At 58.7% G+C, this 57,671-nt stretch carries 48 protein-coding genes and 1 pseudogene (2 of these 49 cut by a window edge); 8 read left to right on the forward strand and 41 right to left on the reverse strand.

The genetic code is table 11. The annotated features are described in order from the left end of the window. The 16 genes from IB250_RS06255 to IB250_RS06330 all read right to left on the reverse strand — a co-directional run. Positions 1-763, reverse strand: partial view of a ChbG/HpnK family deacetylase gene (locus tag IB250_RS06255; RefSeq protein WP_192343423.1) — the 5' portion only. 50 nt of this gene lie to the left of the window's left edge; 763 of the gene's 813 nt are visible here — the first part of the coding sequence; it begins with the start codon at positions 761-763; the stop codon falls past the left edge of the window. Next, positions 735-1,955: a GNAT family N-acetyltransferase gene (locus tag IB250_RS06260; RefSeq protein WP_192343424.1), complete on the reverse strand. Its 1,221-nt coding sequence runs from the start codon at positions 1,953-1,955 to the stop codon at positions 735-737. Before IB250_RS06260 ends, IB250_RS06255 begins: the two co-directional genes overlap by 29 nt. A 4-nt stretch (positions 1,956-1,959) precedes the next feature. Continuing rightward, complete coding sequence (locus IB250_RS06265; protein ID WP_192343794.1) at positions 1,960-2,649, reverse strand: GNAT family N-acetyltransferase; 690 nt, start codon at positions 2,647-2,649, stop codon at positions 1,960-1,962. A gap of 92 nt (positions 2,650-2,741) precedes the next feature. Beyond that, positions 2,742-4,661: a hypothetical protein gene (locus IB250_RS06270; protein ID WP_192343425.1), complete on the reverse strand. Its 1,920-nt coding sequence runs from the start codon at positions 4,659-4,661 to the stop codon at positions 2,742-2,744. After that, positions 4,658-5,962 carry a lipopolysaccharide biosynthesis protein gene (locus IB250_RS06275; RefSeq protein WP_192343426.1) on the reverse strand — a complete coding sequence of 435 codons (1,305 nt, stop codon included), beginning with the start codon at positions 5,960-5,962 and terminating at the stop codon, positions 4,658-4,660. Before IB250_RS06275 ends, IB250_RS06270 begins: the two co-directional genes overlap by 4 nt. After that, positions 5,959-6,960 carry a polysaccharide deacetylase family protein gene (locus tag IB250_RS06280; RefSeq protein ID WP_192343427.1) on the reverse strand — a complete coding sequence of 334 codons (1,002 nt, stop codon included), beginning with the start codon at positions 6,958-6,960 and terminating at the stop codon, positions 5,959-5,961. The genes IB250_RS06275 and IB250_RS06280 overlap by 4 nt, the downstream gene beginning before the upstream one ends. A 12-nt stretch (positions 6,961-6,972) precedes the next feature. Then, positions 6,973-8,109, reverse strand: a complete 1,137-nt coding sequence (locus IB250_RS06285) for a glycosyltransferase (RefSeq protein ID WP_192343428.1) — start codon at positions 8,107-8,109, stop codon at positions 6,973-6,975. Beyond that, positions 8,102-9,070, reverse strand: coding sequence for a glycosyltransferase family 2 protein (locus IB250_RS06290; protein ID WP_192343429.1), 969 nt, complete (start codon positions 9,068-9,070; stop codon positions 8,102-8,104). Before IB250_RS06290 ends, IB250_RS06285 begins: the two co-directional genes overlap by 8 nt. Next, positions 9,067-10,434 carry an O-antigen ligase family protein gene (locus tag IB250_RS06295; RefSeq protein WP_192343430.1) on the reverse strand — a complete coding sequence of 456 codons (1,368 nt, stop codon included), beginning with the start codon at positions 10,432-10,434 and terminating at the stop codon, positions 9,067-9,069. Before IB250_RS06295 ends, IB250_RS06290 begins: the two co-directional genes overlap by 4 nt. Next, positions 10,431-11,486, reverse strand: a complete 1,056-nt coding sequence (locus tag IB250_RS06300) for a glycosyltransferase family 4 protein (protein ID WP_412548337.1) — start codon at positions 11,484-11,486, stop codon at positions 10,431-10,433. Before IB250_RS06300 ends, IB250_RS06295 begins: the two co-directional genes overlap by 4 nt. 32 nt (positions 11,487-11,518) lie before the next feature. Beyond that, a complete protein-coding gene (locus IB250_RS06305) occupies positions 11,519-13,114 on the reverse strand; it encodes a GumC family protein (protein ID WP_192343431.1) in 1,596 nt (531 codons plus the stop codon). A 17-nt stretch (positions 13,115-13,131) separates the two neighbouring features. Then, positions 13,132-14,154, reverse strand: a complete 1,023-nt coding sequence (locus IB250_RS06310; RefSeq protein ID WP_192343432.1) for a polysaccharide biosynthesis/export family protein — start codon at positions 14,152-14,154, stop codon at positions 13,132-13,134. Between the two features lie 24 nt (positions 14,155-14,178). Next, a complete protein-coding gene (locus tag IB250_RS06315; RefSeq protein ID WP_192343433.1) occupies positions 14,179-14,823 on the reverse strand; it encodes a CpsD/CapB family tyrosine-protein kinase in 645 nt (214 codons plus the stop codon). Further along, positions 14,824-15,570, reverse strand: a complete 747-nt coding sequence (locus IB250_RS06320) for a sugar transferase (protein WP_008073318.1) — start codon at positions 15,568-15,570, stop codon at positions 14,824-14,826. Continuing rightward, complete coding sequence (locus IB250_RS06325; RefSeq protein ID WP_192343434.1) at positions 15,567-16,625, reverse strand: NAD-dependent epimerase; 1,059 nt, start codon at positions 16,623-16,625, stop codon at positions 15,567-15,569. The genes IB250_RS06320 and IB250_RS06325 overlap by 4 nt, the downstream gene beginning before the upstream one ends. Next, positions 16,622-17,974, reverse strand: coding sequence for a UDP-glucose dehydrogenase family protein (locus IB250_RS06330; RefSeq protein WP_192343435.1), 1,353 nt, complete (start codon positions 17,972-17,974; stop codon positions 16,622-16,624). The genes IB250_RS06325 and IB250_RS06330 overlap by 4 nt, the downstream gene beginning before the upstream one ends. A 380-nt stretch (positions 17,975-18,354) precedes the next feature. Between IB250_RS06330 and IB250_RS06335 the strand changes: the two genes are divergently transcribed. The 5 genes from IB250_RS06335 (at position 18,355) to IB250_RS06355 (ending at position 24,849) form a co-directional block, all read left to right on the forward strand. After that, entirely contained in the window at positions 18,355-20,052 is a 1,698-nt protein-coding gene (locus IB250_RS06335; protein WP_192343436.1) for a sulfatase-like hydrolase/transferase, read from the forward strand. Between the two features lie 183 nt (positions 20,053-20,235). Next, positions 20,236-20,904 carry an ABC transporter ATP-binding protein gene (locus IB250_RS06340; RefSeq protein WP_008013141.1) on the forward strand — a complete coding sequence of 223 codons (669 nt, stop codon included), beginning with the start codon at positions 20,236-20,238 and terminating at the stop codon, positions 20,902-20,904. 1 nt (position 20,905) lies between these two features. Then, positions 20,906-23,377, forward strand: coding sequence for an ABC transporter permease (locus IB250_RS06345; protein WP_192343437.1), 2,472 nt, complete (start codon positions 20,906-20,908; stop codon positions 23,375-23,377). Further along, positions 23,367-24,440, forward strand: coding sequence for a lipocalin-like domain-containing protein (locus tag IB250_RS06350; protein WP_192343438.1), 1,074 nt, complete (start codon positions 23,367-23,369; stop codon positions 24,438-24,440). The genes IB250_RS06345 and IB250_RS06350 overlap by 11 nt, the downstream gene beginning before the upstream one ends. A 166-nt stretch (positions 24,441-24,606) precedes the next feature. After that, positions 24,607-24,849: a hypothetical protein gene (locus IB250_RS06355; RefSeq protein ID WP_192343439.1), complete on the forward strand. Its 243-nt coding sequence runs from the start codon at positions 24,607-24,609 to the stop codon at positions 24,847-24,849. Between the two features lie 555 nt (positions 24,850-25,404). Here IB250_RS06355 and IB250_RS06360 read toward each other — a convergent pair. From IB250_RS06360 to IB250_RS06425, 14 genes and pseudogenes are all read right to left on the reverse strand, one after another. Then, positions 25,405-27,273 carry an ATP-binding protein gene (locus IB250_RS06360; protein WP_192343440.1) on the reverse strand — a complete coding sequence of 623 codons (1,869 nt, stop codon included), beginning with the start codon at positions 27,271-27,273 and terminating at the stop codon, positions 25,405-25,407. 291 nt (positions 27,274-27,564) lie between these two features. Further along, a pseudogene (locus IB250_RS06365) lies at positions 27,565-27,817 on the reverse strand (hypothetical protein). Then, on the reverse strand, positions 27,814-28,128 hold the full coding sequence (locus IB250_RS06370; RefSeq protein ID WP_412548334.1) for a DUF6124 family protein: 315 nt from the start codon (positions 28,126-28,128) through the stop codon (positions 27,814-27,816). Before IB250_RS06370 ends, IB250_RS06365 begins: the two are co-directional and overlap by 4 nt. 24 nt (positions 28,129-28,152) lie before the next feature. Continuing rightward, the gene (locus IB250_RS28630; RefSeq protein WP_225603323.1) at positions 28,153-28,959 is read right to left on the reverse strand and encodes a hypothetical protein; all 807 of its coding nucleotides are present in this window, start codon (positions 28,957-28,959) and stop codon (positions 28,153-28,155) included. Positions 28,960-29,078: 119 nt separating this feature from the next. Continuing rightward, positions 29,079-29,468 carry an Imm50 family immunity protein gene (locus IB250_RS29015; RefSeq protein WP_192343442.1) on the reverse strand — a complete coding sequence of 130 codons (390 nt, stop codon included), beginning with the start codon at positions 29,466-29,468 and terminating at the stop codon, positions 29,079-29,081. Between the two features lie 88 nt (positions 29,469-29,556). Further along, on the reverse strand, positions 29,557-29,988 hold the full coding sequence (locus tag IB250_RS06385) for a HEAT repeat domain-containing protein (RefSeq protein WP_192343443.1): 432 nt from the start codon (positions 29,986-29,988) through the stop codon (positions 29,557-29,559). Between the two features lie 77 nt (positions 29,989-30,065). Then, entirely contained in the window at positions 30,066-30,707 is a 642-nt protein-coding gene (locus tag IB250_RS06390) for a hypothetical protein (protein ID WP_192343444.1), read from the reverse strand. Positions 30,708-30,825: 118 nt separating this feature from the next. Further along, complete coding sequence (locus tag IB250_RS06395) at positions 30,826-31,239, reverse strand: hypothetical protein (protein WP_192343445.1); 414 nt, start codon at positions 31,237-31,239, stop codon at positions 30,826-30,828. 387 nt (positions 31,240-31,626) lie between these two features. Then, positions 31,627-32,016 carry an Imm50 family immunity protein gene (locus IB250_RS06400; RefSeq protein ID WP_192343446.1) on the reverse strand — a complete coding sequence of 130 codons (390 nt, stop codon included), beginning with the start codon at positions 32,014-32,016 and terminating at the stop codon, positions 31,627-31,629. Between the two features lie 4 nt (positions 32,017-32,020). Next, positions 32,021-36,826 carry an RHS repeat-associated core domain-containing protein gene (locus IB250_RS06405; RefSeq protein ID WP_192343447.1) on the reverse strand — a complete coding sequence of 1,602 codons (4,806 nt, stop codon included), beginning with the start codon at positions 36,824-36,826 and terminating at the stop codon, positions 32,021-32,023. Next, on the reverse strand, positions 36,823-37,551 hold the full coding sequence (locus IB250_RS06410) for a DUF4123 domain-containing protein (RefSeq protein WP_192343797.1): 729 nt from the start codon (positions 37,549-37,551) through the stop codon (positions 36,823-36,825). Before IB250_RS06410 ends, IB250_RS06405 begins: the two co-directional genes overlap by 4 nt. A gap of 4 nt (positions 37,552-37,555) precedes the next feature. Continuing rightward, positions 37,556-39,598, reverse strand: coding sequence for a type VI secretion system tip protein TssI/VgrG (gene tssI / locus IB250_RS06415; protein WP_192343448.1), 2,043 nt, complete (start codon positions 39,596-39,598; stop codon positions 37,556-37,558). A gap of 131 nt (positions 39,599-39,729) precedes the next feature. Then, positions 39,730-40,245, reverse strand: a complete 516-nt coding sequence (locus IB250_RS06420; RefSeq protein ID WP_007900657.1) for an Hcp family type VI secretion system effector — start codon at positions 40,243-40,245, stop codon at positions 39,730-39,732. 105 nt (positions 40,246-40,350) lie between these two features. Then, positions 40,351-40,545, reverse strand: a complete 195-nt coding sequence (locus tag IB250_RS06425) for a hypothetical protein (RefSeq protein WP_192343449.1) — start codon at positions 40,543-40,545, stop codon at positions 40,351-40,353. 101 nt (positions 40,546-40,646) lie between these two features. Between IB250_RS06425 and IB250_RS06430 the strand changes: the two genes are divergently transcribed. Then, the gene (locus IB250_RS06430; RefSeq protein WP_192343450.1) at positions 40,647-41,324 is read left to right on the forward strand and encodes a type 1 glutamine amidotransferase domain-containing protein; all 678 of its coding nucleotides are present in this window, start codon (positions 40,647-40,649) and stop codon (positions 41,322-41,324) included. A 121-nt stretch (positions 41,325-41,445) separates the two neighbouring features. On the opposite strand, the gene IB250_RS06435 is transcribed toward IB250_RS06430, so the two are convergent. From IB250_RS06435 to IB250_RS06455, 5 genes are all read right to left on the reverse strand, one after another. Next, positions 41,446-42,837: a VOC family protein gene (locus IB250_RS06435; protein ID WP_192343451.1), complete on the reverse strand. Its 1,392-nt coding sequence runs from the start codon at positions 42,835-42,837 to the stop codon at positions 41,446-41,448. 129 nt (positions 42,838-42,966) lie between these two features. Next, entirely contained in the window at positions 42,967-44,184 is a 1,218-nt protein-coding gene (gene glcF / locus IB250_RS06440) for a glycolate oxidase subunit GlcF (protein ID WP_192343452.1), read from the reverse strand. Between the two features lie 8 nt (positions 44,185-44,192). Next, positions 44,193-45,242: a glycolate oxidase subunit GlcE gene (glcE, locus tag IB250_RS06445; protein ID WP_192343453.1), complete on the reverse strand. Its 1,050-nt coding sequence runs from the start codon at positions 45,240-45,242 to the stop codon at positions 44,193-44,195. Further along, positions 45,242-46,741: a glycolate oxidase subunit GlcD gene (glcD, locus tag IB250_RS06450; protein ID WP_123721115.1), complete on the reverse strand. Its 1,500-nt coding sequence runs from the start codon at positions 46,739-46,741 to the stop codon at positions 45,242-45,244. Before glcD ends, glcE begins: the two co-directional genes overlap by 1 nt. 213 nt (positions 46,742-46,954) lie before the next feature. Beyond that, positions 46,955-47,884, reverse strand: coding sequence for an alpha/beta fold hydrolase (locus IB250_RS06455; protein ID WP_192343454.1), 930 nt, complete (start codon positions 47,882-47,884; stop codon positions 46,955-46,957). A 454-nt stretch (positions 47,885-48,338) separates the two neighbouring features. Here IB250_RS06455 and IB250_RS06460 point away from each other — a divergent pair, with 454 nt between their 5' ends. Both IB250_RS06460 and IB250_RS06465 read left to right on the forward strand, forming a co-directional pair. Then, positions 48,339-49,412, forward strand: a complete 1,074-nt coding sequence (locus tag IB250_RS06460; protein ID WP_192343455.1) for a diguanylate cyclase — start codon at positions 48,339-48,341, stop codon at positions 49,410-49,412. A gap of 216 nt (positions 49,413-49,628) precedes the next feature. Further along, positions 49,629-50,870, forward strand: coding sequence for a M20/M25/M40 family metallo-hydrolase (locus IB250_RS06465; protein WP_192343456.1), 1,242 nt, complete (start codon positions 49,629-49,631; stop codon positions 50,868-50,870). A 233-nt stretch (positions 50,871-51,103) separates the two neighbouring features. On the opposite strand, the gene IB250_RS06470 is transcribed toward IB250_RS06465, so the two are convergent. The 6 genes from IB250_RS06470 to IB250_RS06495 all read right to left on the reverse strand — a co-directional run. Beyond that, positions 51,104-51,973, reverse strand: a complete 870-nt coding sequence (locus tag IB250_RS06470; protein WP_123499689.1) for an isocitrate lyase/PEP mutase family protein — start codon at positions 51,971-51,973, stop codon at positions 51,104-51,106. Positions 51,974-52,338: 365 nt separating this feature from the next. Next, positions 52,339-53,373, reverse strand: a complete 1,035-nt coding sequence (gene astA, locus IB250_RS06475) for an arginine N-succinyltransferase (RefSeq protein ID WP_192343457.1) — start codon at positions 53,371-53,373, stop codon at positions 52,339-52,341. A 61-nt stretch (positions 53,374-53,434) separates the two neighbouring features. After that, the gene (locus IB250_RS06480; protein WP_192343458.1) at positions 53,435-54,466 is read right to left on the reverse strand and encodes an arginine N-succinyltransferase; all 1,032 of its coding nucleotides are present in this window, start codon (positions 54,464-54,466) and stop codon (positions 53,435-53,437) included. A gap of 119 nt (positions 54,467-54,585) precedes the next feature. After that, positions 54,586-55,947, reverse strand: a complete 1,362-nt coding sequence (locus IB250_RS06485) for an APC family permease (protein ID WP_192343459.1) — start codon at positions 55,945-55,947, stop codon at positions 54,586-54,588. Between the two features lie 57 nt (positions 55,948-56,004). Continuing rightward, on the reverse strand, positions 56,005-56,757 hold the full coding sequence (locus tag IB250_RS06490) for an N-formylglutamate amidohydrolase (protein ID WP_192343460.1): 753 nt from the start codon (positions 56,755-56,757) through the stop codon (positions 56,005-56,007). After that, a protein-coding gene (locus IB250_RS06495) for a glutamine synthetase family protein (RefSeq protein WP_192343461.1) crosses the window boundary here: on the reverse strand, positions 56,741-57,671 show its 3' portion. Its footprint extends 401 nt past the window's final position; 931 of the gene's 1,332 nt are visible here — the last part of the coding sequence; its start codon lies off the right edge, out of view — the gene reads right to left on this strand; it ends in the stop codon at positions 56,741-56,743. Before IB250_RS06495 ends, IB250_RS06490 begins: the two co-directional genes overlap by 17 nt.

Genomic DNA, 57,671 nt, shown 5'->3' on the forward strand with positions numbered 1-57,671 from the left:
GCGTCCTTGGCACAACGGCATAGGACACTCTCGGAATGCCCGGAAGACGCAGCTCCAGGATGTGAGCCAGAGACTCTCCGGGGTTTAAATAGATATCGCCAAAATCGGCGCCGATATGGGTCGGATGGACGACGATTTCCAGCAGGCCGTCGATCGGCATCGCCACGTTGCGCAGGTCTACCGGGGTGCATACGTACTGAGCGGTCGCTCCGGCGAGGCGGTTCAATCGATGATTGAGCAATGTCTTGAACACCCGCTTGCGCACACTCAGGTTATTTCCCAGATGGCGCGCCAGTCGTACGGGTACCCCTTGGTAGGCGGCAAAGCGCGCGACGATTTCGCCGATGGGCCAGATGTTGTGCACGTGCTGATGGGAATCGATGTGGCTTGGGAGAAGGCCGTTATCCAGGCAACGTTGCCATTGAGCCTGGAGTTCCTCCAGCACCGCTTCGCGATCCAGGCGGTTGAGCCAGAGGCTGTGGCGGGGCAGGTCGAGATCGAACATGCCCTGGCTGTTGCAGAACGTCGAGCGCGCGAGAATCGACGGGCTCAACGGCCGGCCATAGGTGAGGTTGAAGTGCAAGCCGATTCGGCCCTGGAGCAACGGCTGCCGGGCCAGGACGCAGGCTTCCTCGAACGCCGGCATATTGGCCATGGCGGTGGCGGAGCTGATGACCCCGGCCTGGAAGGCACCGAGGATCACTGCGTTTTCGCTCAGGCTGAGGCCGAAATCGTCAGCGTTGACTATGACTTGGCGAGGCATGTTCACCCTCCTTGGTTTTTTTAATGGGCGCAGGGCCTTTGTTGGCGGGCGCGGGAGTCGGAGTGGTAACAGGAACAACCAGCGCCGCTGCACGCCAGTCCCGCCACTTTTTCAGCCAGGGTTTTAGTCGGTGCCAGAGCCGCATGGCCAACCCCAGAGCGAGGCCACTGGGGCGCCAGGAGTAGAAGCTCCAGCGCCAGTGCTCAAGTTGCCCGGTCATGCGCTCCTGGAGTTGATGGCTGGAGTTCATCAGGCTGACCCGCGAAGCGTCGATCCAGTGCCAGTTGTCGTCCAGGCCCCAGCGAATCCACTCTTCGAGCAACACACGACCGCTGCCCAGATCGGCGTATTTGGGCAGGAACGCCAGGTTGTAGTCGTACAGCCGGCCCTCTTCCAGCAAGCCGAGCCGGTAGCTGATGCAGCGCCCGTCCAGCTCCAGCAGCACCACCCGCAGCAGTCCCTGTTCGGCGAGGGCGGTGAAGGCCAGGTTGATCCATTGTCGGCTACGATTGCTGGTGAAAATCCCGACGCCTTCGACACCTTTCCAACTCTGTACTTCGACTTCGCTGAGGGCCTGCAATATAGGCCCGATGGTCGCTGCGTCAGGGGTAATGCGTCGGACCTGAGCGCCATAGGCCAGGATGCGTTTACGCGCCCGGCGCAGTTTGTAGCGCGGGTCGCCGGACACTTCCTGGCGGTCGGTGTCGCTGATCAAATGCACCGGCACCCGGCAACTGATGCGACGTTCGCCGGTCGAGCTGTGGGCCATCCATGCGGTCAGCGTGCTTTCTTCGCCGATGGGTTCGGACAATTCGTTGAGTTGCAGCATCGCATGGGGCAAGTGACGGCGGATGATCACCAGCGCCTTGCGCATGCTGTCGGCATCGAGGCAGGTGAGCAGGGCCAGGCGATCGGTGAGGGGATAACCGAGGTGACGCAAGACCCGAAATGGCAGCCTTCCAAAGCGCTCCACGGACGCCACCAGCGGCAGGCACAAGGCCAATTCATCACCTTGCCAGCCCAGCAGAACGTGCAAGCGTTCCCCGGCGGTCAGTGCCTGTTCCGATGCGCATAGCCAGGCGAGGGTGTTGAACGGCGTATGGTCCGTCACGCGCCTGCGCAACCCCTCATAAGCAGCTGCCGGAAAGTCCGGGGCGCACAGCGAGGTGCGCCATTCGAATCGAGCCATCATATTTTCACGCCACTGACTCAGGAACAGGTGAACGGGACGGTTTTCGTAGCGCATCCAGGCGTGAGTCGCTGTAACGGGTTTCACGCAAGAAACGCCAGCGACCGAATAATCGATAGACGTGCTGGATGCGTCCTTGCTCTTGATAGCCCATGCGAATGTGCAGTTTCAGCGCCGGTATATTGTGGGCGTCGCAGACATCCACGACCGTGTGGCAGCCTTGGGCCTGCATGGCTTTCCAGAGTCGCAGTTGCAGGTCCACCGAGAGCGTGGTGCCCCAATACGCACGAGCCAGTTCGCCGCCGAATTCGAAGAATTCGCCTTTTTTTACCGGGAACCTGCAGCCATAGAAATGGCGGTCGTGGTACTCCCGGGTGCTGCCCCAGATGAAGGCCACCGCGTCGCCTTTGCCATCCAGATACATGTGCCCGGTGTAACCCTCGGTGGCCAGTTCTTCCATGATGTTGACCCGGTCGCCAAAGTGACGGGCAAAGGCTGCGGTGTTGTGCACCGTGATGGTCTTCACTTGCAGCGGTGGGTAAGGCTTGAGCTGGTGGGGCGGTACCGGGCTGACCAGGTCACGCTTCATCCACAGAAGCTCCCAGTGAACGAACATGTAGCGCCTCCAAAGGAGCCGGACCGTTGCACGCAGGCCTTTTCGTTTGATGTGTTGGCGAAGTTTTTCCAAGGCATTCATATCATTGCCTCCAGACAGAGACCGGTCGCCGCTGGCGTGGTGAAACGCGCGGTCGAGAGCGGCACGGTCGTGGTGATGCAAGTTGGCGGCGTTCATGAGGCGCTCCAGCTCAAGGCGAACAGGGTTTCGCCCGGCAGGTCGAAGCTGACGCGACCGTCGTGACAGGTGAACTGAGCGCTACGACTGCGGTTGTCGGCACCGAAGTACACCAGCGCTCCCTTGGCCAGCGGGCACGTCGCGCCGCCCAGATCGACACGCTGCAAGCGCCCCCCTTTATTGACCCCTAACAGGCTGCGCTGGCGCTCGGTGGCCATGGCCAACACATCGACTTCGAAAGCGTCGTTGTCCAGGCGCATGACGTTTTTCAGCCAGTGCTGCTGGATGAATTGCTGGGCCAGGCCCACCGGCTTGAGTTCGAAACGATCGCCGCCCAGCACCCGCACCATGCCTTTGGGGTAGGTCGGTTCGTCGGCGGCCTGGAACCAGTTGAGCATGTCCAGCAACCCATCCTGCGCCGAGTTGATGACCACCGAAGTCCACCACAGCGAAGCAAAGTGGGTTTCCTGATCATAGGGGCTCAGGCTTGAACCGCTGGACAGGTTGGTCTGATCCAGCAGCAAGGCCTTGCGTGGCCGGCCCTTGGCATCGAGGCCCACCAACTCGGCGGCACGGCGTACGCTGTCGCGGTAGACCCGAGTGGCCAGCAGGTCGCGAATCATCCATTCGTGCCAGGCGAGGGCGTCGATCTGCTCACCGGATTCGGCCAGCAGGCGCCGCGCCCAATCGATACCGCGCTTGTCGACGGCGTTGTCGGCGAACGGGCCGTTAACGAAGCGTGAAGTGGCGGGCATGGCGATGCGCACACCGGCCTTGGCGTTGGCCGGATCGCTGCGCACCTGCCGGGCCATGCTGTTGAAAATCGACTGGTAGTCGGCGTAGCTCGGGTAATTGAGGTTCGGCTCATCGGCGAACGCGATGTAGTGCGTACCGGTGCCGCCGAGGGCGCGAGTGGCGGCGAGCCAGGCATCGAGGCCGGCGTTGCTTTGGGTGTCGGCGCGCAAATCCGCCTGACGCTGGCTGCCGGCCAACAGCGTGAGGTCCTGGGTGATGCCGAAGCGGTTCTGATAGAGCTGGCGGAACGCATCTTCGTGGTGCGGATTTTGCGCAGTTACGTCAACAAAACTGTAATAGGTGCCCGCCTGAGGCTTGAGGGCGTCGAGCGCTGCGAAACTGGATTGAGGGGGCAGCACGTAGGGCAAATAAATGCCCAGGTTCGGGGTGGGGCCGAGCATCTCTTTGTGCAGGGTCAAGCGGGTCTGGCCATTGTCCTCGCGCAGCGGTTTGAGCTGCTGCGGTTTCTGGGCAAACAGATTCGCCGTGCCATCGAGCCAGAACGCGACCTTGCCGCTGCCTTGCAGGCGCAGGCGCCAGACCTGTTCGTCCTGAGTGACGGGCAATGCCACCTGATCGAACTGCCAATAGGCGCGATAGGGTTTCAGCGTCAGGGACAACTGTTTGTTGTCGCCCACGCGCTGGGCCTGCAGGGCGTTGATCCCACCGTGAAACTTGCCGGCCAGTACGGCGTGTTCCCCGGGTGCGACTTTGAAATACAGCTCATCGCCGCCGCGGGTTTCGGCGCTGAAATGCACCTTGGCGGGGGCGAACAACGCCACGGTGTGTTCATCGTGTTCGATCGTGTAGCGGCGGAAACTGTAGCCCGGAATTTCCAGTCGATAACTGGCGGCACTCGGTGCCAGCGGCCAGCTCTGCTTGCCTCGGGTTTCACTGGCGGCGATCAGGCGCTCGCCCTTGAGGTTGCCATTGCCGTCGAGCAGGTACAGGCGTTCTTCGTTGGCATCGGCCTGCCACGCCGGAGCCCAGCGAACAGTCAGCGTGTCGGGGCGATCCGTTTGCAGGTACAGGCTGCCGTCGCGAATATCAGCCCAGCGCATGGGCGCCGCCTGGGCGCTCAAACCGAGGCCCAGGGTCAACAGCAGCATGAGGCGTTTCATGCCGATTTCCGTTGCAGCATCTGAAGCATCGGAGCCACATCGCTGGGCAGGATGATCAGGGTTTGCCAGACCGGTACGGCACTCAACCGGCAATACATCACCAGCAGCGCGAGGGTTACCGCCAGGTAGGCGATGGACGATGCCGTCGCAGCGCCGACGATGCCGTAAATCGGGATCAGCAACAGGTTCAGGGCAAGGTTCAGCAACGCGCCGAGGCCCATCAACAGCGAAATCGTGCCGGGGCGATTTTTGCCCAGCAAGTCCAGGCGCAAGATGCTCGCATAGCAAAGGCCAAGCAGCCCCGGTAGCAGCGCCAGCAACGCCGGGTAAGCCGGCTGATAGGCAACGCCGAACAGCGTGACGATCAGCCATTCACCGATCACCGCCATGGTCAGGCAGGCACCGAGCATCACCGTGGCGGTCAGGCGCAGCGCCAACGGCGTCAGGCGATCCATGCCTTCGTCCTGTTGCAGCAGGCGTTTCATCAGCGGCGTCGTCACCGCCTCCGGGACGATCAGCAGCAACTCGGCGGCGGCGCTGGCCATGGCGTAATGCCCCAACGCCGTGCTGCCGAGCAGGGCGCCGATGAACAGGTAATCGGAGCGCAGAATCACTTGCTGGAACAACAGGTCCGGATGGCTGCGAGCGCTGTAGCGCAGCAGTTCATTCTGGCTGGCACGGTCCCACTGCAACTTCAAGGGCTGAGCGCGCTTGAGCCAGAACCACCCGGCCAGCACCACCAGGCTGAGGCCGGCCAGCCAACTGATCAGCGCCGCTTCCAGGGCTGCGTCTTTCCACATCCAGAACAAGGCCAGAAACAGCAGCAGGGGGGCCAGGGATTCCACCAGCCGCAAGGCATTGAACGCCACCACACCGCCCGACGCATTGTGCAAGGTCAGCAGGCCGCTCTTGAGGACGGTCAGCGGCACCGCCAGCAGCAACAGCCAGGCGAGCAATCCCAGTTGCGTGGTGATGTCGAGTTCACCACCGAACTCGCGCACCAGCGCCACCACCAGCAATGTCAGCAAACCCGCCAGCAGGCAACCGAACACCAGCACCTGGCTCAGCAACAATCCCATGGGCCGTTGCTTGGCCGCCTGATACCCCACCGCCGAATTCAGCCCGCCGCTGGTGGCGGCGCTGATCAAATCGGGCAGGGTACTGAGCAACGCAAACAGACCGCGCTCGCTGGGCCCCAGAATCCGCGCCAGTAATACATTGCGCAGCAGCCTCAGGCCGATCATCGCCAGTTTGGTGCCCATGCTCAGGGCCAGGTGTTTGAGGTAATGACTGCGACTCATGGCCTGGCTCCGCGGTAGATACGCCAGGACAGCAACTCCGGATTGCGCGCCGTGCGATGGCTGATGCCGATTCGCGGCAAGGCCAATGGATCGCTGATACCACGATAAATCCCGACGTCGGTGCCCAGGGCAAACGGGAAGTCATGATCCGCCACGTGTTCGCGCACCCGCGCATCATGGTTGCCATTGGGGTAGCAGTAGACCGGCAGGGGCCGGTTGCAACCGTTGAGCAGGGCATTGCGGCTGCGGCTCAGTTCCTCATCCAGACGCTGGTCGTCCAGGTCGGTGAGAATCGCGTGGCTGGCGCCATGGGGGCCGAAGCGGATCAACCCGCTGGCTTCCAGCGCGCGTACCTGATGCCAGTCCAGGGCCTGGGGCAACGACTCTTCAGGGCATTGATCGGTGAGCCGATTCAGTTCTCCCGACGGCAAGTTTTTCAGGCTATGCAAAAAGTGCAAAAGCGCCAGGCTTCGGCGCTGCACATCCAGATCATCGAGCAGCACCGGTAACGGTCGTCTGATCTGTTGCAAGCATTCAATCAAATGCGTCCGGGCTTTTTCACCGTGGCTGTGCCACAGGGTTTCTCCCAGGCTTTCCCACCAGAAGCGTTGTCGGCTGCCGATGAAATCGGTGGAGAGAAAAATGCTCGCCGGCACCTGATACTTTTTCAGCAACGGGAAGGCATTCAGCGCGTTGTCGCGCCAGCCGTCGTCGAAGGTCAGCGCGATTTTTGGTCGTCCGGTCCTGATGGCGCCCGGTTGCAAGATCTCCATCAGAGGCACGCAGTCGAAGTTTTTTTTCAACCAGGCGAGCAGATGTTCGAATGCCTTCGGCCCGACGCACAGCTCATTGCGATGGGGCAGGTCGGCGGCGCGGTCATTGGCCAGCACCCGATGCAGCATCAGGATCACCCCGGCACCGTGCAATTGGTGACGGCCTACGGGCGAGTTGAGATAAAGCCAGCCACTGGTGCGTTTTAATAATTGTTTGATCGCCATGGCGCGGTCCTTTCAACGATTTTGCTCGGGGTTCCATTGCGCGTACCGCTGGCCGCGCAAGAACTGCCACAGACCGATACTCATCCCGGCAAGGGTCACCAGAACAAACGCGGCGAGGCGAAAGGGTTTGGGCAAACGGTGTTGCACATCCAGCAGGCCGACGATAGCCATCGCGTAACCGAGCAGTTGTGCGATCAGGCTCAGGCGATAGAAGCCATGAACATTCCACAACCAGACATTGCTCAGCAGCAACGGCACCAACAGGATCGGTGCCAGGCGTCGAATCAGCTTGTGGCTGATCAGTGCAATCGCATACAGGCCATACCGCCAAGGGTTCAGCAGCTCCCGGCGCTGGGCCAGGCTTTGCAGACCGCCGACGGTGACGCGCTGGCGGCGGCGCCATTGCTTGGCGATTTCGTCGACGCCCTGGTCGCTCACTTGTGCCTGGGGCACATAGACGATGCGTTTGAACGCCACCGGTGCGCAGGTACTGATAAAGAAGTCATCGTTGACCTCCGCCGGCACGTACTGGAACAGCTCGCGGCGCAGGGCGAGCAGCGCGCCGTCGGCGGAGACCATGCAGCCGGTGCGATTTTCCACCTTGCGCAACCAGCCTTCGTAATGCCGATAAAGGCTGTCGCCCAGGCTCAGGCCCTTGCCCGGCACCGGGATCAGCATGTGCCCGGCACAGGCCCCGACCTGTGGATCGGCCAGGGGCGCGAGCAACTGGCCGAGGGTGTCGGTCGACCATTGGTTGTCGGCATCGGTGAACACCAGAATCTCGCCCGTGCTCAGGGCTACGGCAGCATTTAAGGTGGCTGCCTTACCCTGACGAGGCAGGTCGAGCACGCTGATGCGCGGGTCAATGACCTTGTGGGCGCAGGCCACGGTGTCGTCGGTGGAGCCGTCGCTGGCCAGAATGATCTGTAGCGAGCGCGCCTGATAATCCTGGGCGAGCAGGATGCGCAATTTCTCTTCGATATGCCGGGCTTCGTTGTGCGCGGCGATGATGATGCTGACATTCATGGGGGGGGCTGGCGCATGACGCCGCGCGCGGAACAACGGCGCGATCAGCGTCAGCAGCAGCGGATAGCCAAGCCAGGCATACACCGGCAATAACAGGCACAGCCAGAAAATGAATTCAGCCACGGGCCGGCCTCCTGGCATTCCAGTGACACAGGCTCAAAATGAGCGCGGCACCGGCCAGGTGCAGGCGCACCCAGTGCAGGCCCCACAGTTGCAGCATCAGGCCTATGTCATGGTGTTTCAGGCTTTGGCGCAGGCTCAGCACCAGCGCTGGCAGGCTGGTGATGAATACGATGAACAACGCCGCTTTGGGGAAACCATTGAGCAGGGCCGACAGAGCGATGAAATCCAGTGCCCAGACGCCCATCGAAAAGGCCGGGAATCGCAGCAAGCGCAGGCTCATCCCGTGGGTGCGCAGCAGTTGCAAGTGACTGCCCTGACGCCACAACTCCTTGCCCATCCATTCACGCCAGCTGCCTTCGTAACCCCAATGCAAGGCGACGCTTTGATTGACCGCGAGTAATCGTGCACCGGCTTCACTCAGGCGCAAGGTGAACGCTTTGTCTTCGCCGGTGCGCAGGGTTTCGTCGAAGCCGCCGACCTTGTCGAACCAGCTGCGGCGCATCAGCAGGTTGGCGCTGGGCAGCCATTGCACCGGGTGCAAGGCGGGACTGGTCGGGCGGGCCATGCGACGTTGCCAGGCCGTGGCAAACCATGGCGCTTGGACAGGGGTGTGCAAGTCCAGGGCGAGGACATCGGCCTGGCCGCCGGACTCGAGTTCGAAAAGCCGCGTCAACCAATCCACGGGCATCTCGATATCGGCATCGATGAAGCCTAGCCATTCACCTGTCGCCACCGCCGCCCCGCGATTGCGCAGGGCGCCGATCAGCAAGCCGGGCAGCACCAGCACCTGCGCACCGAACTGGCGAGCGATGTGCGGTCCCTGATCGTCGGAGCCGTTATCGACCACAATCAACTCGCATTCCAGCCTGGCAGCCTCGACGGCCTTTTTCGCGGCAAGCAATGTACGGCCGATGTGTCGGGCCTCGTTGTACATCGGGATGACGAGGCTTATGCGGCTCATGCGCTGGCCTCCGTCGGCGGACGTTCTTCAGCCTTGAGGCGTAACACGAACGTCAGCGCGAGCATGATCCACAGGTATTTGTGATTCGGTGCGCTGAGGAACATCAAAAACAGTAGCAACGACAGATAGCTCATGCTCAGGTGCGTGATCAGGTCGGCCTGTTCCCAATTTCGTCGCAGCATCCAGGCGTGACGGGCGCGGACCAGGTTGTACATCCCCAGGCCCAGCATGCCGACGAACAACAGGCCGGCGGGAATCCCCACTTCGCTGAAGATTTCCAGGTAAGTATTGTGCGCGCGGCGGTACAGGTCGCCGGGCTTGCGGTTGGCGGAAAACACCTTGGCGTAACCGGTGGTGGCGTAGTGCAGCGGGAAGGTGCCGGGGCCGGAACCGAGTAACGGGTGCTCTTGGATGATCTGGCTGCCGACCAGGATGTACGACGCGCGGCGGCCGAGGGATTCGTCCTGGCTCTTGGCACCGGCTTTCAAGATGCTCAAGGACTGGATGCGCGCGATGTAACCGGCCGGCATCGAGTAAATGGCCAGCGGGATCACGATCGCAAGGCCAAGCATGGCAAAACCCAAGTGGCGCGGACGGATGCGCGGCAGCTGCGCACGGTAGTGCCAGGCGCCGATCATCAAGCTGAGAAAAAGCACCACCAGCCCGGAACGGGAATCGGTCTTGGTCATGCCGCCCAGCAGCAAAATGCAGCAGCCGCCCCAGAACAAACGGTGCAACAGGTTCGGGCCGCGGATCACCAGCAGCAGCGCCAATGGCACGGCGAAGGCAATCAGCAGGGCAAACGAGTTCGGGTCTTCCAGCAGTCCTGCAGCGCGGCCCTGGTCCTGATATTTGGTGGAGAACATGGCCAGCGCGCTGGTCGCGCTGACGCTGAGGGTCACCAGCCGGGCGAACATATCGAGGTTCAACTCACGGCCGATCAGCAAGGTGATCACAAACAGAACCAGGCCGACGCTCAGGTCCCGCAGATGACTCTGGGACATGTCCAGGTTATCGGTATTGATCATGCTCAACAGATACAACACCATGAACCAGATCAAGAAGCGCCAGATGTTGCTGCGCAGGCGCTCGGACGGAATCTGGTGGATAGCCAGTTGCAACATCACGATCAGCGCCAGTGACGCACCGATGAATTTGGTGCCCGATAGCGCGCTGCCCTTGAAGAAACCTTCGAACGGCACCAGCGCCGCGATGCCCAACAAACCCCAGGCAGGTTTTCGGTACAGCACCGCGACAGCCACCAGGCCCAGTACTGCGCCTGGCGCCAGATACGGATAAGGGCTGGCCAGCAAACCAAGGCAGACCAGGGCGAGCAGACTGACGATCGAGAGCGGAAAGATCACGCGCGTGCCTCCCGTGCAGTACGGATATAAAGCTGCGACCAGCGTTCGGCCAAGGCCTTCAGGTCGTAACGGTCCAATTGCGTACGTCTTGCGTTGTCGATCAATTCGCGAGCCAGGGCCGGCTCCTTCAGCAGCATATCGATCTGCCGGGCGAGAGCGATGGTGTCGGTGGGTGTCGCCAGCAGGCCGTTGTGCCGGTCCTCCAGCACATCGGGAATCCCGCCGACGCTGAACGCCACCACCGGCACTCCGGCCTGCATGGCCTCCAGCAAAATCATCGGCGTGCCCTCGGTACGCGAACTGATCACCAGCGCATCGAGTTGCTGCCACCACCGCTTCATGTCGGTTTGATAACCCGGCAAGGTGATGCGTTTGTGCAAGCCGGCAGCGGCAATCCGCGCCAGCAAGGTTTTCTGTTCCGGGCCGTCGCCGAGCATCACGGCGTCCAGTTGCGGGTGTTGCTGACAGAGCGGAATCAGGGCATCGAGAAACAGGTCCGGGCCTTTCTCATTGCTCAGCCGACCGACGTAACCCGCCAGCCAGCGCGGGTGTGTGGCAGTGTGAGGTAGCAGGCCGCAGGCCTTTGGCAGACCATTGGGAATCACTTGCAGTTTCTCCGTCCGGACACAGGCCTTGCGGTGCAGCACGGCGATGCTTTCGGCCACGCAAACCACGCGGTGCACCGACGCCGTGCGACACAATTGCAAACTCAGCCAGCCATAAACGCGTTGCTTGCGACTGCGCGGAGTGAAACCGTGTTGAGTAATCACCAACGGCAAGTCCAACAACGTGGCGGCCGCCCAGCCAAATAACAGACCCTTGAAGTTGTGCGTGTTGATCAGCGGCTGTTCAGCTCGCCGCTGACGTAAATGACGCAGCAATCCCCTCAAACCCGTGAAGCTACGACAGTCGACCCCAGCCCCGCGAAATCGCGCGATCAGCGCTGGCGGCGCATCGAGAAACAGCACTTGGTGCTGCCCCGGCGTCGCCAGGCAATGGTCCAGCAGCATCCGCTCAGCCCCATAGAAGCCGCCGCTGCTGATCAAATGCATGATCGGCAGAGCGCTGGCGCTGAGCGGCCCGTTCAATGGCGCACCCAATGCACGAAGCTGTCCACGGTCCAGTTTTTGTGCGGATTGTTCGGCACGACATCTTGCTCGTTAATCACCAACAGCACCGGCAAGCCCAGTTCATGGGTAATTTGCGCTGGGTGTTTGAAGCGGTGATCGAAGAACTCACGCACGTAGACGAAGGCAATCGCCAGCAGCAGACCGGTCAGCATCCCGAACGGAATGATCAGCAGCGGTTTGGGGAACGCTGCATCGGTCGGTTCATACGGTGGGCTGAGTACCCTGGCGTTGGACATATCGTTGTCCAGTAAACCGGCGGTGCTGCTTTCGGCAAAGCGTTGGGCATAGGTGGAGAACGCTGCGTGCAAGGCATTGATCTCGGTGTCCATCTGCGCCAGTTTGCTTTGAGCCACTTGCAACTGATGGATGCGCTCCTTGAAGTCGGCGATGCGCGCGGTTTTCTGCTTGATCACCGAGGTGACAATCGCCAGGTCGTTGGTCCGCTCCTGAATCCGGTTGCTGACGATTTTCAGGAACTGCTGACGGGTGCGGGAAATCTGCTCGCGGGTCAACAGCATGGGTTCACTGCCCGGCTGGAAGACCGCCAGGTCGTTCATGTAGCGGCTGACCTGAGTGGTCAGTTGCTCACCGAGCTGCCTGATCTCCCGATCTTCGAAGGCAATGTTGTCCACCGTGGTGGTGAAGGTGAAGGGAAAGGTGTAATCGCTGAGCCGGGACGTATTGGTGGCAGACGTCAGGGCGGTTTTCAGGTAATCGAGCCAGCGCTGGCTTTGCAACAGGCGATCCTGATACAGGTTCAGGGCCTGTTCCTCGGTGTTGATGGCGTTGAGGCGGAAGGTGATTTCCTCCTTCGGATCAGATGAAGCCACACCTTCGAGCAACGCCAGCCGAGAGCCTTCCAGGCCATCGAGACGCACCTGATATTGCTTCTTCTTGGTTTCGTAGAAGCTCTGCGGCAGGTCGATCGATTGCAGTTCCTGACGGTTGACCAGGTAGTTTTGCAGCAGCGCCGCGACAAACCGGGTCCCCTGAGCCGGATCGCCAAAGCTGTAGACAATGGAGATCACGTTGGAACCCGGCAGCGTTTCGATCTTCAGGTCTTCGATGGCCTGCTGGGTGAAGACATCCAGGTCGGTATCGCGCACCGGATCGGTGTCAAGCCCGAACGCATCGCGCACCGGATTGATCACGTATTCACGCAAGGGGGTGGCCACAAAACGTTTGATCGGTTCGGTCACCAGTTTGTTGAAGATCCCGGGGTTGGGCGCGTACTCGCCTTTGGCCCGCAGGTCGCTGATGGTCTGACGGATCAGGGCCGGCGAACGCAGGATATTGCTCTCGGTTTCCATGTCGGCCAGTGACGGTGGAATGAACGAGGCATCACCTTGGGTCAGGGATGTGGTGGCGTCTCCCTGGGAGAGTTTTTTGGACTGCACGATCACCTGCGCGGTAATGTCGAAGCTCTGTTTGAGCATCAGCGGCAAGATCAGGGCGATCACTGCAAAGATCAGGAAGACGCGTTTCACCAACTGCTTGTTGGCGAAGAAAATCCTGAAGAACTCATGCAGGTAGTTTTCCTTTGGGTTCATGGTCGGTCACCTGAGCGTTAGTTGTCGCTGTCTTTGTTGTCGACGCGGTAGGCGAATCCGAAGCCCACCCCCTGGAACAACACCACGTCCGCCAGTTGCCGCGCGAGCTCACCGGCGCTGGCCAGTTTGGTCTTGGGCACGTAGAGCATGTCGTCCGGTTGCAGGTAAGCAATCTGCGATGCATCACCGGACAAGGCTTTTTCAACGTCGTAGTGCACGGCCTGCACATGGTTGCCGGTGCGGCGCATGATCACTACCGAATCGAGCCGCGCCTTGACGTTAGTGCCACGGGCCAGGGTCAAGGCTTCGAGTACCGAGACCGGCCGGCGAATCGGGTAGGAGCCCGGTTGCGCGACTTCACCCAGCACATAGATTTCGTTACCCGACGTGGATTTGAGCATGACGTCGACCTTCATCCGCCCCGGCAATTGCGCGTAGCGTTGATTGAGGAACGTTTCCAGTTGATTGACCGTCATGCCTTGCAGCGGCACAGAGCCGATTTCCGGGAAACTCGCATAGCCGTCGTTGCCCACAACGATCTCCCGGCTCATGCCGGTAGCGGGGTGGCTCAGGTTGCTTTTGAGGTTTTGCTCGTCGCTCAGCGGGCTGGTCACCAGCACCGTCACCTGATTGCGATTGGGCTGAAACAGGGATTTGCGCTCATAGGCACGCTGGATCTCCTGCCGCGCTTCGACAGCGGTCAGCCCGGCGATTTTCACCGAGGTATTGGCCCCCGGCAGTTCGATGGTGCCGTCGGGCAGCACCCGTTGGGTGCCGTTGAGCTGGCTGGCCGCGGTGAAGTTCAGGGCGACCTGGTCACCGGACTGAATGCGGTAAGCGCCCGAGCTACTGGTGCTGACGTGAAAGATCACATCCAGCACGTCCTTGGGCCGCAGGGTCTGTTCGACCTTGGGCATGTCGGTGGCCTGGGCATTGGCCGGCTCGGCCGTGAGGATCTGCACCGGCATCTGCTGGGTTTCACTGGTGCTGGAGCAACCTGCAAGCGGCAGCAACAGCAGGAGAAGCATTTTGGCGTTCATGGCGTCATCCTTTTCTGCGGTTGCTTACAGGTTTTTGTAGAGCCATTTAGGCATGTAGTACTTGCGCCGGTTGAAGACGCTGCCCACCAGTTTTGCGCCAGCCTGAGTCAGGCGCTGGGCTGCGGCCTGGGCCACCTCCCAGCGCGTATCTTCGGCACGCACCACCATGATCACGCCGTCCACCAAGGTGCTGATGACCAACGTGTCGGCGGCCGAATACACCGCGTCGCCGTCGATCACCACGAAGCGATAGCGATCGCCCAGTTGGTTGAGCAACGGGGCCAGCTGTTCGGTCGTCAGGTGCTCGGCGCCGCGGATGTGCCGCCCGTTCGGCAGGATGTGGAAGGGCAGGCTGGAAACATTCACCAGGCAGTCCTGCAGCAGCGGCGGCGAATCGTTGAACAGCAGGTCTCGAAAGCCGCGTTCTTTGGTCAGCCCCAGCTGTTGCGTGAGGTTGCCCTCCGACTGGCTGGCGTCGACCAGCAGCACTTGGCCGCTGCTCATTGACGCCAGTTGGCTGGCCAGCGCCAGGGCGCTGGTGGTGGTGCCGGCGCCTGGATTGGCAGCGGTCAGGAAGAGGATCCGCAGATCCAGGTCGAGCACGGTCGAGGTCAGGTTGGACTCGCTCGGGCTGGCGATGGTCAGGCTTTTGTTCGATGAACCGTCCATTTAACTCGCTCCGTGGCCGCTGAATACTTTGAAGGGGGTTTTCAACAGGATCTTCAGATCAAGCAAGAGGCTCTGCTCGGCGATATAGCTGAGGTCCAACTCAACGCGCTGGTCGAAGTCGATATTGCTGCGCCCGGATATCTGCCACAGGCCGGTCATGCCGGGGTAGATGCTCAGGCGTGCAAGGTGGCTGTCTTTGTAGCGATAAGCGTTGAACGAGGTCGGTCGGGGACCGACCAAACGCATGTCGCCGCTGACCACATTGATCAGATTGGGCAACTCATCAAGGCTGCTGCGCCGCAGGAAGCTACCGATAGGGGTAATCCGCGGGTCGTTGTCGATCTTGAAATCGATGGCATCGGCGCCGTGCTTGTTCAGATGCCGCAAGGATTCCTTGAGCTCTTCGGCGTTGGTCACCATGGTGCGGAACTTGTACATGCCGAACAGGCGGCCGCGGTAACCGGTGCGCTTCTGCACGAACATCACCGGCCCCGGGCTGCTGAACTTGATCACCAGCGCCAGGCCCAGCAACACAGGGGACAGCAGCAGCAGAATCACCAGCGCGCCAAGGCATGCAACCACTCGGTTGGTTCGCGACAGCGTCCAGGGCCGACCACCGTCACGGCCGGTCATCCAGCCGCGGCCCTGCATGTGGATCGCCGTGTCCAGGCGCATTCGGTGTTCGGGGTCCAGGCGTTTGTCACGCAGCATGTGATTGAGCAACACGCCTTTTTCATGTCCAGTCATAGAGTCCTCCGCTGAAGCCCGGGCGCGAGTGGCGAGTGGGCGTTGCGCAGTGGGTAGTAGTCACGGAACCAGGCGATGAATCGTCCGAGTCCTTCATCCAGCTCGATCCGTGGCTGGAAACCGGTGGCCTGGGCCAGATCGCTGGCATCGGCGCAGGTGTTGAGCACGTCGCCCGGCTGCAGGGGCAGCAACTCGACGAGGGCTTTTTGTCCGAGGTGTTTTTCCAGCAGCGCCAGGTAGTCCTTGAGCTCCACTGGCTGTTGTCCGCCAATGTTGTAAATGCGCCATGGCGCCATGCTGCTGGCCGGGTCAGGTTGTTCGCGGTTCCACTGCGGTGCTGGTTGGGGGGCGCGCTCGATCAGACGGGCGATGCTCTCGATGATGTCGTCGATGTAGGTGAAATCACGCTGGTGCTGGCCGTAGTTGAACAGCTTCAGCGGCTGCCCTTCGGCAATCGCCCGGGCGAACTGGATCGGCGACATGTCTGGCCGGCCCCAAGGCCCGTACACCGTGAAAAAACGCAAACCGGTGCAGGGAATGCCGAACAGATGGCTGTAGCTGTGGGCCATCAGTTCGTTGGCTTTTTTGGTCGCGGCATACAGCGACAACGGGTGGTCGACGCCGTCCTTGACCGAGTAAGGCGTGTGCTGGTTGGCGCCGTACACCGAACTGGACGAGGCATAGATCAAGTGCTTGACCGGGTGGTGGCGGCAGCTTTCGAGGATGTTCAGGAACCCGCTCAGATTGCTGTCGACGTAGGCCCGGGGATTTTCCAGGGAGTAACGCACCCCGGCCTGGGCCGCGAGGTGAATCACCACCTCCGGTTGTTCAGCGACAAACAGTGCGTCGAGGGCCGTGGCGTCGGCCACATCGACTTTCGCCAGCGGGAAATCGCCGACTTGCTTGCGCACCCAATCCACGCGGTCGTGCTTGAGTTGCGGGTCGTAGAAGTCGTTGAAATTATCCAGGCCGCATACCTCATGCCCGTCGCGCAACAGCCGCAACAGGCAATGGGCGCCAATGAAACCGGCCGCTCCGGTGACGAGTATTTTCATGGCCGTGGCGCCTCGGGAACGATGTGCCGAAGCCCGATACCGCTGTAGTGCAAACCGGCCGCCGCCACGTGCTCCGGGTTGTAAAGATTGCGCCCGTCGACAATCACCCGCGCGCGCAATTTACTCGCCAGCAGATCGAAGTCGACCACGCGGAAATTCTTCCACTCGGTGCAAATCACCAGCGCGTCGGCATCTTCCAGGGTGTCGTCGCGAGTGGCGCACAGGTGCAGGTCATTGCGGTAGCCGTAAATGCGCCGGCACTCGGACATGGCTTCCGGGTCGTAAGCCTGCACGCTCGCGCCTTCTGCCCACAGCGCCTCCATCAGATAACGGCTGGGGGCTTCGCGCATGTCATCGGTATTGGGCTTGAAGGCCAGGCCCCAAATCGCGATGGACTTGCCGCCCAGCCCATCGGGAAACAGCGCCTGCAGTTTGCTGAAGAGGATGTGCCGTTGGCTGTCATTCACATCGGTGACGCTGCGCAGCAGACGCAAAGACATGCCGTGATGTTCGGCGGTGTGCAGCAGGGCACGCAAGTCTTTGGGAAAGCATGAGCCACCGAAACCGCAGCCGGGGTAGATGAAGTGGTAACCGATGCGCGGGTCCGAGCCGATGCCTTTGCGCACCGCTTCAATGTCGGCTCCCAGCAACTCGGTGAGGTTGGCCAGTTCGTTCATGAAACTGATGCGGGTGGCGAGCATTGCGTTAGCGGCGTACTTGGTCAGCTCGGCGCTGCGGTTGTCCATGAACATGAGCTTTTCGCGGTTGCGGCAGAACGGTGCATAGAGTTCGCTCAACTGGTTGCGCGCTTCATCGTCATTGGTGCCGACAATGATCCGGTCCGGGCGCATGCAATCGGCCAAGGCGCTGCCTTCCTTGAGAAACTCCGGGTTGGACACCACCCGCACGTTCAACGCTTGTTTGCCACGGCGTTGCAGTTCTTCGTTGGCAGCGCTCGCCACTTGGTCCGCGGTGCCCACCGGCACGGTGGACTTGATGATCAGGGTGCGATCGGACTCCATGAAACTGGCGATCTGCCGAGCGACATTCAGCACATGGCTGAGGTCGGCGGAACCGTCTTCATCGGCGGGCGTGCCCACCGCGATGAAAATCAGCTCCGCGTGTTCGACCGCGTCACTGGCCTGGGTGGAGAAGAGCAGGCGACCGGCCTTGATGTTGTCTTCCAGTGTGCTGGACAGTCCCGGTTCGCTGATCGGGGGCACGGCTTGTTGCAGTTGCTTGATCTTGTTGAGGTCAATGTCGACGCACAGCACGCGATGTCCGACATCGGCCAATGCCGCAGCTTGTATCAGACCGACGTAACCCGTACCAAATACGCTCACGTCCATATTGGCGTGCCTCGTAAAACGGTGGATGTAACTGAAATGAGACTGTCAAAAGGGGTATAGCCCAGCCGTGGGAAAGCGAGTCAGCAAAATGACGGGTAACGCGACCGGGAAAACCCCGGTTTCACGGGCTATTTGCCATCAAGTGCTTGCCGCTGCTGGATTTGCCGCGGTTTTGAGGGGTTGCTGAGGGTTTGAAGAAAACGATAAACGGTCGTAAGGCTTGAAACACAAGGGTTACAGACACTTGAGTGTGTCAGATTCGAGGCAACGTTTTTTTGACGCTTTGGGGAAAAAACCGGCATTTCTTGCGCTTCGAGGGCTCGGTGCTAGTGTCAGAAAATGGCCGACAATCCATTGGCCACGGAGGTGCTGTAATCACCATGATCCGTTACCTCAAGGAACTGTTGCTGGTTCTGTATTTACTCAAGAATTACGACGACTACCTCAATCGTCTTGACGCGCTGGGCATCGGTTTTCCTGTGCTGCTGTATGGCGCAATGTTCGTCGTGCTGACAGTGGCGTTGTTCATGACCGCGTACATCCGGCAGACGCTGATCCGTCATCTGTTCGCGTTGGTGATGTCTGGCTCGGCGGTGTTCTTCGACGTCTATACGCAAGTGACTGCCGGTTACATGACCTACAGCAGTTTTGTGTCGCTGGTGTATTCCGGTGGGTTCATTCAAGAGGCCGCGTACCAGTACCGCGATGCAATCATCAGCGCGATGGTCAGTGGTTTGTTGCTGCTGATCGGTATCGGGCTCAAACCGCGTCGACGGGCGCCATTACCGGGTGCACTGTTGGTGGCGGCGCCAGTGCTCGGGGTGCTGATGCTCAGCACCGTGCTGTTCGTGCGGGCCGGCGAGGGCGCCCGTGGCTTGCCGATCATGTACATACCGTTGGCCTATCTGAATCTGTTCACCTATGAAGCGCTGCACAACACCGTCGGCCCGCGTGAGCCAGTGAGCCTGATGCGCATCGATCAGCCGGTGGGGCACGACATTGTGCTGATCATCGACGAGAGCATCTCCGGCAACTACCTGGACATCAACACGCCGTTCGGTGTGCACAGCAACCTCAAGGAACCGCGCCCGGGCGTGGACATCTTCAATTATGGCTACGCGGCGTCCATCGCCAATTGCAGCGCCGACACCAATGTCACCCTGCGCTACGGTGGCACCCGCGCCGACTACATACGGATCAACAGCACATTGCCGTCGATCTGGCAGTACGCAAAAAAAGCCGGGCTGCGCACCGTTTACATCGACTCCCAGCGCACCGGCGGCAACTTGCAGAACCTGATGAACGCTGCCGAGCAAAAGGACATCGACGAGTTCGTGCAATTCGACCGCACCAGCGTGCGTGACCGCGACATGGCCGCGGCGGCCAAGCTGATCGAGTTGCTCAACGACGGTAAGCCGGAGCTGGTAGTGATCAACAAGGTCGGTGCGCATTTTCCGGTGCACGACAAGTACCCGGACGCCTTTATGGCTTACCGCCCGACATTGCCCCGTGGGCAGTTTGTCGAAGTGGCGGACACGGGCACACGCGATGGTTTCAACGGTCAGCCGGATGATTGGTTGCTGTACCGCAACGCCTATAAAAATACCGTGCTGTGGAATGTCGGCGAGTTTTTCGCGCGGGTGTTTGCTCAGGCGGATTTGAGCCATGCGCTACTGATCTACACCTCGGATCACGGGCAGGATCTGCATGAGCGCGGTAACCCCGGGCTCAATACTCACTGCGGTGGTGATCCGGTGGAGGAGGAGGGGTTGGTGCCGTTGGTGGTGATTTCCGGCAGCGGTTTGCAGACCCTGGACTGGCAGGCGCAATTGCCGGCCAACAAGGATCGCTCCAGTCACTACAACATCTTCCCGACGTTACTGCAGGTGATGGGTTATGACCTGGCGGGGATTGAGGCGGTGTATGGCAAACCGCTAAGTGTGCCGACGGGGGACGATTTCACCTTTAACTATCGGTTTAATGCGCGGTTGGGGGCCAAGCCGGAGTGGAAGCATATTGATCTGAACAGCATTGTGACGCCGGGGCGGGTGGTGCCGAGTGTGGCGGTGGGGCAGTGAGGTGGTTTGTTGGCTGAGCGGGCCTCTTCGCGAGCAAGCCCGCTCCCACATTTGATGGGTGTGAACACAGATTTTGTGTACACCGGCGATCCCTGTGGGAGCGGGCTTGCTCGCGAAGAACGATAACGCGGTCCCGCTGCCGTCCGCTATCCTAGGCCCACTGCCTTCAACGAGTCTCCCCTCATGCTTTCGGTCCAGGGCGTCTTCAAAAGCTACGCCACCCCCCAAGGCCCGCTGCCGGTATTGCAAGGCGTCGACCTCACGTTGAAACCCGGCAGTAGCCTGGCGCTGATGGGTGAATCGGGCAGTGGCAAGAGTACCTTGCTGCACCTGATCGCCGGGCTGGACAAGGTCGATCGCGGCAGCATCCGCAGCGGCGAACATCGGCTGGAGCAGATGAACGAAAGCCAATTGGCGAACTGGCGACGGACCGAAATCGGTCTGGTGTTCCAGCAGTTCAACCTGATCGGCAGTTTGCGCGTTGAAGACAATCTGGCGTTTCAGGCACGTCTGGCCGGGCGCCACGATCCACGTTGGCAGGCGCATCTGGTGCAACGTCTTGGGTTGGGAGATTTGCTGCGGCGCTATCCGGAGCAACTGTCTGGTGGGCAACAGCAGCGGGTCGCCTTAGGTCGCGCCCTGGCATCGCAACCCAAACTGCTGCTGGCCGACGAGCCCACCGGCAGCCTCGATGAAGCCACCAGCGATGAGGTGTTGAAGTTGTTGCTGGAGCTGCTCGACGACAGCCCGACGACTTTGTTGATGGTCACTCACAGCCCACGGGTCGCCGCGCGGCTGGCAGACAAAGTGGTGCTGCACGGTGGCCGTCTGGCTGGCGCGGACGAGCGCTGAAGTGCGGGTTTTTCGTGAGACGCTGCGGGCGCTGCTCAGCCATTGGCGACAGCACCCGGTGCAATTTTTCAGTGTGCTGACCGGGCTCTGGCTCGCCACCAGCCTGCTGACCGGCGTGCAAGCGCTGAACAGCCAGGCGCGAGAAAGCTACGCCCGGGCCAGTCAGCTGATCGGCGGCGAACCGCAAGCCAGTCTCACGGCACTCGGCGGTGGGGTGTTTTCCCAGCAAGTGTTTGTTGACCTGCGTCGTGCGGGTTGGCCGGTATCGCCGGTGTTGCAAGGCCGGGTGACGCTCAAGGGCCATGAAGACCAGCGCTTGCAGTTGATGGGCATTGAGCCGGTGTCACTGCCGGCTGGTTCCGCAGTGGCCGGGCGGGCGTTGCCGATCGAGCAGGTTGTCGAGTTTTTCACGCCGCCGGGCAGCACCTGGATTTCACCGCAGACCTTGCAGGCGTTGGGCTTGCGCGAAGGCGAAACCCCGATGGCCCAGAGTGGAGTCACCTTGCCGCCGCTGCGTGCCCAGACCGACATGGCGCCCGGCGTGTTGCTGGTGGACATCGGCTTCGCCCAACAGATTCTGCAATTGCCCGATCAATTGTCACGCCTGCTGCTGCCCAAGGATTTCACCGCGACCCTGCCTGATGAGCTCAAGGGCCAACTCCAGTTCAAAAGCAGCGGCGAAGAAAACAACCTCGCGCGCCTGACCGAGAGCTTCCACCTGAATCTCGATGCCTTGGGTTTTCTGTCGTTCGTGGTCGGCCTGTTCATCGTTCACGCGGCGATCGGCCTGGCGCTGGAGCAACGCCGAAGCTTGCTCAGAACCCTGCGCGCCTGCGGGGTCAGTGCCCGCATGTTGATTGCCTGCCTGGCCGTCGAGCTGGGTGCTCTGGCGCTGATCGGTGGTATCGCCGGCGTCGTCAGCGGCTACCTGCTGGCCGGCGTGCTGTTGCCGGATGTGGCCGCCAGCCTGCGCGGCTTGTACGGCGCCGAAGTGCCGGGGCAGTTGAACCTCAGTCCGCTGTGGTGGTTCAGCGGTATCGGCCTGAGCCTGTTCGGTGCCTTGCTGGCCGGTGCCAACAGTTTGCTGCGGGCGGCGCGTTTGCCGTTGCTGGCGCTGGCCAATCCGCAAGCCTGGCACCTGGCCCACGCGCGCTGGTTGCGGCGCCAGGGGTGGGTCGCGGCGATGGCGACGATGATCGCGTTATTGGCGTTGATCTTCGGCGACAGCCTGAGCAGCGGCTTCGTGTTGATGGGCGCGTTGTTGATCGGCGCTGCACTGGCCTTGCCGGTGGTGTTGAACAGTGTGCTCAACTGGGTGCTTGGGCGCAGTCGTTCGGTGCTCGGCCAATGGTTTCTCGCCGACTGCCGCCAGCAACTGCCGGCCCTGAGCCTGGCCTTGATGGCGCTGTTGTTGGCGCTGGCGGCAAACATCGGCGCTGGCAGCATGACCGCCGGTTTCCGTCAGACCTTCAGCAACTGGCTCGAACAACGGTTGACCGCCGAGCTGTACCTCAATCCGCAAAATCCCGTCCAGGCTCGAGAACTGCACACCTGGCTCAAACAACAACCCCAAGTCACCGCGGTGCTACCGAACTGGCAAGTATCGATCCAGTTGCAGGGCTGGCCGGCGGACGTCTTTGGCGTGATCGACCACCCGACTTATCGTCAGCACTGGCCGCTGCTGGAAGCCTTGGGCGACAACCCTTGGGAGCGACTGGCCAAGGACGACGCGCTGATGCTCAGCGAACAACTGGCCCGGCGGTTGAAGGTACGACTCGGGGATCACCTGACGATCCCGACGCCGAATGGCCCATGGTTGCCGCGAATCGTCGGGATCTACGCCGACTATGGCAATCCCAAGGGGCATCTGCTGGTCAACATCAATCATCTGCTGCGCGGCTGGCCGCAGTTGACGCCCAACCGTTTCAACCTGCGCATCGACCCGGCGTCGATCCCCGGGTTCCTGACCGCGCTGCAAGCACGCTTCGCCCTGGACGACAGCCGTATCGTCGATCAGGTCCGGCTCAAGGGCTGGTCCACACAAGTGTTCGAACGCACCTTCGCCGCCACCGCCGCGCTCAACAGCCTGACGCTGTGCGTCGCAGGCGTGGCGCTGTTTATCAGCCTGCTGACCCAAAGCCAGAGCCGCCTCGGACAACTCGCACCGCTGTGGGCTTTGGGCGTAACCCGGCGCCAATTGATGCTGCTGAACCTCGGGCAAACCTGGTTGCTGGCGGTACTGACGCTGGTGCTGGCGTTGCCCTTGGGCATCGCGTTGGCGTGGTGCCTGGACACGGTGATCAACGTTCAGGCCTTCGGTTGGCGCTTGCCGTTGCGGGTGTTTCCGTTGCAACTGTTGCAGTTGATGGGCCTGGCCTTGCTCGCGACATTGCTCGCATCGGCATGGCCGTTGTATTCGCTGTATCGCACGCAACCGGCCGATCTGCTGAGGACGTTTGCTCATGAAGATTAAGGTCGGTGTGTTGTTACTGGCCGCGCTGCTGAATGGATGCGACAACACGCCTGCGCCGGAAAAAGGCTTCGCCGGCCTCGGCCATCAGGCTGAGGCATTTACCCCGGTGGTGCCCGGGCGAGTCTTCAATTTTCCGGCGGATCATGGTCCACACGATGGCTTTCGCATCGAATGGTGGTACGTCACTGCCAACCTCAAGGACGATCAGGGCCAGGAATTCGGCGCGCAATGGACGCTGTTTCGCAGCGCCTTGAAAGCGTCCCCCGAGCAACCCGGCTGGGGCAATCAGACCATCTGGCTGGGCCACGCCGCCGTGACATCCGCCACGGCACACCATGCCGCCGAACGCTACGCCCGAGGCGGCGTCGGCCAGGCTGGCGTGAGCCTGACGCTGTTCAAGGCATGGATCGACGATTGGCATTTCAGCAGTCAGGCTTCCGATGAAAACCCGCTGGCGGACCTGCAACTCAGCGCTCGCGACAAGGCTTTCAGCTACCAATTGCGACTGACCTCCACACGCCCACTGGTGCTTCAGGGCGACAAAGGCTTCAGCCAGAAATCCGAACAAGGCCAGGCTTCGTATTACTACAGCCAACCGTTTTTCCAGGCCAGCGGCACATTGGAAATCGATGGCAAAACCTACACGGTCAGCGGCCCGGCCTGGCTCGACCGCGAGTGGAGCAGCCAACCCCTGACCGCCAACCAGACCGGCTGGGACTGGTTCTCCCTGCACCTGGACAGCGGCGAACAGGTCATGCTCTATCGCATGCGGCAAAAGGACGGCGCGCCGTACCTCACCGGCACCTGGATCGACGCCCAAGGGCAGACGCAGTTATTGCACGCCGACGACATCAGCCTCACGCCTCAGGAGAAGACCAAGGTCGCTGGCCGCTCGATGCCTGTGAGCTGGTCGATCAAAATTCCCGCCAGGCATCTCGAAATCACCATCAGCGCCCTCAACCCCAAGGCCTGGATGGACTTGCGCATTCCCTATTGGGAAGGGCCGGTGCGGTTGAGCGGCAGTCATGGCGGGAAGGGGTATCTGGAGATGACCGGGTATTAAGATCAAAAGAGGGTTATGCGTATGCCGCAATGTCGCGGGTGTACTCGGTCAGTGTAGGAGCTGCCGAAGGCTGCGATCTTTTGATCCTGCTCCTAATGCGTCCAATCCACAGGAACTCCCAGAGACCTCCATCTCTCTACCGTAATAATACCGGCAGGAGCCCGCCATGAGCGACGACCTCAAACCGCCCACCCTTGCCACATGGCAGCGGCTGTTCGACGACAAAGCCTACTGGCAGCAGTCCCCCGACGCCCATTACAGCGATCTGCTGCGCATCGCCGACGATCTGCTGGGGCAGGGCGCCATCGACCTCGAGCAATGGCAGATCCTCAAGACCAAGGCCGATCAATCCCACAAAGACTCGCCCGCCGTGAATGTTGCCCATGAAGTTGACGATCCAGAGGCCTAAGGAACACGGCGAACCTTCGAAAACCCGGCCGGCCAATCCAAAACCATCAACGTCGAAAAGCCTGAAGTCCAGGCGAAATTGAAAGATCTGAAAGTTGGGCAGAGCGTTGTGGTGACCTATACCGATGTGCTGAAAGTCACCAGCCAACACCCAAGCTGATCATTACTTGTACCTATTGATTGTTCTTGTACAAAAAGTTGTATAGGAACAATCAGTTTTAATGGTCGAACTGGTGAGTTTAAGAAGTTTGTATCCGAATTTTTAGCAAAAACTTACGAAATACTACGTGCATAAATTTCATGTTTATACCGAGGACATATCCGCCAAATTCTATTAAAATCTTTCCCGTTCGCCCGGTGTCAGGGCTCTTTACCGGTGCATGGATTGCCAGGCCATTACACTGGGCGAACACCTCCTCTGGAACGCAATGTTTAATAGTTTCGGACATAAAAAATGGGCGACCTTGAAGTCGCCCATTTTTATTGGCTGGGTTAAAGCGGCGGCGCCGGACACCCTACCGGGGGGGTGTAATGGCGTTTGTAGCCTGAGTCCATGTCAACCCGAAATTGTATCCATTGTCGGAGTGCTGGCCTGGAGCTGTTGCCGGTAATTGGCTGCACGCTGAAGCACTCGGCACAAGGCCTGAAAATTTGCCGGTTTGGTCAAAATATCATTGGCACCGGCGGCCCTGAAACGTTCTATCTCGCTCGAAAAAACACTCGCAGTGAAAGCAACGATGTAGCAAATATTGCCCAGTGGTAGTTCGCGGATTTTACGGATGGCCTCCAGCCCATCCATGACAGGCATGTTGATATCCATAAAAATGATATCTGGAGTCGAAGTCATGCACTGATTGATCGCCTCCAAGCCATCTGACGCAAGGTCGGGCGCATAACCCAACTCTTGCAACATCGCCATGGCAACTTTCTGACTCACGGGATGGTTTTCCACCAGCAGAATATCGAGCGGGTAATCCTCGGCAAAAGATGAGTCGAAACCAACCGATGCATGATCATCCCGGATGGGTAGTTCCGAAACTGAAAAAAGCTCCATGGGGAGTGAGAAGGAGAACGTCGATCCGACGCCAGGCTGGCTGGTAAAGGATAAAGTCCCCTGCTGCGCCTCGACCAGATTTTTGCAGATGGAAAGACCGAGCCCACTCCCGGTAAAGCGTTGACTGGCCGGTCCTTTAAACTGAGCAAAGGGCTTGAACAGGCTGTCTTGCCGTTCCATGGGGATACCTATGCCGGTATCGCGTATGGAGAATTCGAGTCGGGCTCGAGTGCCGTAACCGCTAGTCGTGACCATGAGCGATACTTTTCCGGCTTCGGTGAATTTAACCGCATTGCCCAGCAAGTTGATCAATATCTGGCGCAGGCAATTGGTATCGGTTTTGACCAAGGGAGGTACGTTTGGTGAGACCTGGGCCTCAAGTACAATTGGCTTGTCCTGAATGTTTTGCCGGATCATTTCAATACTGGATGAAACCAGAGCTCTGACTTCGAAGACACGAGGCTTCAATTCAAGTTTTCCCGCTTCGATTTTTGCAAGGTCGAGAATGTTGTCGATAAGAGACAGCAGGCTTCGTCCGCTTGTATTAATCGTTTGTAGCAGACTGCTTTGCTCGCGGTTCAGGGCGGACCTTGCCAGCAACTCCGTCGCGCCGATAACACCGTACATGGGCGTGCGAATTTCATGACTCATGGTGGCCAAAAATCTGGTCTTTGAACGATCAGCGTCCTCGGCGGCATTTTTTGCCTGATTCAATATCTCTTCGTTAATTTGCAATTGCTGGAGATGAGCGCGCATGCGTATAAGGCTGAAGACGAGAAATACCAAAATGGCCAGGATGATATGGTGCAGGGAGTCTTGATTAAGTTGCTGGTAGTAATCCGCCAACGTCATCTCCGCCCCCGCAATATAGATCGTACCGTCCTGCGATTTCATCGGGACGAAGACGGCGCGAAAATCTCCCCAGTGATCCGAGTAGTCAATCCAGGTGGGTTCGGTGCGTTCAAAGCTGTCGAGCAAAGCCTGACTGGCATCCGGGTAGGGATCGAAAAAGCGTACGAAATTCTTCTCCTGGATCTCTTTTTTCGATGCGCTGGAGCTGACCAGATAAGCCTCGCCCGAGCGTTTGACCACACTGTAGACAAAAGCAGTCCCCATGGAATCGTTGAAGCTGGAGAGCCGTTGAATGGCATTCCAGTCCTCCGTTTCGGATTTGGACTGTTTGTCGATCAGATTGTCATGGTAGCGATCGCCAAGGATGGCCGAAGCGCCCAACGCGGCATGCAGCAGCTTGTTATTAATATTGTCAGTGAGGATCCCTTGAGTCTCGACGTAGAGGTAGTAGATATAGCCACTGACACCTACGATGTAGATCAAGAGAAAAATCCACGTTTTCCGTTTGAGTTTGAACATAAATCACAGCCTCCATACTGTAGGGCCAAGCATAATTTGAAGGCGGGCTGAAAACCATTGTTTTGTTTTTTTGCTGTTTTCAGGTGAGGTGTTATTTGACCGAAGAGCCAGTTTTTTTGGTTTTTTTTTCTCACGATGTTGAGTCGAATTTTTGAAATGATCAGAAATTTAAAGACAGTTTTTAACAAACTCTTGCGAAGTGGTACATGCATAAGTCCGGGAGGCGGTTTTTGAAAGTTGCAGATATAAAAATGGGCGCCTGTACCTGGCTCGCCCATTTTTATTGATGATTTAAAGTTGCGCCCGTAACCGCCGCCCGACCACATCCAGCAAATCGCAGCCGTCCCGCAACGGGATGACCAACACCCGCGCAAACTCTTGCAACAGCGCAGCATCACCACCCAGCGCGTCGCCCAGAGACAGCCCTTCCACAGCGAATGCGATACGCCGCCGTGTCATGCAACACATCGACAGGCGCTTCAGTGTCGATCAGCAGCGAAGGGATCGTGCAATCGATGCCGGTAATCGGCATGTATCGAGTCATGGTTGGACCTCCTCAGCGTCGGACACCTCACCGGGTGGATCGAGATTGTCCAGCGCCCGGTTCACCAATAACTCGCCCAGTACGGCCAATTGCTGAATCGATAGCGCCAGGCTGCGGTGCGAGCCTTCGAGTTCGCAGGCAAAGTCAGTGGCCAGCACGTTGAGCGAGGCGAGGGTTTCGCAGGCGTGGCTTAACAGGGTTTCGGTGTCGATGTTGGGGATGAGGGGGAAAACGTGGCTGATGGGGGCGGGATGTTTTGGATCGCAGAGTCGGGCACTGACGGCCTGTGGATTGATGTCTTCAGATGTCACAACAGCCATCCTTGATGAGTGAATCTAAAAACTCATATCCGCTTCAATACTTTCTTCGTAAGTCGAGAGCAACTTCTCAACGCTTTCGTTTCCGGAGTATTTTTCTTTCAACTGCTTCAGCTGCTGGTCGGTGCCCTTGCAATATTTATTTATATCGCTGATGACACGATCGAGATTTTTCGGGGCAGCGGGGTCCCGTTCAGGAATATCTCCGCGCAAAGAATCACAGTTGTCTCTGTTTTTGATATAGCTGGAGACGTCGGTCGGAACGGACTCAGTATTTTCCGTTTCGCAAGAATTTGACGTTGGCTCTGCATCGTAACCTAGGCTCAAATACAAGTGACCGTTCAAACTCCCATTTTTTCTCGAGAAGAGATGAACGCCCTCTTGACTCAAGCAGGTGCTGATAGTTGTAGCTTGGTCCTTGACCTCAACGGCTGAGACGCCGCTTTCGGTTGCATGTTTACCAACTACAGCTATGCCGATGAAAGGCGCTGTGTATTGAATGTCAAGCCCATAGATGTGCATGTCGAATTCGTTGAGCAGGTCCACTGCATCGCCCTGCTGCTGTTTTCCCCCAGTTGTCTTTGTTAACTTACAGCAAGCAACGGTTCCATCCTGAGGGAATTGGACTGAAATGACTTCGTTGCCTGAAATATTCTGGGTTGTATATAGATAAGTTTTTCCGTCTGGATTGTTTTTAACGAGTCCAAATCCAGTGTCTTGGGCAAATACTGACCCTGAAAACATAGTCAGAATTATGAAAATTGTATGTTTAATGTCCATCGGTTGACCAACGTGGAGGGTCGAAAACAAGCTTTTTAACTCCATATGTAGTACCTGCTGGATTCAAATCCCTTTCTTTACATTTTTGCTTTGAAGCGTTGAGGTGAGTTTTGTTAATTTTTTAGGCAGTTCTCTTGGTGTGAGCTGATTTGGATGTTCTTTTGCTACACTGCACCATAGTTATGGTATGCCTTAATATTTGCTATGGTAATGTTTTTTGCATTGCATGTGGCTGTACATGAATTTCCAAACCCAAGTGTGATTTTGTAGTTTGAGCTATCTTGAGTAACGGTTATAGTGGTGGGGCCGCTGAAATTGAAATTTTCGACATTGAAATTTTCTACATTTATCATGTAAAGCTGGAATTCGTACTCGTTATAATCTTTTTCCAGCCATTTCTTAGGGGCGACTGCTTGCTCTACTTGGCTGCATAGTTTTAAGCATATAGAGTTTCCGTCCAGTATGACGTAAGAAGTGCGCATGCTGGTAGGGGAGTAGTCTTCTCCAAAAATAGAAGTCCACTGTTTTTTATTAGATATTGATGATGTCCACATTTTAGGTTATTCAAACACGTAATGGTTGGCCACACTTTTGAGGTGGAATGTTAATAAAACTGTCCCTTGTTGGGTCAATTTTTCGTGATTAATTTTCTGCCGCCTCAGCTTTGGCGAGCAATCTGTTGAGTTCTGGCTCAACTTCATCAATGGGTGTTGCCTCTATAAGTTTTCTGATGGAGGATGCGTATTTTTTTTCTATAGGTACTTCTGCCCAGTCGAGTTCGTATGTTGCGATTATTTTTACATCTTTGTAGCAGGAACTGGAAAGCAATAGTTTTAGGAGTTTAATCGCTTGTTCTGTTCTGTCTTCTCCCAATGAAACGGCGCAACGCTGTTGCCAATACTCTGGCTTCTGAAGTATTTCTTGCTCTAATCGTTCCCATTGCTGATCTTTAAAGTCTATAAGGACTGACTTTGCAACAAGCTCTGTACCGTACTCAGTCCAGTTTGACTCCTCCGAATCGCCAATCCATGAGTGAAGCTTTTCATAAGTCTCGTTTTTTTCATAACCTTTCATGGGGTGACTCCTGTTGGATAAGATGAAGTCACTGCGCCGCTTTCTTGGATCACTTGCCATTCATGTTGGGTTTTGTTTTAAAAGCTTTGAATGATGTCTGGCACTTCAGTTTCGGTTGTTTTTATGGTGTCTAACATTTCAATTAAGGATTTTATTTTATCGCTATATTCTATTGGGGCGATAAGTTGTGCGGCTGAATGAGTATCGCTTTCTATGAAGCGGCCTATGAGGGTTTCTCGACTATTTGTTAAGAGGTCAAAGATGTTTTGCGAAGTGATACCTTTGTCTGCTTTACTAAGCTGTTCCCATATAAGGTTGAGGTTAGGGGTGGACTTTTTGAAGATTAGAATTGTATTTCGATGCTGTGTTAACTCGTTTGGTTCGAACTTGTTGTCTAGGCTATTGCTGGATTGAATATATGAATATATTTTTGAGGTTGCATTTTTTTTTATTAAATCTTCGTCGGTTAAGGTTTTTTCAATTTCTTTGCGTAGACGTATCTCTTGAATTCTATTTTGTTCCAGTGAGTAGCCAACTGTTCGCCACTTCATCACGATTGGCCATTCGGGTGCCAAAGAATTAGTGACTTTTCTCCAAGTGGTCCATACTTCAAAAATGGACGGGCCAAGAAATGAAAAAGTTATGATGCCGGGAGCAGTAGTGTAAATTGGTTGCTCCCATAGTCTTATTCCTGGTTCACAAATATAAAATGTTCTCATGGTTTTTCTTTTCTTGAAGTAGGTATGTGTGGACCCTCATTCGCTTTTACATGATCAGGTTTTCATGTGCATAGAACATAAATCTGTCTACTTCCATGTCTTTTTTTTGTTTGCTAAATTATTCTGAGTCCATAAATTTTTTATATTTTGCAAATGTAACGATAGCTTGCTCGTCGCCATCAATTAGACGTTCGTAAAAACTTGGGTCTTTCGACCATTCTTCGAATACTAGTGAAGTTGAGTTTCCTCTCTCCCCTGAGGGGGTCGAGCTCAATCTCCAGTATTGTGAAATGTGTTCGTCTATTACCTCAAAAAACTCAGCAGCAAAGGGTTTTGGATACTCATCGTCCACTTCAGTACAAAGATAGAACCATGGGCAGTTGTCCCAGAACTCAATTCCGTAGACCGTGTATTCTCTGGCGATGTCAAGATCTATCTCGCCGTCGGATATAGAGATATAGTGCTTTAATCTAGTTAAAGTGTATGGGTTTAAGATGTCGTGTAGATTGTTTATTTTACAGACGACTTTCATTATGGTTAATCATCCAGATGAGACTATCGGGTCGTTTTTCCACGGTTTTATGCCTTCTGTACTATGTTTTTTAAACTTGGCCAAAATGGGATGGATTTATTTTCGATTTATTTTCATGAGCGCTTGGAGAAAGGTGAGTAGAAAATAAATCTGTCAACTTTTCTTGTCGTCACCTTTTCTTGTCAAAATTCATTGTATCCGTTTTTTATACATTTTCAGGTTGTCTATTGCCCTCCAATGGACGGTACAGCTTTAGTGTTATGGCGTTATCTCTGAAGATTGCATAAGTAATGTTGAGTTTTTTTCGGGGGGTGTGTAATTATCGCCAAAAATAGACAGCCATTGTTTGTTGTTTGAGATGTAAGTAATTCATATGTTGGGGTGTTGCTATAAAGTATTCATGTAAGCAGAGGGGCCACATAGTAGTGGGTGTTTTGTTGTGAATTCGATCAGTGATTCGTTGTTTGAAAGGTTAATTGTATAGATGTTGTCTTGACATGAAATTTTAACCGCTAATTTTTTTTGGGTAGGAATGTTTTTTATTGTCAAGTTTTCGATGTTGCTGCAGTTTAGTCCAGTCCTGCATGTGTTGAATCCGGATTGTTTCCATTTTTCTGGTGGTGTGTCTGGGTACTCAGGAATATCAAACTCTAGAGTTATGGTTGGTCTGCTGTTGTCGATACTTATTGAGAATAGTTCGACTTCTCCAATGGCAATCGCAGATGTGAAAATCTTGTTAAAGAATTTGCTTCCATCAAGCTCGTTCCAAGAGTTCATCTCTTTATTCCTTAAAATAGTAGTGATCTTTCGCGCCGAGCACTTTACCTGTCCTAGTGTTTTCAATTGGTCTCAAATTGAAATGCGCTTTCTGATCGCCTTTATTCCCAAGCTCGTGATATTGATGCCCTGCGGAGTGGTCTTGGATGATGACTTTAGAACCGTCCGCGCGCGTATATTGATATTCTCGCGTAAGAATAGGCTTTCCTTCATTGTTTAGAATACTTTCGCCTGCTTTATCTGTCATTCGTACATATTTGTATTGTTGTGTTTTTCCCGTCGTGGGGTCGTATACAGGGTCAGGCTGCTGGGCTCTCGGAATTCCAGCCTCTGATTTTGCCTGTCTAAATGCGCCGCTGCGAGATAGCTCGGGTGGTGGAGGCTCGCTTTGTTTGCTTTCAACAGGAGTATTCTTGCTTCCTGGACAGTTAGCATTCAACCCCAACGGATCCACCCACCCCGTAGGGTTAGGCACGTACTGGTAGCTGTTCAACCCACCCGCAAGCTTGATCGGATCCGGCGTCAGAAACCGTCCAGTCCCCGGATTGTAGTAGCGATGCCGGTTGTAATGTAACCCTGTCTCGGCATCGAAGTACTGGCCCTGAAAGCGCAACGGGTTGTCGATTTCGGCGATGTCCAACGCGGCGAGGTTGCCGTAGGCGCGGTACTTGGCCGACCACATGATTTCGCCGCTGTAATCGGTGAGTTCCTGCGGGGTGCCGAGGTGGTCGAGTTGATAGTAGAACGGCGCGGCCTTCAGCGGGCCTTCGCCGTCGAGCATGGCCAGCGGGCGGAAGCTGCCGGGTTCGTAGATGTAGCTGCGATAGCGGTTATCCGCGCTTTCGGCGATGAGGCGTTCGCCTTGCCACAGGAACTCGGTGGTGTGGCCGTCGACGGTCTTTTCGATGCGTCGGCCGAAGGCGTCGTACTTGTAGGATGCGACGCTGCCACCCGGCAGGCTGACGCCGATCAGGCGATGCTGGCAGTCGTAACGGTACTCGGTAACGAGTTTCTGCCCGGCGCCTCGGCGTTCGCGGATCAGGTTGCCGTAGGCGTCGTAGTCGTAATGACGGTCGCCCTGCATCAGCAGGCGGTTGCCCTTGACGTTGGCCAGGGTCGCGGTCGGCTCGTTGTTTTGGCCGAGGAGGTTGCCCGCCGGGTCGTGGGCGAAGCTTTCAGGCGTAGCGCCGCGTACATTGATCAGGCGGTCAAGCGGATCATAGTGATAGCTGCGGTGGCCTTTGCGGCTGTCGTCGATGCCGGCGAGGTTGCCATTGGCGTCGTAGGTGTAGCGGCGCTGGAACAGATTCTTTTCGCGCTGGCTGACGCTGTGTGCTTGCAACCGACCCTGTTCGTCGTACTGGTATTGGCTGAGCAGCAGCCCTTGTTGGCGCTGTTGTTCGCGGCCGGCGTTGAACTGGTGGCTGGTCAGGCGCGAGCCGTTGAGGTCGATGCTGCTCAGCTGGCCGCCAGGCTGGTGGCGGTAATCGAGCTTGCTGCCGTCCGGCAGGCGGCAGTGTTTCAGTTGGCCGACGTTGTCGTACTCGTAGCGCAGAGTGCCCCAGCCCTGGTGTTCGGTGATCAGGCGATCTTGCAGATCGTATTCGTAGGCGAGGGGCCAGTGGCTGTCGTCGACGTTGACAAGGCGCCCGAGGGAGTCATAGCTGTAGTGAATTTCTTCACCGTCAGCCAGGGTTTTCACCAGCAGACGGCCAGCAGCGTCGCGCTGGTACTCGGTGATCAGCTCGCTGCCGTCGTTGCCGAATTCGGTTTTCTTCAGCAGTTGGCCATTGAGATCGTACTCGTAGGCGGTACGGCGACCGTCGAAACCGGTTTCCTGCTGGATCAGGCCGTTCGGGTAATAGTCGAGGTGGTAGTGCTCGCCACGTTCGTTTTCGATCTCGGTGAGCAGCAGGCGCGAGTTGTCGTAGCGGTAGCGCAGCTGGCTGCCGTCGGGGTTGATGCGGCGGCTCACCAGGTGCAGGTTGTCGGCGTATTCGTAGCGGGTGATGCGCCCGAGTTCATCCCGTTCGGCGGTGACGCGACCATATGGGTTATAGGTGAAGGCGCGGGTGGCACCGCCGGGCAGGGTGATTTGTGTCAGGCGATCAACGGCGTCCCATTGGTAATGAGTGATGGCACCGGTTTCATCCTGACGTGTGATCTGCCGACCTAGCGCGTCGTAACGGTACTTGCGTTGGCCGCCGTCGGGCAGGCGTTCTTCCAACAGTTGACCGATGTTGTTCCAACCCAGTTGATGACGACTGCCATCGGGATGGCGGATTTCCAGCAGTCGGCCTTGACGGTCGTAGTTGTAGTGGGTTTCGGCGCCGTGAGGGTCTGTTTGCTGGGTGATATCGCCTTGACGGTTGCGCTCGTACTTCCAGCGCGCTTTACCTCGCTGGACATCAATGAGTTGACCATTGAAGTAGTTGTAACGGGTCGGTTCGTCTTCTGGCGGGATCACGGCCATCAAGCGCCCGGCATCGCTGTACTGATACTCGGTGATGGCGCCCATCGGGTCTTTTACTGCGATCAGGCGACCCTGATCGTCATAGGCTTTCTGCGTTTCCCCACCATCGGGAGCGGTCTCGCTGATCAAACGCGCATTCTTGTCATGCACGTACACATGCTCGCTGCCGTCGGAGTTGTAAGCAGTCACTGAACCTTTGTCATCCCACTCGTAACGCGCTTCCAGCTGCGAGTAGTTAGCCCAGTGGCGGATGCAACGGGAAAGCTTGCCTTCACGCTCCCATTCCCAGAAAAAACTGGCACCACCGGCCAGTTGCCGTTCCAGAATGACGTGCTGGTCGTTGTAGTGGTAATGCTCGGTTTCACCTGCCGCATTGGTCGAGGATACGAGCTGATTACGCGTGTTGTAGCGGTAGGAGACCAAGGTCTGAATGGTTAGCCATGGATCCTGGCGTTCACCGCGGTCGTTGTACTCGGAGCGTTGTTGCTGATGATCCACTGCGGCGATATGACGGTCGTCGTAACGCAGCAGCAAGGCGCGGCCTGCACCGTTGTCGATGCGTTGAATACGGTCGACAAAGTCATAACTGATATGCACCCGATTGTCGTAGGCGTCGCTGATGCTGATCAATCGCCCGGCACGGAAGTGATAGAAGCGTGCTTTTGGTCCCGCCTGGGTAAGGGTTAACTCACCGGGTGCATCGCCCAAATAAATCGCCGCCTGCGCCAGGCTGTTGGTGATAGCCGGGCGTTGTTCGGTTGGCATCGGGAAGCGGATCTGGCGGTTTTCGTTGTCCGTCCACAGCACACCTTCATCGTCCAGTTGCAAACGATGAGACAAGGAATGGCTCCAACCATGGCCAAGACGGCTGTCGATTTCGACCGCACTGCTTCGGTAAAGGCGCGTCCATTCCAGAGGTAACAACCCACCCAGCTCGCCATCGGAGAGGGTCAGCAATTCCTCGCCGGTCACCATCGAAATCGGGTCGTCTTTGAGGCAGGTTTTATTGGCACACTCGGTGGGTTGGTCAGCCGGGTTTTTCGATTGGTTTGGCGCGTTGTCGACCGCTTCTTTTTGCTCGACGCGTGTGGCGCTTTCAGTTTTGCCGCGCGCCTGGATCTGCGCATCCGTTTCCACTTTTCCACCGGCGACAGGTGGCTTTTTCTTCGGCGCCATTGCTGTTTCGGCGGGTTTGGGCGGGGCGATCTCAACGTTGGCTTTACGCGCCGGGTTGAATGCCGAATTGCCATTAAGCAGTAAAGGCCGAGCAGCCTCGGTATGCGGTGTGGCGCTTGTTTTGCTGACTTTCATCAGCATGCCGGTAAAATCTTCAATCAGTTTCACAACTTTGGCGCTGTTTTGCGTGGCTTTAACTACCTTCGTGCCAATGCGCACGGCCAGGCCGAGACCACCGGTCAGGACCACACCGACCAGAATGTTCAGCAGGAACTCTGTGGTCAGCTGAGCCAGCACTTCTGTGCATGTCTGCGGCGGCAGCATCTTCACCCAGGCCATGATGGCGGCAACGTAGATCCACATCAGTGGTTCATCGCTGGCGATCAACAAGGCGGTGTGAATGGCCTCAGCGGAGGCGTCATAAATCTTCTTGATTTGCTCTTCGGTGAAGAAGTTTTTCAGCTTCTCGTAGTTCTCACGAGGATGCGCAACCAGGTTGTAGAGGCTTTTGATATCGCCCCACAGACCCATGATCGCTTTCAGAAAGCCTTCCCATGCGGCCTCCAGTTCCTGCAGGGCACGGCCACCCATCGAGGCATCGGTATGTGCCTGCCAAAGCGGTAGGAAACTGGTGCTCCATTCAGTCTGCAACCAGCCGCTCAAATCGCCGATCACGCCCTGATAGGAATTGAACAGGCTGTCGATCTGCGCGCGAGTAGGATTCGGGAAGAACGTGATTTTGTATTGCTGATTGGGCGTGAGGCCGGTGACTTCCAGAATCCCGGTCGAGTCGATTGTCTTGTTGATCTCCGGTCCGGCTTCGTTCTTGCCAGTGAACCGGCCATCCACCACAGGCACCAGACGGACCGGCGTATTGCCAATCGGAACAAATCGCGCAGACTCGAAGCTATGCACAAGCGTGAGCTTGCCGTTGGCCGGGCAGTTGGCATAAAGGGTGTTTTCCTTTTTGCTGTCCTTGTCCTGAGTACCGACCTCATCACCGACCTTGAATTGCTGTTCCGCGTCCAGCACACCGCCGTACCAGGCCTCGGCATGCTCACGGTAATCCTTCAGGCACTTTTTGAAGTCACTGATGATGGCCTGAGCATCAGGTTGTTTTGCCGTGAGGTTGCCTACGATCTCACCCATCAAAATGCTCATACAGCCACCTCATTTTCCAGATGGGCCTTCAACAGCCCGGTGAAATTTTCTTCCGTGAGCGGCGTGCGTTTTACGAAGCGCGCCACTTTTGTTCGTAAGTTGGATTCGGGGAACGAGAAGTAAAGCTCGGCGTGATCCTCCTTCAACCACTGCATCATGTTGCCGACTACGGTCGATGGGTTTTGCTTGGTCAGGCCATCCAGCAACGCCTTCGGCACCTCCCACCAAGGCCAATCCTTCGCCGGTGGCACCACCCTCGGCCCCACCTCCAGGCTCTTGCCATTAATCAAATACCGATCAAACACCGGCAGCACCTCCCCGGCGGCATCGCCGAGGCCTTTCAGAATCGGGTAGATATGCCGCCCATCCCAGAACCGGAAAAACACTTCGGTCCCATCCGGCATCCGAACCTGCGTGAGGCTACGCAGATGTTCGAACACCACGTTCGGTTCGCTGCGGGAAACGGCTAGCCACCCCCAATCGAGGGCATCCGTTTCGGCAATCCATGGCAGGAAGCTTGAGTTGGGTTTCAACTCGGTGAGGTAGGGCATCACCGGCTGCCAGGCCGCGTAGGGTGTACCGCCCCAGATCGGGATCGCCTGGGTTGTTGGTTCGTTTTGATAAAGCGACTTGAGCGCTTCGGCATCGCTGGCCGCGCTAACGATCAAGTACAAACGCTCGCCCGTCTGCAACGGCCGTTCAGCCAGCCAAGCCTGTGGAGTCATCGGATCAAATCGCACAAGCACCTGCCTTGCATTTCTCGCACTCTTCACAGAACGGCGCATTACGTTTCAGCGTATTGATCTGCGCCGGGCTCAGCACCGCGCCCGCCTTATCCGCATCCGCCTGTTTCAACGCCCCAGGCATCAACGGCGCCGCCCCCGTCCCGCTACCGGGGCTACCCCCGGAGTTCATGTTGATCACCGGCCCGCTTAGCGTCACGCCGCTGGCGTCGATCTTGATGAAGCTGCCGCCGCCCTTGAGGGTCAGTTCGCTGCCGGCTTCGAGCACGACTTTCATGCCGCTGCTCAGGTGGATTTCCTGACCGGCTTCGATGAACTGGCCAGTGCCGACCTTGATATGCTGATTCACGCCCACGGTCAGGTGGTCGTTGGCGCGGGCTTCGACTTTGCGGTCTTCGTAGACGGTGTGGTGTTCTTCGGCCTTGAATTCGCTGTAGCTGTTTTGCTCGACGGTGTCGTGGCGTTCGTTGCCGACGCGGATTTTCTGGTCGTGTTCGACGTTTTCGTCCCAGTCACGCTGGGCGTGCAAGAAGATCTGTTCCTGGCCCTTTTTGTCTTCGATGCGCAGTTCGTTGTAACCGCCGCCGCCCGGAGAGCTCAGGGTTTTGAAGGTGCTGCGGGTTTTGTTCGCCGGCAGGGCGTACGGGACGACGTTTTCCTTGTGGTACAGGCAGCCGCTGATCAGCGGTTGGTCGGGGTCGCCTTCAAGGAAGCTGACCAGCACCTCCATGCCGATCCGCGGGATGGCGATGCCGCCGTAATGGGCGCCGGCCCAGGCGGAGGAGACGCGCAGCCAGCAGCTGGTTTTGTCGTCGGCCTGGCCTTCGCGGTCCCAATGGAATTGCACTTTGACGCGGCCGTACTGGTCGCAGTGGATCTCTTCACCTTTGGGCCCGGTGACCACGGCGCTCTGGCTGCCGAGGATCCGTGGTTTGGGGTGGTTCAGCGGTGGGCGGTTCGGCACGTCCCAGGGGGTGGCCTGGAAGCGGTTGCGGTAGCCCTGGTGGAAATCGTCCTTGAGGTTAGTCGTACTGCTGGTGACCGACTCTTCCAGCACTTGCGGCTGTTTGCCTTCGTGGAGGATTTCGGTCAGCAGCCACAGGTCGTTCCACTTAGGCTTAGGGTGTTGGGTCAGGGCCAGGAAGTGGCCGCTGACCAGCAACGGCTGATCGCTTTTGCCTTCGACGAGCTGGAAGTCGCTGCGGTGACGCTCGAGGGCGCGTTTGGCCAGGTGTTTACCGCGTTCGCGGTCGATGAAGCGGCCGGGGTAGTCGTAGTCTTCGAGGTCGGGCAGGGCGTCGCCACGGTGTTCGCTTTCCAGGGTCAGGCGCGGCTTTTCGAAGTCGTAGTCGCGGCGGGTGGTGCGGCTGGTGCGGGTTTCCAGGCGCAGGTCGAAGCGCTTGATCACCGGGTCGTTGGCGACCATGCCGGAGTCTTGCTGGTAGGCCACGGGCGCGAGTTTCGGGAACACCGTCTGGTCATCGCCGAACACCAGTTTGTGGGCCGTGGCGCTGTGCTGGAAGTGGTAATGAATACCTTCTTCCTCACACAGGCGCTGGATGAATTGCAGGTCCGATTCATCGTACTGGACGCAGTAAATGCGCTCGGGATAAATCGCCCCGACTTTGAATTGGTAGGCATTGCTCTGGATGCCGTGCTCTTCGAGGACCATGCCGACGATTTTCGGCACGCTGAGGTTCTGGAAGATACGTTGGTTGATGCGGTGCGCCAGGTAAGACAGCTGCGGACGCAGGGTCACGGCGTAGCGGGTCAGGCGTTTGCCTGAGTCGCCTTGGGCGGCGCGGTAGATCTGGCCATGAATGCCGCTGCCGTCAGGCGAGAGCTGCAAAAAGGCCGGTTTGTGCAGTAGCGTTTCGAGGTCCAGGGACGGCTGTTCACTGACCAGCTCCACCTCAAACACAAAAGGCTGGCTGATGGCTTCCCGACCTTGCAGGGCAAGGACCTGGAGGTCGTTTTCCAGACCTTCGACAGTCAGGGCAAAGTGAGTCTGATTGGCCGGCGCGAACATCCCTTGTTCCTCGTGCAGTGCTGCGGCGCACGCCGGCACCCAAACGGGCGCTTGCGGACGCGAAAATTCCTGGTAGGCGCAAATGACATCGACCAGCAGAGCTGGCCGATGTTTGGAACCGTCAGCCGCGATTAAGCGACTGGAACACGCCAGTCATCGGAACCCGAAGTACCGGATACTTCGTGGGTCCAGGTGATTTTGCGGTAGGTGAATTGCACTTCTTCCAGGTGCGTGAAGTGCGAGTTCGACGGATCCTGGCAGTTGTGCATTTTGTTGTTGATGGCGACGATGATCGCGTCTTCCAGTTTGGTGGTGTAGTAGTGCTCTTGGGTACCTTGAGCCGAAGTGCGGTACCACTGGATAACGATTTCGCTCATGCGCTCGCCGGAGGTCAGCGCCGCTTGCAGCAGTGGCGAGGACTTGTCGTAGACCTTGGTGATCACGACTGGCTTGTGTACACGCTGACCGGTCGGTTGGCCCGACTGCGGGTCACGCGGGATGATCACGTCGTGGCTGAAAGCCTGAACCATGACCTGGTCTTCGTGGCCTTCCTGGTAGGTGTTGCCAACGGAGTCGGCGGTGAATGCGCCGGCAGTGATCAGGCCTTGTTTCTCGCCGGTAACGGACATGTACGCTGGTGTAGCCATGGATGTGCTCCTTGCTAAAAGTTAGGGTGCCCGGGAGGCGGTATCGCCCGGTGGGTGCCTGACTGTTATCAAGGAGCGTGCCAGAAATGATTAATACTATATAAATCAGGTGGTTGAGGTTGTTTTTCCAACGCTTGAGAGGTTTTTGGCAAGGATCAGCTGAAAAAGTGCGCAAGAAGTTGCGCACCACTGCGCAACTTCTTGCGCACTCGGCTGGAGGGCTTGATAAACCTGGCGTTCAGCATCGCCGGGGGACTTTTCACCGAAATAGTTGCGCAACTTCTTGCGCATCAAGGCCATGAGCCGTCCCCCCCGACAATGGGCGCAACGAATAGCGCTGCCCGGAGGTCAAATCCAGCGCCGAGATCACTGAACAACCCTGGCATCGACTGGAGAACGACATGAAAATCCTGATGGTTTTAACGTCCCACGATCAATTGGGTAATACCGGTAAGAAAACCGGCTTCTGGCTCGAAGAATTCGCCGCGCCGTATTACACCTTCAAGGATGCTGGCGCGCAGCTGACCCTGGTTTCACCCAAGGGCGGCCAGCCACCCCTGGACCCTAAAAGTGATGAGCCAGACGCGCAAACAGCGGCCACCGATCGTTTCCGCAAGGATTCCGCTGCCCAGTCCGCATTAGCGTCTACCGGGTTGCTGAATACCGTGAGAGCCGAAGACTACGACGCTGTTTTCTATCCAGGCGGGCATGGCCCATTGTGGGATCTGGCTGAAGATCCCTTTTCAATTGCGCTGATCGAGGCGTTCTACAACGCGGGCAAACCGGTGGCGGCGGTCTGTCATGCGCCGGGGGTGTTGCGCCACGTCAAGGATGAGGATGGCCAGCCGTTGGTCAAAGGCAAGCGCGTGACAGGCTTCACCAACTCCGAAGAGGCCGCTGTGCAGTTGACGGATGTCGTGCCGTTTTTGGTGGAAGACATGCTCAAGGCCAACGGTGGCCTCTTCTCCAAGGCCGATGACTGGGCGAGTTACGTGATCGTGGATGGTCTGTTGCTGACCGGTCAAAACCCCGCCTCGTCGGAAGCGACCGCCAACGCGTTGTTGGCGAAGCTGCAATAAGATCAAAAGATCGCAGCCTGCGGCAGCTCCTACCTCGACCGCGTGCAACCGCAGTGCAACGGGTGTACTCGACCCCCGTAGGAGCTGGCGAAGCCTGCGATCTTTTTTGCGGCCATCATACTTATTCGGAAACGTTCAAACCCAGTGCTGCAAAACACTCCTCAATCGACCGCCGCTGCGTCTCGGCATACAGCCCCAGCTCGTCAATCGTCGACCTTCCCAGAGCCTTTTCGAACGCTTGCTGGTTCGAATGCACGCCATAGTGGGTTTGCGCCGCGTCCCCTAGGTTCGACTGAAAAATCCCCGCCGCGCTGACCGGCAAAAAGTCTTCGTACACCAGCGGTTCAACCCGCACATAGCCGTCGCGAAGCAAATCCTCCAGCGACAAACCGTTCAGCCCCTTCGCCGCCAAGCCTTTTTCCGTCACGAAGTAGCGAAAATACGCCAGTTCCTGTCGGCGCATATCCTCGACGGTGTCAGGGAATTCGCTGAAGTGCTGCATCATTAGTGCGTTGTAGCGTGCGGCGTTGGCTTCGTTGGGGAAATCCTTGAGTTCATCCCGGGCAGCGTTGAGCAAGCGGTCGTAAAGCGCCCGGCCTCTGGGGGTGAGCGCCGCGCCGCGTTGCTCGATTTCACCGAAACGGGCGCTATGACTGCCGCGGGTCTGGGTTTGATCGGTGAAGGTGACAGGCTCGTCCAGCGCCTTGAAACTGGTTTGGCGCAGCAGGATCGGGCATTGGCGGCGGGGCGGGCCTTCGATCACCGCTTTGGGGGTGATGCCATGGGCGGGCATTTGCGCCTGCACAATGTCGATGTCCAGGGTGCGTGGCGTCAGGTGGTTGATGTGCGGGCCTTTGAACGCCACCACGTCGGCGATCAGTCGATGCTGGGCGCTGAGTTGCTGGTACTGCTCGGCGGTGACGGTGGCGCTGTGGTGCCAGCGGAAGGTTTCCAGGGCTTGTGCGACGAAATCCTGCGCCTCGTCTTCGCTCAGGCCGCCCTGGGTTTCAGCGCGCTCGATGAGGGTCAGTGCCGCCGGGGTGAAGATCGAGCGCTTATCCAGCACCGACTGGGCAAAGGCCCGCAGTTCGGCATCTTCGATCAGTTCCAGGCGCAGCAGCGAGGTGAACACCCGGAATGGGCTGATCTGCAACGCTGCTTCATGCACAGCGCGGAACGCGGTGGAATGCACCGGCACGCCGGCCGGGGTCAGGTCGTAATAGCCCACTGGCTGCATGCCCATCACGGCGAACAGGCGGGCGAGGGTCGCCAGTTCAGCGGCAGTGCCGACCCGGATCGCGCCGTGGCGTTCCAGGTCCAGGCGCTGGATTTCGCCGGTGCTGTGTAGCTGTCGGGCGATCTGCGGGTCGCTGTCCAGCACGTGGCGGTTGGTCTGTCCCACCAGTTCCATCAGCGCGCCGTACAGCGGCACTTCTTCGCGGTACATGTCGGACATCGCTTTGGAGAAGCGTTGGCGGATCAGGTCAGGGCTGACGAAGTTCGGATGGCTCATGAAAAGTTTCCTGGCGCAGTGACGTAACGGATGCCGGAAAAGATCGCAGCCTTCGGCGGCGCCGACAAACGAAGTTTCTGACGAACTTCATTCTGCCAAGGACTGTTCTTGCATCGCAGGAGTGTTCGGTTATCGCAGCACTTGGTCCACCAATTCGATCCAGTGCCTGACCGGCGTTCGTCCGGCGCTGTTGAGGTGGCTCTGACAGCCGATGTTGGCGGTGGCAATGACCTCGGGGTGGCCGCTTTCCAGAGCGTTGAGTTTATTGTCACGCAGTTGCCGGGCCAGTTCCGGTTGGGTGATCGAGTAGGTGCCGGCCGAGCCGCAACACAAATGACTGTCGGGCACCGCTGTGAGATTGAAACCCAATCGGGTCAGCACGGCTTCTACCGCACCGCCGAGTTTTTGGGCGTGCTGCAAGGTGCAGGGGCAGTGGAAGGCGATCCGCTGGTCAGTAGCAGCGCAGACCCGTTCCAAAGGCTCATCGGTCAGCACTTGCACCAGGTCCAGCGCCAGTTCGCTGACCCGCTGGGCTTTGGCTGCATAGACCGGATCGCGCTCCAGCAGATGCCCGTAATCCTTGATGAATGCGCCGCAGCCACTGGCGGTTTGCACGATGGCTTCGGCGCCGTTTTCCAGGTGCGGCCACCAGGCGTCGATGTTGCGTCGGGCGCGGTCCAGGCCCATGGCTTGGGCGTCGAGGTGATAGTCCAGCGCACCGCAGCACCCAGCTTCGGGCGCCGGGATCACGCTGATCCCCAGCCGATCCAGCACCCGCGCGGTCGCGGCATTGGTGTTCGGCGACAGACCGGGTTGTACGCAGCCTTCGAGCATCAGTACCCGGCGAGCATGCCGAGGGGCAGGGCGCTCGCCTGCGGCGGGGAGGTCGTGGGGCAATTTTGCCTCTATGCCCCGTGGCAGCAATGGCCGGAATGTGGCGCCGATCTGCAGCAAGGTCTTGAACAGATTCGGATTCGGCGCCAGCGCCCGCAACCCCTGACGCAACAACCGCTGACTGGCCGGGCGCGGCACCGCTTGATCGATCACGGCGCGGCCGATGTCCAGCAGGTTGTGATAATCCACCCCGGACGGGCAGGTGGTTTCGCAGTTGCGGCAGGTCAGGCAGCGATCCAGGTGCAACTGGGCTTTGGCCGTGGCGGGGGCGCCTTCGAGCACTTGCTTGATCAGGTAGATGCGCCCGCGCGGCCCGTCCAGTTCGTCGCCCAGCAGTTGATACGTCGGGCACGTGGCGTTGCAGAAGCCGCAATGCACGCAGGTGCGGAGGATCTTGTCCGCTTCTTCGGCGCGGGGCAGTAGTTTGGACTGTTCGCTGAGGTTGGTTTGCATAACGCCCCCTAGAGCTCCGCGTACATCCGGCCGGGGTTGAACAGCCCTAGCGGGTCCAGTTGCGCCTTGAGTTGTCGGTGATAGCGCAGCAGTGCCGGGGCCAGCGGCTGGAATGGCGTCTCGCTGACGCCATGGCTGAAACAGGTGGCATGGCCGCCGAGTTCACGGGCTCGCGACTGAATGTTGTCGGCTGCGGATTTCAGCCAGCGTTGCGCGCCGCCCCAGTCGATCAGTTGCTCACCGGGCAAGTCCAGAGGCCCGAGGTTGTTGGGCAATGACAAGCGCCACAGCGGCAGGCCCTCATTGAAAAAGTCTAGTCGTTGTTCGTTCAGGTCGGCCCAATAACCGGAGTCCAACGGTTCGCCGCCGAGCCGTTGATGGGCGGCCGTCACCGAACCTTCGCCGCCTTCGAGCCGCAGATACAGACGCTGACCGTCGTGGCAGGCGGCGCTGATGGGCAGTGGCTGCTGGCCCCATTGCGCCAGATTTTCCAAGGCGTGGGTGCAATCGATGTCCAGGCTGATGCTCAAGCATTGCCGGGGTTTGGGCAGCACTTTGAGCGAGACTTCGGTCAGCACCCCGAGGCAGCCATAACTGCCCACCATCAGGCGCGAGAGGTCGTAGCCGGCGACGTTTTTCATCACTTCGCCGCCGAAGCGCAGGTGGGTGCCGAGGCCGCTGATCACTCGGGTACCGAGGACAAAATCCCGCACCGAACCGGACCACGGGCGCCGAGGTCCAGACAGCCCCGCCGCGATCATCCCGCCGACGGTGGCGCCTTCACCGAACGACGGTGGCTCGCAGGGCAGCATTTGCCCTTTTGCATCCAGTGCGGCAAACAGTTCGCTGAGCGGCGTGCCGGCGCGAACGCTGATCACCAGCTCCGTCGGGTCGTAACTGACGATGCCGCGATGGGCGCGGGTGTCGAGTATTTCTCCGGCCACTTCACGGCCGAGAAACGCCTTGGTGTTACCGCCCTGAATGCGCAGCGGCGTGGCGTTCTCCCGCGCCTGTTTGACCTGCTCCAGCAGGGTTTCACTGGCATCGAAGTCCGGCATCAGAAACGCTCCAGCTCAGGGAACGGCAGTTGCCCGGCGTGGATGTGCATCGCGCCGAATTCCGCGCAGCGGTGCAGGGTCGGGATGTTCTTGCCGGGATTGAGCAGGCCCTTTGGGTCGAACGCGGCTTTCACGGCGTGAAACAAGGTCAATTCATCACTGTTGAACTGCGCGCACATCTGATTGATTTTCTCCCGGCCGACGCCATGCTCGCCGGTGATGCTGCCGCCGACTTTCACGCACAGTTCGAGGATCTTGCCGCCGAGGGCTTCGGCCCGTTCCAGCTCGCCGGGCTGGTTGGCGTCGAACAGGATCAGCGGGTGCATATTGCCGTCGCCGGCGTGGAAAACGTTGGCCACGCGCAAGCCGTACTCTTGCGCCAGGCTGGCGATGCCCTTGAGCACACCGGGCAGTTCGCGGCGGGGGATGGTGCCGTCCATGCAGTAGTAATCAGGCGAGAGGCGGCCGATCGCCGGGAAGGCATTCTTGCGCCCGGCCCAGAACCGCACGCGTTCGGCTTCGTCCCGAGCCTGGCGCACCTCGCTGGCACCGGCCTGTTGCAGCACCTCGCGAACCCGCTCGCAATCGTCATGGACATCGGCTTCGACGCCGTCCAGTTCGCAGAGCAGGATCGCTTCGGCGTCCACCGGGTAACCGGCGTGAATGAAGTCTTCGGCAGCGCGGATCGCCAGGTTGTCCATCATCTCCAGGCCTCCCGGGATGATCCCGGCCGCGATGATCTCGGCCACCGCGCGGCCGGCCTTTTCCACAGAATCGAAACTGGCCAGCAGGACTTTGGCGACCTGGGGTTTGGGCAGCAGCTTGACCGTGACTTCGGTGATGATCCCCAGCAAGCCTTCGGAGCCTGTGAACAGTGCCAGCAAGTCGAAGCCCGGTGCGTCCAGCGAATCGGCGCCGAGGGTCAGGTGTTCGCCTTCAAGGGTCAGCACCTCGAGTTTCAGCAGGTTGTGTACGGTCAGGCCATATTTGAGGCAATGCACGCCACCGGCGTTTTCTGCGACGTTGCCGCCGATGGAGCAGGCGATTTGCGAGGACGGGTCCGGCGCGTAATACAAACCGAAGGGCGCCGCCGCCTGGGAGATCGCCAGGTTACGCACTCCCGGCTGGACTCGTGCGGTGCGGGCGGCAGGGTCGATGTGCAGAATGTTGTTGAACCGTACCATTACCAGCAGCACGCCTTTGTCCAACGGCAGAGCTCCGCCGGACAACCCGGTGCCGGCTCCGCGCGCCACCACCGGCACGTTGCGGGCATGACAGAGCCGGAGCAGCGCTTGTACCTGTTCCAGCTGTCGGGGCAGGGCGACCAGCATCGGCGTGGTGCGATAGGCCGAGAGGCCGTCGCATTCGTAGGGTTTGAGTTCTTCTTCGCGCCAGAGAATGTCCAGGTCCGGCACCTCCTGCTGCAAGGCCTTGAGTAGCGCGGCCTTGTCGACATTGGGCAGAACACCGTCGATGCGTTCGTCGTAAAGAATGTTCATGATCGCGCCTCATATGAATCGCTGAACATCACTCCGAATTATCCGCCGAATATCCCCGTAGCAGCTGTCGAGCCTGCGAGGCTGCGTTCGGCTGCGAAGCAGTCGTTAAACCAGAACTTGCGGTGCAACAGGCAAACCGCGTCAGCCGGATTCACGACTGCTTCGCAGCCGAACGCAGCCTCGCAAGCTCGACAGCTGCTACGGGGGGAGAGCTCATGAGCGATGTGTCTCCAGAAACTCCCGATACAGCCGCGCGGTCTTGGCCGGTTGCTCAACCATCGGCATATGGCCGACACCGTCCCAGATTTCCACTTGCAGATCGGCGATACCCTTGCTCCAGACCGGTACGCTGCTGACGTCGATCAAGCGGTCCTTGCGCCCCCACAGAAGCAGCGCCGGGCATTTGATGTCGGGCAGTTTTGGCTCCATGGGCGGGCTGGCGTGGAAGTCCCTGAAGATTTCTTCCAGCTCGTCGCGCTGCTGTTCATAACGCTGGGCGACGGCGTCCAGCACGATCCCCGGCACCCATGGCGGCGAAACCATGGTCATGGCATAAAAATGCTGGAACTCTTCACGGGAATGAATCAAAAACGGGTTATGCCCGCGAGCCAGGTGTCGCTCCATATCGCTGGGCTCCGGGGCGGTGACCCCGGCCGGGTCGAGCAGCGCCAGCGAGATAATGCGCTCCGGGTAATTGGCCGCCAGCCACGCCGCGATGTAGCCGCCCATGGAGTTGCCGATCACGTGTACCTTTTCGACCCCACAGATATCGAGCAACTGGATCAACCGTTTGGCCTGGACCGGAATGTCATAGCCACCGCCGGCCTTGAAGCCGGTTTCGCCGTGCCCCGCGAGGTCAGGAATAATCACCCGGTAGTCGTCGACAAAATGCCGGGCGAAGCGCAGCCAGATGTTCTTGTCGGCGCTGTAGCCGTGCAACATCAGCACACTGCTGGCGGCTTCGTAAGGCCCGCCTTGCCAGGTCGAAACGGTCATTTCGGGGATTGGCACGACGATCTTGTGCAACCGGTACAGCCGGGCCTCCAGCGCCATGTTCAAGTCATAGAGCCAGTAACCGATGGCCGGATAGCTCAACCAGCTCCAGGCCACGAAGACGGCGATAGTGACAACCAACAAAAGCATCAGGCTATTCCTTTGCAGTGATCAGGACAGCGTGTGGTCGGCGGGTTTGAGCGCTCGGGTCAATGGCTGTAACTGAAATCCAATTCCGCCGCGACACACTCTTTGTAGCAGCTGGCGAAGCCTGCGTTCGGCTGCGAAGCAGTCGTCAAACCTGAGCTCGCGATGCAATAGGGCAAACCGCATCAGCCGGATTCACGACTGCTTCGCAGCCGAACGCAGCCTCGCAGGCTCGGCAGCTGCTACAACCGAACGCAGCGGCTACAAGGCCTCCTCTTTATCGTTGTTATCGATCCCTCCCTTCATGTATAGACCAAACATTGGGTATTCAGCTCATGGGAGGTGATGCTATTCAGACCGCCAACCGGTGATGGCTATTTGCCGTTCCCCTGATAGACTTCAAACACACTTTCAACCCGTGCGTTGTCAGGCTCCGTTCAGCGGTACAGAGGCCTCTATGGAAAAAAAGGGAGGAAAGGGACTTTCACTGGCCAGGAGGCTTTATGGGTCGCGAATCCTGGGGCTGGCCCTGGGATTATTGTGCGTCGGCGCAGGGATGTACCCACTCGACCCGCCGCCATGGGTCTGGGGGGTAATGCTGTTCAACGGGCTGCTCTGGCCGCATGTGGCCTATCAATGGGCGCGCCGGGCGGAAATCCCTTTTCGTGCCGAACACCGCAATATCCTGGTGGACGCGTTTCTCGGCGGTTTCTGGGTGGCCGCCATGCAGTTCAATCCGCTGCCCAGCGCGGCGACCCTTTCGATGATGGCGATGCACAACGTGGCCATCGGCGGTTTGCGTTTTCTGTTGATGGGCACCGTCGCGCAGGTGCTTGGGATAGGCCTCGGGCTGCTGGTGTTCATGCCGGCTTTTGTCCCGCAAACCAGTCCGTTTCAGCTATACGCCTGCTTGCCTTTGCTGTCGATTTATCCGCTGTCCTTTGGCTGGATCTGCTTCCGTCAGGCCGACACCCTCGGCCGGCACAAGCGCGAACTGCTGGCCCTGAGCCGCACCGACAGCCTGACCGGCCTGCTGAATCATGGTGCCTGGAAAGATCAGCTGGAAATCGAGTTTCAGCGTTGCCAACGCCAGCAGCAGGGCGGGGCGATTGCGCTGATCGACATCGACCATTTCAAAACCATCAACGACACCTACGGCCATGTCGCCGGGGACATCGTCCTGCGTCAGCTGAGCAAAATGCTCAAGCAGAACCTGCGCGCAGCGGATGTCGCCGGGCGTTATGGCGGCGACGAATTCTGTGTGCTGCTGCCGGACCTGCCGCTGGACCGCGCTGCCGTGGCGATGGATGCGTTGCGTGATCGTTTCGCCACGTTGGGTTACGAGCAGAACCCGGCATTGAAAGTCAGTTTGAGCATCGGCCTGGCAGCCTTCAACCCGGCCCACGACGACGCGACCCTGTGGCTCAACGACGCCGACCAGGCGCTCTACGAAGCCAAGACCACCGGCCGCAACCGCGTCATTTGCCACAGTGATGGTAAACCGCATCAAGCATTGCTCGATTCGGTGTAAGCCAATCACCACAAATCCCTTGTGGGAGCGGGCTTGCTCGCGAAAGCGGTGTATCAGGCAACGATGATGTCGACTGACACTCCGTCTTCGCGAGCAAGCCCGCTCCCACAGGGGGAGTGTGGTCATTCAGGTTTGTAGGTGTCGCATCCGGTGTAGAGCCTTGCGTCGTAGTCAGGTAGGGTATTTTCGACCCCGACACGAAACAAGGATCGATTCATGACGTTCAAACGCTCGCGCTCCCTCCTGGCCACCAGCCTTGGCCTGACCCTCGCCCTCGGCGCCTTCACCCCTACAGCCTTCGCCGAACCCCATAAACAAGTCCTCGCCGATGCCGAACAGTACAAAGGTGAAGCCCTGAAACTGCTGGAACGGTTGGTGAACATTGACTCCGGCTCCGGTTATGAGCCGGGCCTGACCCAGGTGAGCGACATCGCCATCGAAGAGTTGAAGAAGCTCGGTGCCACTATCGAACTCGTGCCCAACACTCCGGACAAGAGCAACCATGTACTGGCCACGCTCAAAGGCACCGGCACGGCGAAAATCCTGCTGATGGCGCACATGGACACCGTGTTCAAGGAAGGCTCCGCCGCCGCGCGCCCGTTCCACATCAAGGACGGCCGCGCCTACGGGCCGGGCGTGATGGACGACAAGGGCGGCATCGTCGCCGGGATCTATGCACTGAAGGTTCTGAAAAACCTTGATTTCAAGGATTACGGGCAGATCACTTTCCTGCTCGACGCCAGCGAAGAAACCGGCTCGGACGTCGCCACCGATCTGATCAAGAAAACCGCCAAGGCCCACGACGTAACACTCAACCTCGAACCGGGCCGCCCGGCGGATGGTTTGGTGGTATGGCGCAAAGGCAGCGCCACCGCCGTGGTCGAGGTCAAGGGCAAGGCATCTCACGCTGGCGTCGCGCCGGAACTGGGGCGTAACGCGGCCATGGAAGCCGCGCACCAGATCCTGCAACTCGGCAAACTGGGCGATGCGCAGAAGAAAACCACCATCAACTTCACCGTGTTGAACGCTGGCGATCGCACCAACGTGATTCCGGATCAGGCCACCGCCAAGGCTGACGTGCGGGCAGCGGTGCCGGAAGAGTTCGACCGGATCGAGAAGGACCTGGCACGAGTCTCCAAAGACAAGCTGATTCCCGAGACTGAAGTCACCACTACCCTTAAACGCGGCTTGCCACCGATGCCGCAAACGGCGGAGTCAGATCGCTTGATGGCCATGGCCCAGGGGATTTACGGCGAAATTGGCCGCAAGCTGACGGAAGAAGGCAGCGGCGGGGCGGCGGATGCCAGCCTCTCGGCCGGGGTGGGTACACCGACGCTGGATGGTTTCGGGATTGTCGGCGGCAATATCCATACCCCCGAGGAATACGCCGAGGTCGAGAGCGTGGCGCCGAGGATTTATCTGCTGTCGCGGATGATTATGGAATTGACCAAGAAGTAATCGGCCAGATCATTCCTTGATGTGGGGCCGGCTCTGTGGTGAGGGGGGCTGGCCCTGAGGAGGGAGGTTCAAGGTTGCGATTTAGCGGTGTCTCATCTGGCCCCTTCGCGAGCAAGCCCGCTCCCACATTTGATTGCGGGCGTGCACAAATAATGTGTCCACAGAAAATCCAGTGTGGGAGCGGGCTTGCTCGCGAAGGGGCCAGATGTCACACCATCATTTGCGCCGAAGACTCACTCCTTGACGCTCATATATTCCTTCGCCCAAACGATGTATTCCTCAGGCTGCGTGTACGTGTGCGTCAGTTCAGTCGCGCTCAGATCCGATGCCTGGGTGAAGATCTGGCGTTGTTCGCGCAGGCTGTCATAAGTCGCCTTGATCGCCGCGAAGTACGCACCATGCCCGTCGATGGTGACGCGCACACCCAGTTCGGCCAGGCGATCGTCGTCGCGCAGCAACGGGTTGCCATAGGTGACCAGCATCAGCGGTACGCTCAGGTGCTCGGCGATTTGTTCGAGGTGATCGAAGTCCCGCACGCCCACCATGCAAATCCCGTCCGCCCCGGCCTGTTGGTATTGCTTGGTGCGGCTGATGATCTCCTGAACCGGCAGGATCCCGGCATTGGTCCGCGCAATGATCGCCATTTCCGAGTCGACCCGGGCTTCCAGAGCCGCGCGAATCTTGCCGACGCCTTCCGCGACCCCGATCAGGTCAGTGGACTTGCGGCCGAATTGCGCCGGCAACAGGGTGTCTTCAATGGTCAGGGCGGCCACGCCAGCGCGTTCGAGTTCGACGATGGTGCGCATGACGTTGAGCGCGTTGCCATAGCCGTGGTCGGCGTCGGCGATCACCGGCAATTGGGCCACGCGGCCGATGCGGGTAGCCTGCTCGGCGAACTCGCTCAGGGTAATCAAGGCAAAGTCGGGGGCGCCCAACACCTGCAACGACGCGACCGAACCACCGAGGATCCCCACTTCAAAACCCAGATCAGCGGCAATGCGTGCCGACATCGGGTCGAAGACCGACGCGGTGTGATAGCAGGCGTTGGAAGCGAACAGTTGGCGGAAATTACGGCGCAAATCTTGATGTGACAGCCTGGACATATGAGTTCCACCATACAAAGGAATGGAAGGGCTTGAGCAAAAGTGTCAACGCCGAAGGAACAAAAGGCTATCACGTGGGCGAGTGAAGAATGATGACGAATTTGCCGGCCAAGGGATGCAAGATCAAAAGATCGCAGCCTGCGGCAGCTCCTGCAGAGTGCATATCATCCGGATTGACACGATCCTGGCCTCGCCGCGATCCCTTATAGCAGCTGCCGAAGGCTGCGTTCGAGTGCGAAGCGCTCGCCATCACGGATCGGAAGTCATGCATAAAAAAATCGAGTCGGCGATCAGTCTCAAAGACTGAGTTGGAAAGTTTACGACTGCTACGCAGCCGAACGCAGGCTTCGCCAGCTGCTACATGATCACGCCGCCACCGCCTGTTGCTGTTGATTGCGCAGCGGCACGGCACGCACCGAGTTGCCGGGTTGCAGTTGCAGGCGTTTGGCAGTGAGTCGGTCGACGATCAGGCTGTTGCCGACCAGCCGCGCCGGGGCAGTGGTGATGCGGCAGTTTTCCAGGCGGCGGTTGTGGATCAGCCATATTGGCGCCTGGTCGTCGGGCGTGCCGATGGCCAGCTCCAAGCGTTGGCTGTCACGCACCGTGCGGATTCTCGATACCGGGGCTTCGATCACCGGGCCGGCGTCGAAGATGTCGATGTAACCCTTATGAGCAAATCCCTCGGCGGTGAGGAGCTTCAGTGCAGGTTCGGTGTTCGGGTGCGGCTTGCCGATCACCGCCTGCGCCTGTTCGGTGAGCAGGCAGGTGTAGAGCGGCTGGCGCGGCATCAGTTCGGCGATGAATGCTTTGCTGCCAAGCCCCGACAAGTGATCGGCATGGCTGAAATCCATCTTGAAAAAGTGCCGACCCAGGCTGTCCCAGAACGGTGAGCAGCCTTGTTCGTCGGCACTGCCGCGCAGTTCGGCGATAAGCTTGTCGCCGAACAGATGGGGGAATTCGGCAACGAACAGCAGGCGCCCCAGCGACAGCAGTCGACCATTATTGCCATGACGTTGATCGTGTCGCAGAAACAACGAACAGATTTCCGATTGGCCGGTCATTTCGTTATTCAGAAACAACGTGGGAATCTGGCGCGCAATACCCAGGTCCGGCGATGAACTGACCGTGAGCCCCACCCGGTAGTTGTACCAGGGCTCCCGCAGGCCGACAGCCCCCACCAGGGCACTGACGCCGACCACTTGTTGATCGTCGTCTTCAAGCACGAACAGGTAATCGGCATCCGCACGCTCGACCTGTTCGGCAAAGGTGCGCTGGGCCCAGCGCACACGGTGGGTCAGGCGCTCTTCACTGGCCGGCAGGGTGGTGAACCCGGGGCCGGCCCGTTGCACCAGATCAAGCAAGGCGGGCAGGTCGGTGACTTGAACCGGGCGGACAATCATGATGCTGCTCCTTCTTCGCGCATGTTCGGGCGCTGTCGTTGGGCACGGGGCCGGTGGCGGCTCACAGGGCGATCAACCGGATTGCGCTGGCGTCGGTCACATTCAGAGCCGCGCGCATCTCGGCGCTCAAGGCCACGGGTTGCCCGGCGTGGTAGTCCAGTTCGGCAACGATGGCGCGGTAACCCTTCAACGAATCGTTGCTCACCAGGCAGTTGCTTACCAGGGAGCTACCGCGGGCATCGATGGCCGGGCCAGGATGCACCGTGCCGGTCTGGCTCTGGGCGATGGAGCGAATGTTCGAGGTGCGTGCGTACAGCGTCGGGCCAGCGTCGAACAGGTCGATGTAGCTGTTGGTCTCGAAGCCTTCGCGTTCAAGAATGTCGAAGGCCTCTTGACCGTCAGGATGAATCCGGCCGATACAGGCCTGTGCCTCCGGCGGCAGCATCGGCACGTAAATCGGGTATTGCGGCATCAGTTCGGCGAGAAACGTCCGGCTCTGCAGCCCGCAAAGCCGCTCGGCCTCAACGTACGGCAGGTCGAAGAAGTGCTTGCCCAGCGCATCCCAGAACGGTGACTGGCCCTGTTCGTCGCTGTAGCCAACGATTTCGGTGATCACCGCTTCGGCAAAGCGCGCCGTGTGGGCGGCGATGAACAGCAATCGCGCCCGGGACAGCAATTCGGAAAACCGCGTGCGTTCCAGTGCTGCGTCGATATGGAAGCCGCGCAGCAACGTATGACCACTGAGGTCGTGGCACAATGACAGTGCCGGCACCCCGTGCTCGATGTTCAGCTCCCGTGAGGCGCTGGTGAAATGGCGGTTGCGCAAACTGTAGAACGGCTCGTTGAACCCTGCGGTGGCGAGGATTTCCGAGCAGCCGACCAGATGGCGAGTCGTGAGATTTTCCAGCACGAAGAAATAGTTCTCCGGACCAGGCCCCTGAACGTCTTTCTCGAACGAAGCGCAGGAGGCGAGAATCTTCTCGCGCAGGCGTTCGGTGTCGTCCGGCAAGGATGTGATCCCTACCAGACTGTCGCGCGCCAGTTGCTGCAACTGGGGCAGGTCGGTTAACTCCACCGGGCGTAAGACCAGCATGGATGTACTCCTGTATCAAAGGGTTCGGCGATTTGCACCGAACCTGACTATCACTGTCGGTTTCCACGCTTGAAATCAGCAGTCGCCTGAATTCATGTCAGACGCTGCCCTTTTTCTTGTCAGCCATTGCTTGGGTCGGTGCTCGGATCAGGCAGCGCCGTGCTGGCACCCAGTTTGTTGAGGAAGAATAGATAGACCAGCCCCAGGGCAATCCAGATCAGGCCGAGTTTCTGTGCATCGACGCCCATGTTGTACATGATGGCCGCGACGATGATGAAGCCGATTACCGGGCAGATCAGGTGACGGATCACCTGGCCGGACTTCTGCCGACGCCAGTAATAGTTGATAACGGTCAGGTGCAGCAGCATGAAGCCGCTCAGGGCGCCGAAGTTCACCAGGGAGGTGAGGGTGTCCACCGAGTTGATGAACAGGTAGCAGATCACCAGCGACAGCACCGCCACCAGATAGATGCTCAAGTACGGCGTGTTGTGTTTCGGATGCACCTTGGCCAGCACTTTCGGCAGTTTGCCGTCCCGGGCCATGCCGAACAGCAGGCGCGAAACCGCCGCTTGCGAGGTGATCGCGACGGCTACACCCCAAGCCAGGGCGGTGGCCACGGCGGTCAAGGTTGCCAGCCAGCTGCCGGCGGCGATTTCGGCGATTTCATAGAACGCAGTGTCGGCGCTCTTGAAGCCCAGGCCGGCGGCCAGATCCGTGGCAATCCAGGTCTGCACGACAAAGATCACGCCCATTACCAGCAATGTGATCAGCGCAGCCTTGCCGACGCTACGGCCCGGATCGCCCTTGATCTCTTCGGCGAGGGTGGAAATCGCATCGAAACCGAGGAACGACAGCACGGCAATCGACACTGCTTGCATCAGCAGGGCGAAGTTGAAGGTCTCGGAGTTGTACAGCGGCGCCAGGGTCAGTTGACCATTACCGCCGCCGCTGTGCAGGGCATTCCAGGCGTAGAACAGGAAGATCCCCAGCACCACCAGTTGCGCCAGTAGAAAGACGATGTTCATCCGCGCGGTGAAGGTAATGCCCCGCAGGTTGACGAAGGTGGCGCTGACCAGAAAGGCCAGGATGAAGCCGACTTTCGGGATATCCGGGTACAAATGATTCAGCGCCATCGCCGCGTAGACGTAGAGCAGCGGCGGAATCAGCAAATAATCGAGCAGCATCAGCCAACCGGCGATAAACCCGACATGCGGGTTGAGGCCGCGTTGTGCGTAGGAATACACCGAGCCTGCAATCGGAAAAGCCCGGGCCATGCTGCCGTAACTGAGGGCGGTGAACAGCATCGCCACCATGCCGATGATGTAGGCCAGCGGCACCATCCCTGGGGCTTCGGCGTTGACGTAACCATAGACGCCGAACGGGGCGATGGGGATCATGAAGATCATCCCGTACACCACCAGGTCCGTCAGCGACAGGCTACGTTTCAACTCTTGCTTGTAGCCGAATTCTTCTATTTCCATGAAGCCCTTCTCCTTGACTTGAAAGCAGCTGCACGCTGCGAGTTTGAAGCGATTGCTCTACAGCAGTGGCGCCAGATAATCGGTCCAGCGACCGATGTTTTCGGGTGTGCGCAGCAGATCGTTGCGCACCTCGATCAACACCGACTCCAGCCCTCGTGCATCGCCGTGAACCGGCACGGTCATGTCGCCCAGCGGATCGACTTTGTAAGGCTGATTGCCGGCGACTTTCAAGGGATGCCGACTCAACCCGTCGATCACTCGCTGGGCGTACTCCCCAGCCTGCCCATACAACACGCCGACTTCCAGCGGTCGCGGCTGGCCGTAATATATCGGCGTGAAACTGTGAATCCCCACCACGCGAACCGGTCGACCTTGCGCCACACGGGCGTCGATCAAGGTTTGCAGACGTGCATGAAAGGGCGTGAACAGGCAGTGCCGGCGGTATTCACGTGTGGCCTCGTCCAGATCCCGATTACCCGGCACCTGATAAATTTCGCTCTGCAACGGAATGCTGTCCGGCGCATGACGTGGGCGGTTGAGGTCGATTAGCAGCCGTGAATAGTTGGCTGCCAACAGGGTCGCGCCCAGTGCTTCGGACAATCCCTCGGCCAGCGCCAGGGCGCCGATGTCCCAGGCGATGTGTTCGCGGGCGGCTTCATGGCTCAAGCCCAGGTCATTCAACCCGGCCGGGATAAAACGACTGGCGTGTTCACACACCAGAATCAGCGGGTGCTCGGAGGCTTCCCGGCTCAGGGTGTACGCAGGCTGGGTGTAGAGGCCCAGCTCGGCAGACTCAGTACAGGCGCGCATAGTGCTCACACAGATCGGCGGGCGAGAGCTGTTCCGTCAGCCTCAGTTCCTCGGTTTTAAGGGCGAACCAGGTGTCCAGCAAGGCGCTCGGCAGGGCTTCGATCAGCGCCTCGCTGTTGCGCAGGCATTCCAGGGCCTGGGACAGGGACGCGGGCAGGGCGACGATGCCGCGGGCCTGGCGTTGCTCTTCGTTCAGCGAATCGGGGACTTCATTGGTGATCGCGTTCAGGGCCAGGCGCTGCTCGATGCCCAGGCGCCCGGCGATCAGCAACGCGGCCATGGCCAGATGCGGCGAGGCGGTGGCGTCCATGGCGCGAAATTCCAGGTTGTACTGCGCCGCCACGGGTTTGCCGCCCAGGCTCACGGTCGGGCAAATCCGCAGCGCCGCTTCGCGGTTGCGTTGGCCGAGGCAGGCGTAGGAAGCGCTCCAGTGATGAGGCTGCAAGCGTTCGTAGGAAACCGGTGTCGGCGCGGTAAAGGCGCAGAGCGCCGGCAAATAATGCAGAACGCCGGCGGCCCAATGCTGGCCGAGGGTCGACAGACAGTTGGTGGTGCCGGCGTCGTACATCACCGGGTGGCCGGCCAGGTCCTGCAGGCTCACGTGCAGATGCACGCCATTGCACACCGCCTGCTCGGAGGTCTTGGGCGCGAAGCTCAGGTCCAGGCCCATTTGCCGGGCGATCTCACGAGTGATCTCACGCACGTTCACTGCGCGGTCGGCGGCGGCGACGCCGAGGGCGGGGCGGCAGGTGATTTCGTATTGGTGCTTGCCGTATTCCGGCAGGAACATCTCCGGCTCCACACCGCCGGCACGCAGTGCACTGAGCAACCAGCCGCCGAACTCGGCGCCTTGGCGCTGCGCCTCAAGAGAGAACGCCAGATGCTCAGCCGCGCCGCTGCCGAGGTTGAATTCA

Source organism: Pseudomonas sp. PDM09 (genome assembly GCF_014852305.1).
Classification (GTDB): domain Bacteria; phylum Pseudomonadota; class Gammaproteobacteria; order Pseudomonadales; family Pseudomonadaceae; genus Aquipseudomonas.

Coding starts and splice junctions, on each gene's coding strand:
- IB250_RS06330 (WP_192343435.1), bottom strand. CDS start 17,974: ATGGACGTGAGCGTATTTGGTACGGGTTACGTCGGTCTGATACAAGCT.
- IB250_RS06400 (WP_192343446.1), bottom strand. CDS start 32,016: ATGAACTCTTGGAACGAGCTTGATGGAAGCAAATTCTTTAACAAGATT.
- IB250_RS06460 (WP_192343455.1), top strand. CDS start 48,339: ATGGAAAAAAAGGGAGGAAAGGGACTTTCACTGGCCAGGAGGCTTTAT.
- IB250_RS06390 (WP_192343444.1), bottom strand. CDS start 30,707: ATGAGAACATTTTATATTTGTGAACCAGGAATAAGACTATGGGAGCAA.
- IB250_RS06410 (WP_192343797.1), bottom strand. CDS start 37,551: ATGACTCCACAGGCTTGGCTGGCTGAACGGCCGTTGCAGACGGGCGAG.
- IB250_RS06315 (WP_192343433.1), bottom strand. CDS start 14,823: ATGGACGGTTCATCGAACAAAAGCCTGACCATCGCCAGCCCGAGCGAG.
- IB250_RS06350 (WP_192343438.1), top strand. CDS start 23,367: ATGAAGATTAAGGTCGGTGTGTTGTTACTGGCCGCGCTGCTGAATGGA.
- IB250_RS06360 (WP_192343440.1), bottom strand. CDS start 27,273: ATGTTCAAACTCAAACGGAAAACGTGGATTTTTCTCTTGATCTACATC.
- IB250_RS06270 (WP_192343425.1), bottom strand. CDS start 4,661: ATGAAACGCCTCATGCTGCTGTTGACCCTGGGCCTCGGTTTGAGCGCC.
- IB250_RS06260 (WP_192343424.1), bottom strand. CDS start 1,955: ATGATGGCTCGATTCGAATGGCGCACCTCGCTGTGCGCCCCGGACTTT.
- IB250_RS06485 (WP_192343459.1), bottom strand. CDS start 55,947: ATGGAAATAGAAGAATTCGGCTACAAGCAAGAGTTGAAACGTAGCCTG.
- glcE (WP_192343453.1), bottom strand. CDS start 45,242: ATGCCGGACTTCGATGCCAGTGAAACCCTGCTGGAGCAGGTCAAACAG.
- IB250_RS29015 (WP_192343442.1), bottom strand. CDS start 29,468: ATGTGGACATCATCAATATCTAATAAAAAACAGTGGACTTCTATTTTT.
- glcF (WP_192343452.1), bottom strand. CDS start 44,184: ATGCAAACCAACCTCAGCGAACAGTCCAAACTACTGCCCCGCGCCGAA.
- IB250_RS06280 (WP_192343427.1), bottom strand. CDS start 6,960: ATGGCGATCAAACAATTATTAAAACGCACCAGTGGCTGGCTTTATCTC.
- IB250_RS06305 (WP_192343431.1), bottom strand. CDS start 13,114: ATGAACCCAAAGGAAAACTACCTGCATGAGTTCTTCAGGATTTTCTTC.
- IB250_RS06325 (WP_192343434.1), bottom strand. CDS start 16,625: ATGAAAATACTCGTCACCGGAGCGGCCGGTTTCATTGGCGCCCATTGC.
- IB250_RS06425 (WP_192343449.1), bottom strand. CDS start 40,545: ATGGCCTTGATGCGCAAGAAGTTGCGCAACTATTTCGGTGAAAAGTCC.
- IB250_RS06335 (WP_192343436.1), top strand. CDS start 18,355: ATGATCCGTTACCTCAAGGAACTGTTGCTGGTTCTGTATTTACTCAAG.
- IB250_RS06320 (WP_008073318.1), bottom strand. CDS start 15,570: ATGACTGGACATGAAAAAGGCGTGTTGCTCAATCACATGCTGCGTGAC.
- IB250_RS06435 (WP_192343451.1), bottom strand. CDS start 42,837: ATGAGCCATCCGAACTTCGTCAGCCCTGACCTGATCCGCCAACGCTTC.
- IB250_RS06290 (WP_192343429.1), bottom strand. CDS start 9,070: ATGAGCCGCATAAGCCTCGTCATCCCGATGTACAACGAGGCCCGACAC.
- IB250_RS06395 (WP_192343445.1), bottom strand. CDS start 31,239: ATGAAAGTCGTCTGTAAAATAAACAATCTACACGACATCTTAAACCCA.
- IB250_RS06340 (WP_008013141.1), top strand. CDS start 20,236: ATGCTTTCGGTCCAGGGCGTCTTCAAAAGCTACGCCACCCCCCAAGGC.
- IB250_RS06480 (WP_192343458.1), bottom strand. CDS start 54,466: ATGCTGGTCTTACGCCCGGTGGAGTTAACCGACCTGCCCCAGTTGCAG.
- IB250_RS06355 (WP_192343439.1), top strand. CDS start 24,607: ATGAGCGACGACCTCAAACCGCCCACCCTTGCCACATGGCAGCGGCTG.
- IB250_RS06405 (WP_192343447.1), bottom strand. CDS start 36,826: ATGAGCATTTTGATGGGTGAGATCGTAGGCAACCTCACGGCAAAACAA.
- tssI (WP_192343448.1), bottom strand. CDS start 39,598: ATGTTCGCGCCGGCCAATCAGACTCACTTTGCCCTGACTGTCGAAGGT.
- IB250_RS06310 (WP_192343432.1), bottom strand. CDS start 14,154: ATGAACGCCAAAATGCTTCTCCTGCTGTTGCTGCCGCTTGCAGGTTGC.
- astA (WP_192343457.1), bottom strand. CDS start 53,373: ATGATTGTCCGCCCGGTTCAAGTCACCGACCTGCCCGCCTTGCTTGAT.
- IB250_RS06265 (WP_192343794.1), bottom strand. CDS start 2,649: ATGAATGCCTTGGAAAAACTTCGCCAACACATCAAACGAAAAGGCCTG.
- IB250_RS28630 (WP_225603323.1), bottom strand. CDS start 28,959: ATGGAGTTAAAAAGCTTGTTTTCGACCCTCCACGTTGGTCAACCGATG.
- glcD (WP_123721115.1), bottom strand. CDS start 46,741: ATGAACATTCTTTACGACGAACGCATCGACGGTGTTCTGCCCAATGTC.
- IB250_RS06300 (WP_412548337.1), bottom strand. CDS start 11,486: ATGCATTTGATCAGCAGCGGCGGCTTCTATGGGGCTGAGCGGATGCTG.
- IB250_RS06430 (WP_192343450.1), top strand. CDS start 40,647: ATGAAAATCCTGATGGTTTTAACGTCCCACGATCAATTGGGTAATACC.
- IB250_RS06490 (WP_192343460.1), bottom strand. CDS start 56,757: ATGCGCGCCTGTACTGAGTCTGCCGAGCTGGGCCTCTACACCCAGCCT.
- IB250_RS06455 (WP_192343454.1), bottom strand. CDS start 47,884: ATGCTTTTGTTGGTTGTCACTATCGCCGTCTTCGTGGCCTGGAGCTGG.
- IB250_RS06470 (WP_123499689.1), bottom strand. CDS start 51,973: ATGTCCAGGCTGTCACATCAAGATTTGCGCCGTAATTTCCGCCAACTG.
- IB250_RS06465 (WP_192343456.1), top strand. CDS start 49,629: ATGACGTTCAAACGCTCGCGCTCCCTCCTGGCCACCAGCCTTGGCCTG.
- IB250_RS06275 (WP_192343426.1), bottom strand. CDS start 5,962: ATGAGTCGCAGTCATTACCTCAAACACCTGGCCCTGAGCATGGGCACC.
- IB250_RS06420 (WP_007900657.1), bottom strand. CDS start 40,245: ATGGCTACACCAGCGTACATGTCCGTTACCGGCGAGAAACAAGGCCTG.
- IB250_RS06385 (WP_192343443.1), bottom strand. CDS start 29,988: ATGAAAGGTTATGAAAAAAACGAGACTTATGAAAAGCTTCACTCATGG.